The 54,259-nt window shown below is 74.3% G+C and carries 58 protein-coding genes (1 of these 58 cut by a window edge); 16 read left to right on the top strand and 42 right to left on the bottom strand.

Annotation, left to right across the window (positions count from 1 at the left end; translation table 11 throughout):
- On the top strand, nucleotides 1-1,096 hold the 3' portion of the coding sequence (locus ACFWH7_RS07985; protein WP_378215970.1) for a GTP-binding protein. It extends 104 nt beyond the left edge of the window; the window shows 1,096 of its 1,200 coding nt (coding positions 105-1,200); the start codon falls outside the window, past its left edge; it ends in the stop codon at nucleotides 1,094-1,096.
- 31 nt (nucleotides 1,097-1,127) lie between these two features.
- Here the strand turns inward: ACFWH7_RS07985 and ACFWH7_RS07980 are convergent, their stop codons facing one another.
- The 3 genes from ACFWH7_RS07980 to ACFWH7_RS07970 all read right to left on the bottom strand — a co-directional run bounded on the left by ACFWH7_RS07980 (nucleotide 1,128) and on the right by ACFWH7_RS07970 (nucleotide 2,539).
- A complete protein-coding gene (locus ACFWH7_RS07980; protein ID WP_378215969.1) occupies nucleotides 1,128-1,394 on the bottom strand; it encodes a hypothetical protein in 267 nt (88 codons plus the stop codon).
- A gap of 100 nt (nucleotides 1,395-1,494) precedes the next feature.
- Nucleotides 1,495-1,887, bottom strand: a complete 393-nt coding sequence (locus tag ACFWH7_RS07975) for a hypothetical protein (RefSeq protein ID WP_378215968.1) — start codon at nucleotides 1,885-1,887, stop codon at nucleotides 1,495-1,497.
- A 58-nt stretch (nucleotides 1,888-1,945) separates the two neighbouring features.
- Nucleotides 1,946-2,539 (bottom strand): TetR/AcrR family transcriptional regulator, encoded by a 594-nt coding sequence (locus tag ACFWH7_RS07970; RefSeq protein WP_378215966.1) that lies wholly within the window; start codon nucleotides 2,537-2,539, stop codon nucleotides 1,946-1,948.
- Between the two features lie 80 nt (nucleotides 2,540-2,619).
- On the opposite strand from ACFWH7_RS07970, the gene ACFWH7_RS07965 reads away from it, so the two are divergent.
- The gene (locus ACFWH7_RS07965) at nucleotides 2,620-3,060 is read left to right on the top strand and encodes an anthrone oxygenase family protein (protein ID WP_378215965.1); all 441 of its coding nucleotides are present in this window, start codon (nucleotides 2,620-2,622) and stop codon (nucleotides 3,058-3,060) included.
- 322 nt (nucleotides 3,061-3,382) lie between these two features.
- On the opposite strand, the gene ACFWH7_RS07960 is transcribed toward ACFWH7_RS07965, so the two are convergent.
- From ACFWH7_RS07960 to ACFWH7_RS07910, 11 genes are all read right to left on the bottom strand, one after another.
- A complete protein-coding gene (locus ACFWH7_RS07960) occupies nucleotides 3,383-4,171 on the bottom strand; it encodes a peptidase M56 family protein (RefSeq protein ID WP_378215964.1) in 789 nt (262 codons plus the stop codon).
- Nucleotides 4,168-4,809: an RNA polymerase sigma factor gene (locus ACFWH7_RS07955; RefSeq protein ID WP_378215962.1), complete on the bottom strand. Its 642-nt coding sequence runs from the start codon at nucleotides 4,807-4,809 to the stop codon at nucleotides 4,168-4,170. Before ACFWH7_RS07955 ends, ACFWH7_RS07960 begins: the two co-directional genes overlap by 4 nt.
- Before the next feature lie 55 nt (nucleotides 4,810-4,864).
- Nucleotides 4,865-5,479 (bottom strand): DUF1775 domain-containing protein, encoded by a 615-nt coding sequence (locus ACFWH7_RS07950; protein ID WP_378215960.1) that lies wholly within the window; start codon nucleotides 5,477-5,479, stop codon nucleotides 4,865-4,867.
- Nucleotides 5,476-7,203 (bottom strand): copper resistance CopC/CopD family protein, encoded by a 1,728-nt coding sequence (locus tag ACFWH7_RS07945; protein ID WP_378215959.1) that lies wholly within the window; start codon nucleotides 7,201-7,203, stop codon nucleotides 5,476-5,478. The genes ACFWH7_RS07950 and ACFWH7_RS07945 overlap by 4 nt, the downstream gene beginning before the upstream one ends.
- 3 nt (nucleotides 7,204-7,206) lie before the next feature.
- Nucleotides 7,207-7,938 (bottom strand): YcnI family copper-binding membrane protein, encoded by a 732-nt coding sequence (locus ACFWH7_RS07940; RefSeq protein WP_378215958.1) that lies wholly within the window; start codon nucleotides 7,936-7,938, stop codon nucleotides 7,207-7,209.
- A gap of 169 nt (nucleotides 7,939-8,107) precedes the next feature.
- Entirely contained in the window at nucleotides 8,108-8,644 is a 537-nt protein-coding gene (locus ACFWH7_RS07935) for a hypothetical protein (RefSeq protein ID WP_378215956.1), read from the bottom strand.
- Between the two features lie 88 nt (nucleotides 8,645-8,732).
- Nucleotides 8,733-9,437: a copper resistance CopC family protein gene (locus tag ACFWH7_RS07930; RefSeq protein WP_378215954.1), complete on the bottom strand. Its 705-nt coding sequence runs from the start codon at nucleotides 9,435-9,437 to the stop codon at nucleotides 8,733-8,735.
- 89 nt (nucleotides 9,438-9,526) lie between these two features.
- Complete coding sequence (locus ACFWH7_RS07925; RefSeq protein WP_378215953.1) at nucleotides 9,527-10,222, bottom strand: hypothetical protein; 696 nt, start codon at nucleotides 10,220-10,222, stop codon at nucleotides 9,527-9,529.
- A gap of 10 nt (nucleotides 10,223-10,232) precedes the next feature.
- Nucleotides 10,233-10,928 carry a Pr6Pr family membrane protein gene (locus tag ACFWH7_RS07920; protein ID WP_378215952.1) on the bottom strand — a complete coding sequence of 232 codons (696 nt, stop codon included), beginning with the start codon at nucleotides 10,926-10,928 and terminating at the stop codon, nucleotides 10,233-10,235.
- Between the two features lie 41 nt (nucleotides 10,929-10,969).
- Nucleotides 10,970-11,572, bottom strand: coding sequence for a hypothetical protein (locus ACFWH7_RS07915; protein ID WP_378215950.1), 603 nt, complete (start codon nucleotides 11,570-11,572; stop codon nucleotides 10,970-10,972).
- Nucleotides 11,573-11,711: 139 nt separating this feature from the next.
- Nucleotides 11,712-11,915 (bottom strand): cold-shock protein, encoded by a 204-nt coding sequence (locus tag ACFWH7_RS07910; protein ID WP_087472681.1) that lies wholly within the window; start codon nucleotides 11,913-11,915, stop codon nucleotides 11,712-11,714.
- 558 nt (nucleotides 11,916-12,473) lie between these two features.
- Here ACFWH7_RS07910 and ACFWH7_RS07905 point away from each other — a divergent pair.
- Nucleotides 12,474-13,760: an amidohydrolase gene (locus ACFWH7_RS07905; protein ID WP_378215948.1), complete on the top strand. Its 1,287-nt coding sequence runs from the start codon at nucleotides 12,474-12,476 to the stop codon at nucleotides 13,758-13,760.
- 57 nt (nucleotides 13,761-13,817) lie between these two features.
- Nucleotides 13,818-14,237, top strand: coding sequence for a hypothetical protein (locus tag ACFWH7_RS07900; RefSeq protein WP_378215946.1), 420 nt, complete (start codon nucleotides 13,818-13,820; stop codon nucleotides 14,235-14,237).
- 3 nt (nucleotides 14,238-14,240) lie between these two features.
- Here ACFWH7_RS07900 and ACFWH7_RS07895 read toward each other — a convergent pair whose 3' ends face one another.
- Nucleotides 14,241-14,621, bottom strand: a complete 381-nt coding sequence (locus ACFWH7_RS07895) for a TraR/DksA family transcriptional regulator (protein ID WP_378215945.1) — start codon at nucleotides 14,619-14,621, stop codon at nucleotides 14,241-14,243.
- Nucleotides 14,622-14,809: 188 nt separating this feature from the next.
- Between ACFWH7_RS07895 and ACFWH7_RS07890 the strand changes: the two genes are divergently transcribed.
- The 3 genes from ACFWH7_RS07890 (at nucleotide 14,810) to ACFWH7_RS07880 (ending at nucleotide 16,957) form a co-directional block, all read left to right on the top strand.
- Entirely contained in the window at nucleotides 14,810-15,739 is a 930-nt protein-coding gene (locus ACFWH7_RS07890) for a quinone oxidoreductase family protein (protein ID WP_378215943.1), read from the top strand.
- Between the two features lie 225 nt (nucleotides 15,740-15,964).
- Nucleotides 15,965-16,336 carry a hypothetical protein gene (locus tag ACFWH7_RS07885; RefSeq protein WP_378215941.1) on the top strand — a complete coding sequence of 124 codons (372 nt, stop codon included), beginning with the start codon at nucleotides 15,965-15,967 and terminating at the stop codon, nucleotides 16,334-16,336.
- Between the two features lie 138 nt (nucleotides 16,337-16,474).
- Entirely contained in the window at nucleotides 16,475-16,957 is a 483-nt protein-coding gene (locus ACFWH7_RS07880) for an SRPBCC family protein (protein ID WP_378215939.1), read from the top strand.
- Nucleotides 16,958-16,994: 37 nt separating this feature from the next.
- On the opposite strand, the gene ACFWH7_RS07875 is transcribed toward ACFWH7_RS07880, so the two are convergent.
- From ACFWH7_RS07875 to ACFWH7_RS07865, 3 genes are all read right to left on the bottom strand, one after another.
- Nucleotides 16,995-17,591 (bottom strand): VanZ family protein, encoded by a 597-nt coding sequence (locus ACFWH7_RS07875; protein WP_378215938.1) that lies wholly within the window; start codon nucleotides 17,589-17,591, stop codon nucleotides 16,995-16,997.
- Nucleotides 17,592-17,654: 63 nt separating this feature from the next.
- Complete coding sequence (locus ACFWH7_RS07870) at nucleotides 17,655-18,527, bottom strand: RNA polymerase sigma-70 factor (protein ID WP_378215936.1); 873 nt, start codon at nucleotides 18,525-18,527, stop codon at nucleotides 17,655-17,657.
- Nucleotides 18,524-19,123 carry a carboxymuconolactone decarboxylase family protein gene (locus tag ACFWH7_RS07865; protein WP_378215935.1) on the bottom strand — a complete coding sequence of 200 codons (600 nt, stop codon included), beginning with the start codon at nucleotides 19,121-19,123 and terminating at the stop codon, nucleotides 18,524-18,526. The genes ACFWH7_RS07870 and ACFWH7_RS07865 overlap by 4 nt, the downstream gene beginning before the upstream one ends.
- 204 nt (nucleotides 19,124-19,327) lie before the next feature.
- On the opposite strand from ACFWH7_RS07865, the gene ACFWH7_RS07860 reads away from it, so the two are divergent.
- From ACFWH7_RS07860 to ACFWH7_RS07850, 3 genes are all read left to right on the top strand, one after another.
- Complete coding sequence (locus ACFWH7_RS07860; protein WP_378215933.1) at nucleotides 19,328-20,665, top strand: sensor histidine kinase; 1,338 nt, start codon at nucleotides 19,328-19,330, stop codon at nucleotides 20,663-20,665.
- Nucleotides 20,662-21,327, top strand: coding sequence for a response regulator (locus tag ACFWH7_RS07855; protein ID WP_277512672.1), 666 nt, complete (start codon nucleotides 20,662-20,664; stop codon nucleotides 21,325-21,327). The genes ACFWH7_RS07860 and ACFWH7_RS07855 overlap by 4 nt, the downstream gene beginning before the upstream one ends.
- Before the next feature lie 133 nt (nucleotides 21,328-21,460).
- A complete protein-coding gene (locus tag ACFWH7_RS07850) occupies nucleotides 21,461-21,775 on the top strand; it encodes an SHOCT domain-containing protein (protein WP_378215932.1) in 315 nt (104 codons plus the stop codon).
- Between the two features lie 83 nt (nucleotides 21,776-21,858).
- Here the strand turns inward: ACFWH7_RS07850 and ACFWH7_RS07845 are convergent, their stop codons facing one another.
- From ACFWH7_RS07845 to ACFWH7_RS07760, 18 genes are all read right to left on the bottom strand, one after another.
- Nucleotides 21,859-23,199 (bottom strand): dicarboxylate/amino acid:cation symporter, encoded by a 1,341-nt coding sequence (locus tag ACFWH7_RS07845; protein ID WP_378215983.1) that lies wholly within the window; start codon nucleotides 23,197-23,199, stop codon nucleotides 21,859-21,861.
- 400 nt (nucleotides 23,200-23,599) lie between these two features.
- Nucleotides 23,600-23,671 carry a putative leader peptide gene (locus tag ACFWH7_RS07840; RefSeq protein ID WP_369799778.1) on the bottom strand — a complete coding sequence of 24 codons (72 nt, stop codon included), beginning with the start codon at nucleotides 23,669-23,671 and terminating at the stop codon, nucleotides 23,600-23,602.
- Between the two features lie 144 nt (nucleotides 23,672-23,815).
- Entirely contained in the window at nucleotides 23,816-25,807 is a 1,992-nt protein-coding gene (locus ACFWH7_RS07835; RefSeq protein ID WP_378215931.1) for a penicillin-binding transpeptidase domain-containing protein, read from the bottom strand.
- Between the two features lie 143 nt (nucleotides 25,808-25,950).
- A complete protein-coding gene (locus ACFWH7_RS07830; protein ID WP_378215929.1) occupies nucleotides 25,951-26,625 on the bottom strand; it encodes a hypothetical protein in 675 nt (224 codons plus the stop codon).
- Nucleotides 26,622-28,121 (bottom strand): WXG100 family type VII secretion target, encoded by a 1,500-nt coding sequence (locus ACFWH7_RS07825; RefSeq protein WP_378215928.1) that lies wholly within the window; start codon nucleotides 28,119-28,121, stop codon nucleotides 26,622-26,624. The genes ACFWH7_RS07830 and ACFWH7_RS07825 overlap by 4 nt, the downstream gene beginning before the upstream one ends.
- A gap of 187 nt (nucleotides 28,122-28,308) precedes the next feature.
- On the bottom strand, nucleotides 28,309-28,599 hold the full coding sequence (locus ACFWH7_RS07820; protein WP_378215927.1) for a DUF1905 domain-containing protein: 291 nt from the start codon (nucleotides 28,597-28,599) through the stop codon (nucleotides 28,309-28,311).
- 97 nt (nucleotides 28,600-28,696) lie between these two features.
- Nucleotides 28,697-29,902, bottom strand: coding sequence for a MalY/PatB family protein (locus tag ACFWH7_RS07815; RefSeq protein WP_378215925.1), 1,206 nt, complete (start codon nucleotides 29,900-29,902; stop codon nucleotides 28,697-28,699).
- A 95-nt stretch (nucleotides 29,903-29,997) separates the two neighbouring features.
- The gene (locus ACFWH7_RS07810) at nucleotides 29,998-30,831 is read right to left on the bottom strand and encodes a hypothetical protein (protein WP_378215924.1); all 834 of its coding nucleotides are present in this window, start codon (nucleotides 30,829-30,831) and stop codon (nucleotides 29,998-30,000) included.
- Nucleotides 30,828-32,636: a bifunctional lysylphosphatidylglycerol flippase/synthetase MprF gene (locus tag ACFWH7_RS07805; RefSeq protein ID WP_378215922.1), complete on the bottom strand. Its 1,809-nt coding sequence runs from the start codon at nucleotides 32,634-32,636 to the stop codon at nucleotides 30,828-30,830. The genes ACFWH7_RS07810 and ACFWH7_RS07805 overlap by 4 nt, the downstream gene beginning before the upstream one ends.
- Before the next feature lie 113 nt (nucleotides 32,637-32,749).
- A complete protein-coding gene (locus ACFWH7_RS07800) occupies nucleotides 32,750-33,385 on the bottom strand; it encodes a DedA family protein (RefSeq protein WP_378215981.1) in 636 nt (211 codons plus the stop codon).
- Nucleotides 33,386-33,593: 208 nt separating this feature from the next.
- The gene (locus ACFWH7_RS07795; protein WP_378215921.1) at nucleotides 33,594-34,721 is read right to left on the bottom strand and encodes a DeoR/GlpR family DNA-binding transcription regulator; all 1,128 of its coding nucleotides are present in this window, start codon (nucleotides 34,719-34,721) and stop codon (nucleotides 33,594-33,596) included.
- Nucleotides 34,722-34,846: 125 nt separating this feature from the next.
- The gene (locus ACFWH7_RS07790; RefSeq protein WP_378215919.1) at nucleotides 34,847-37,750 is read right to left on the bottom strand and encodes a hypothetical protein; all 2,904 of its coding nucleotides are present in this window, start codon (nucleotides 37,748-37,750) and stop codon (nucleotides 34,847-34,849) included.
- A gap of 101 nt (nucleotides 37,751-37,851) precedes the next feature.
- Nucleotides 37,852-39,192, bottom strand: a complete 1,341-nt coding sequence (locus ACFWH7_RS07785; RefSeq protein WP_378215918.1) for an ABC transporter substrate-binding protein — start codon at nucleotides 39,190-39,192, stop codon at nucleotides 37,852-37,854.
- Nucleotides 39,193-39,286: 94 nt separating this feature from the next.
- Nucleotides 39,287-40,240: a carbohydrate ABC transporter permease gene (locus tag ACFWH7_RS07780; protein ID WP_378215917.1), complete on the bottom strand. Its 954-nt coding sequence runs from the start codon at nucleotides 40,238-40,240 to the stop codon at nucleotides 39,287-39,289.
- A 7-nt stretch (nucleotides 40,241-40,247) separates the two neighbouring features.
- Nucleotides 40,248-41,180, bottom strand: a complete 933-nt coding sequence (locus tag ACFWH7_RS07775) for a carbohydrate ABC transporter permease (RefSeq protein WP_378215916.1) — start codon at nucleotides 41,178-41,180, stop codon at nucleotides 40,248-40,250.
- Nucleotides 41,177-43,363: an alpha-galactosidase gene (locus ACFWH7_RS07770; RefSeq protein ID WP_378215915.1), complete on the bottom strand. Its 2,187-nt coding sequence runs from the start codon at nucleotides 43,361-43,363 to the stop codon at nucleotides 41,177-41,179. Before ACFWH7_RS07770 ends, ACFWH7_RS07775 begins: the two co-directional genes overlap by 4 nt.
- Nucleotides 43,364-43,541: 178 nt before the next feature.
- Entirely contained in the window at nucleotides 43,542-44,519 is a 978-nt protein-coding gene (locus ACFWH7_RS07765; RefSeq protein ID WP_378215980.1) for a LacI family DNA-binding transcriptional regulator, read from the bottom strand.
- A gap of 109 nt (nucleotides 44,520-44,628) precedes the next feature.
- Complete coding sequence (locus ACFWH7_RS07760; protein ID WP_378215913.1) at nucleotides 44,629-45,798, bottom strand: serine hydrolase domain-containing protein; 1,170 nt, start codon at nucleotides 45,796-45,798, stop codon at nucleotides 44,629-44,631.
- 98 nt (nucleotides 45,799-45,896) lie between these two features.
- On the opposite strand from ACFWH7_RS07760, the gene ACFWH7_RS07755 reads away from it, so the two are divergent.
- Nucleotides 45,897-46,913, top strand: a complete 1,017-nt coding sequence (locus tag ACFWH7_RS07755) for an LLM class flavin-dependent oxidoreductase (protein WP_378215911.1) — start codon at nucleotides 45,897-45,899, stop codon at nucleotides 46,911-46,913.
- Between the two features lie 51 nt (nucleotides 46,914-46,964).
- On the opposite strand, the gene ACFWH7_RS07750 is transcribed toward ACFWH7_RS07755, so the two are convergent.
- The 5 genes from ACFWH7_RS07750 to ACFWH7_RS07730 form a co-directional block, all read right to left on the bottom strand.
- Complete coding sequence (locus tag ACFWH7_RS07750) at nucleotides 46,965-47,951, bottom strand: hypothetical protein (RefSeq protein ID WP_378215910.1); 987 nt, start codon at nucleotides 47,949-47,951, stop codon at nucleotides 46,965-46,967.
- Between the two features lie 25 nt (nucleotides 47,952-47,976).
- On the bottom strand, nucleotides 47,977-49,584 hold the full coding sequence (locus ACFWH7_RS07745; RefSeq protein ID WP_378215908.1) for a polyamine aminopropyltransferase: 1,608 nt from the start codon (nucleotides 49,582-49,584) through the stop codon (nucleotides 47,977-47,979).
- Nucleotides 49,585-49,586: 2 nt separating this feature from the next.
- The gene (locus ACFWH7_RS07740) at nucleotides 49,587-49,820 is read right to left on the bottom strand and encodes a DUF350 domain-containing protein (protein ID WP_047231757.1); all 234 of its coding nucleotides are present in this window, start codon (nucleotides 49,818-49,820) and stop codon (nucleotides 49,587-49,589) included.
- 76 nt (nucleotides 49,821-49,896) lie between these two features.
- Entirely contained in the window at nucleotides 49,897-50,652 is a 756-nt protein-coding gene (locus ACFWH7_RS07735) for a DUF4178 domain-containing protein (protein ID WP_378215906.1), read from the bottom strand.
- Entirely contained in the window at nucleotides 50,649-50,990 is a 342-nt protein-coding gene (locus ACFWH7_RS07730) for an S-adenosylmethionine decarboxylase family protein (RefSeq protein ID WP_378215905.1), read from the bottom strand. The genes ACFWH7_RS07735 and ACFWH7_RS07730 overlap by 4 nt, the downstream gene beginning before the upstream one ends.
- A 231-nt stretch (nucleotides 50,991-51,221) precedes the next feature.
- Here ACFWH7_RS07730 and ACFWH7_RS07725 point away from each other — a divergent pair, with 231 nt between their 5' ends.
- A complete protein-coding gene (locus ACFWH7_RS07725) occupies nucleotides 51,222-51,647 on the top strand; it encodes a VOC family protein (protein ID WP_378215904.1) in 426 nt (141 codons plus the stop codon).
- 24 nt (nucleotides 51,648-51,671) lie between these two features.
- Here the strand turns inward: ACFWH7_RS07725 and ACFWH7_RS07720 are convergent, their stop codons facing one another.
- Nucleotides 51,672-52,511, bottom strand: a complete 840-nt coding sequence (locus ACFWH7_RS07720) for a VOC family protein (protein ID WP_378215902.1) — start codon at nucleotides 52,509-52,511, stop codon at nucleotides 51,672-51,674.
- A 208-nt stretch (nucleotides 52,512-52,719) separates the two neighbouring features.
- Between ACFWH7_RS07720 and ACFWH7_RS07715 the strand changes: the two genes are divergently transcribed.
- The 4 genes from ACFWH7_RS07715 to ACFWH7_RS07700 all read left to right on the top strand — a co-directional run bounded on the left by ACFWH7_RS07715 (nucleotide 52,720) and on the right by ACFWH7_RS07700 (nucleotide 54,143).
- The gene (locus ACFWH7_RS07715) at nucleotides 52,720-53,058 is read left to right on the top strand and encodes an STAS domain-containing protein (protein ID WP_378215901.1); all 339 of its coding nucleotides are present in this window, start codon (nucleotides 52,720-52,722) and stop codon (nucleotides 53,056-53,058) included.
- A gap of 69 nt (nucleotides 53,059-53,127) precedes the next feature.
- Entirely contained in the window at nucleotides 53,128-53,292 is a 165-nt protein-coding gene (locus ACFWH7_RS07710; RefSeq protein ID WP_378215900.1) for a hypothetical protein, read from the top strand.
- A 93-nt stretch (nucleotides 53,293-53,385) separates the two neighbouring features.
- Nucleotides 53,386-53,655: a GlsB/YeaQ/YmgE family stress response membrane protein gene (locus tag ACFWH7_RS07705; protein WP_047231751.1), complete on the top strand. Its 270-nt coding sequence runs from the start codon at nucleotides 53,386-53,388 to the stop codon at nucleotides 53,653-53,655.
- 26 nt (nucleotides 53,656-53,681) lie between these two features.
- A complete protein-coding gene (locus ACFWH7_RS07700) occupies nucleotides 53,682-54,143 on the top strand; it encodes an ATP-binding protein (protein WP_378215898.1) in 462 nt (153 codons plus the stop codon).
- The last annotated feature ends 116 nt before the right edge of the window (nucleotides 54,144-54,259 follow it).

Below are 54,259 nucleotides of genomic sequence, written 5' to 3'. Positions count from 1 at the left end.
GTTCGGGCTCGTCGTCGGGGCGCCGCGCGTCGTCGCCCTCCGGCACGACATCCGGGCGGCCGAGGGCGCACTGCGCCGCGTCGTCGTCGACGCCACCGGCGTCGTCGAGGACGAGGTCGTGCCGCTCGAGCACGCGTGCCTCTCCTGCGCTGTCCGGGAGGACGCCGTCCCCACGCTGCGCCGGCTCGCCGAAGACGGCCGGTGGGACCACGTAGTGCTCGCGCTGCCCGTCGCCGCCGAGTCGCTGCCCGTCGTCCGGGCCCTCGCCGCGCAGGCCACGCCCGGCAACGAGCTCGAGGGCCTGCGCCTCGCGACCGTGCTCGCCGTCGCGGACGTCGACACGCTCGAGCACGACCTGCTCGACGACGATCTCGTCGCCGAGCGCGGCGTCGGGCTGACGGAGGACGACCAGCGGGCCGTCGGCGAGGTGCTCGCCGCCCAGCTCGAGCACGCCGACCTCGTCGTGACCATCGGGGACCTCACTGCCGGGGCGACCGGCTCCGGCCTCGTCGACCGACTCCGCGGCGTCGGGACCCGGCGCGTCGACGGGCTCCATGCGCTCGCGGCCGACGACCTCGCCCGGCACACCCACGACCCCGCCGCCGGCGAGCGGCGCGCCCACCCGCTCGGCGTACGGGGCCCGCTGCCCCGGCACGAGAAGCCGGCCGCCGACCGCAGCTGGACCGTCGAGCTGTGGTCCGTGCGGCCCTTCGACCCCGAGCGCCTGCTGCGCCGTATCGAGGACCTCGGCACCGGCCGGGTCCGGTCGCGCGGGGTGTTCCACGTCGCCAACCGCCCCGACTCGCTGTGCGCGTGGGACGGCGCGGGCGGTCAGCTCTGCATCGGCACGCTCGGCACGTGGGACGACGCGACGACCGCCGAGGGTCGGCCCGTCGAGCCGCACACGCGGGTCGTCATCGTCGGGGCCACGCCCGAGGGCGAGGGTGCCGACGGCGACGACGAGCGCGGCCGCCTCCTCGACGCGTTCCGCGACGTGCTCGCGACGCCGGACGAGCTCGCCGACGGCGGCCTGCGCTGGCTCGGCCGCACCGACGTGCTCGCCCCCTGGCTCGGCGCGCGGAGCGACGCCGTGTGATCCGCCGAGCGCCCGCGAGACGGCCGCCGGGTCAGGTCGTGGCGAGCAGGACCACGAAGAGCACGAGCGCGCCACCGACGGTGGCGACGAGCCACGCCCGCGTGCGACGGGGGCAGGCTATCCCGAGCCCGAGGAGCAGCGGCGCCACGACGAGGCCGACCGCGAGGGCATACGCCTGCGGCGCCCCGTCGCACGGGCCGCCCCACGCGTCCACGCACGCGTCGCTGCGGGAGTCGAGGCCGAAGACCAGCGCGAAGAAGGCCGGTGCGGCGACGAGGAGGAGCCCGAGAAAGGCCACGAGCGCCCCCGCGGCTGCCCGATCGTGCCGCCTCCGCATCTCGGACGTCGTGAGCACCGCGCGGGTCCGAGGTCCCCTCTCCTGCACTCGCGCCGCCTCCCTAGCGTGCGAGGCTGACCGCGGTGCCGACGAGGGCCGCCCACGTGGCGAGGCCCAGGCAGGCGGAGATCACACCCGTTCGCCGCGGCCTGCTCGTCCCGACGATGTAGACGGCGAGGACCGCGGGAACGAAGAGCCCCACGACGCCCCCCGCGATCTGGAGGAGGCCCTTGCCCGGCTGGGGGCACTCGACGAGCACGATCATCCCGCACGACGTGGGGTCGAAGGAGTCCATCCCGGCGACGACCATGAACAGCGCGAAGAAGCCGAACACGAGGTAAAGCACGCCCGCGACCGACAGCGCGAGGAGCACGCGCCACGTCTCGGTCCCTTGTGCCGCGGACCGACGGTCGTCGCCGCGCTCGACCGGCGTCCGGTCCGTCGCGCTCTCCACGTCGTGAGTCTCGCAGACGGCCGCCCGGTCAGGGCACGCTCGGCGAACAGCTGAGGCGTCACCCGACGACGCGGCGGACCAGCTCGTCGACGCGACGCCCGTAGTTCTCAGCGGAGAACCTGCCCGCGCGTTGCAGCGTCGCGACCCCGTGCATCGCGCCCCAGACGACCTCGGCGGCCGTCCCCACGTCCGACGGCGGCCGGTCGAGCGCGAGGAGCGCGTCGGCGATGGCGTCGAAACCCTCGCGCATCGCGCGCGGCGTCTCGTCCGAGGCGAACGCGGCCCCGATCGGCAGGTGGAACATCGCCTCGTACGTCGCCGGGTGGCGCGCGGCGAAGTCGAGGTACGCCACGACCAGCGCGCGGACCCGGTCCTCACCGCTCGCACCCTCGCCGGGCTGCGGACGGGCCGCGGTGAGCGCTGCCGCGAGCTCTTCGAAGCCGAGCAGCGCCACGGCCGTGACGATCTGCGACCTGCCCTCCGGGAAGTGCCCGTAGAGGACGGGCTGACTGTACCCGATCGCGTCCGCGAGTCGGCGCGTGGTGACGGCCTCCCACCCCTGCTCCTCGGCGAGCACCCGCGCCGCCGCGACGATCTGCGCCTCCCGCTCCTCGAGGAGCCGTGCCTTGCGCGCTGCTGCCGGTGTGCTCACAGGCCCAAGTCTAGCGTCGCTAGATTGTCTGTGCTAGTTTTCCTAGCGTTGCTAGATTCCCTGGATCGAAGGAGCCGGACATGCAGTGGTTGCCGATCGTCGCCGTGGTCGTCCTGGGCGTGATGGTGGGGGTCGAGGTGTCGGTCGCGTTCGTCGTGAACCCGATCGTCGACCGGCTGCCGGGGAACGCCGGCCTGCTCGCCCGGGCCGACGGCGGGCGGATGCTCGGGCGGGCGATGCCGTTCTGGTACTTCGGGTCGCTCGCGCTCACCGCAGCGACGGCCCTCGTGCTGCCCGCCGGCGCGTGGGCGGCCTGGACCGCGGCCGCCCTCCTGGCGCTGAGCGTGGTCCTGTCGGTCGCCGTGCTCGTGCCCATCAACAACCGCGGCAAGACGTGGACCCCCGAGACCGCGCCCGCCGACTGGCGCGAGCAGGCCCACCGCTGGGACCGGTACCACCTCGTCCGCATCGCCCTGCTCGTCGCGGCGTTCGCCCTGCTGGCCGTCGCAGTCGCCGCCTGACCTCGCGACCGACCGGGCCCCGCCCCGGAGAACGGCACGGGGCACGGTACGGAGCCAGACGCAGAGGAACCGGTGGCGATCCGCCGCGAGAGCTCCCCCCAGCGAAGCTCTCGTCGCGGACCGCCACCGGTCCAGGTGTCGCCACGTGACCCGTCGCGGCGACGTCCCCCACCAGTGCAAGAGGCTGGGGTCTCATGTTCGGGACGTGCACGAACAGTGATCTGGATCACAGTACGTCGGTCTTCGCCACGACGCCCGCCGACCAGGTCCGGCGTCGTCCCACCGTGGTTCGGCGACGACCATCGCGCTCCCGAGGCCAACCTCATCCGCCGACGACGAACTCACCGATCACCGTCTCCCCGTCGGACTCGTACACCGGGACGCTGACGGTCTTGCCCTCGCGCGCCTTCTGCCAGGCCGCGGCCTCCTCGGGGCTCGCGGGCGAGCCGCCCTGCGCCTCCTCGAGCTCCCACGCGTACGCATAGCCGACCCGCCCGTTCGTCGCGTAGACCGAGACGAGGTCGGGCCAGCCCGTGTCGTTCGCGACCCCGAACGTGTCGCCGTTCGCGTTCGTCGCCCAGGCGGTGACCGTCTCGTCGACGTAGGTGGCGACGAGATGCCAGCGCGCACCCGGCTCGGCCTCGACGCGCACCGACTCGTCGCCCGGCACCGCGACGACGCTCCAGCCCATGCCGACAGGCTCCCCCGCAGCGAGCCGGCGCGCCTGATCCCGCCCGTCCTCGGCCGAGCACGTCATGTTCGCACCGTCGTCGAGCACGAACCGCCCCGCGTCGAGGCACACGAGCGACAGCTCGACGTGCGTCGCGCCGTCCGGCCTGGGCCCGAGCTCGACGGTCGCGGTGCCCGCGCGCGTGACCTCGACCGGCTCCGCCAGACGTGTCACGACCGTGCCGCCGGGCTCGACGAGCGCCGTCACGGCGTACGCCGTCCCGCCGGCGACCGCGAGCGCACCGAACGCCCCGGCGCCCGCCCACCACCGGCGTCGTGCCGGGCGGCGGAGAGCCGCCACCGACGCCTGGTCCACGAGCGCGTCACGCAGCCCCCCGGCGAACACGGGATCGAGGTCCGGCATGCGGTTCTCGCTGGTCATGAGCGCCCTCCTTCGACGAACGCACCGTTCGGACGCAACCTCGCCCGCCCTGGTTCCGCCGCACCGACCGCGGCGCGGAGCCGGACGCGCGCCCGGTGCAGCCGGGACTTGGCCGCCGACGGCGTCAGGCCCAGCAGCTCGGCGGCGTCGGAGAGCGACCAGCCCTCCAGCGCGACGAGGGTGAGGAGCCGCAGGTCGGCCGCCGGCAGCGCGCGCAGCGCCGCGCCGAGCACCGGGTCGACGACCTCGGCCGGGTCGTCCACGAACGCGGACTCCTCGGCGGCGGGCACGTCGCCGGCCCGGGGCAGGGCGTCGAGCAGCCGGCGGTGGCGTCGGGTCCCCCGGCGTACGTTCCGCGCGACGTTCGACGCCGTGACGAGGAGCCACGGCAAGGGCGAGCCGTCGACGAGCCGCACCGACGCGCGGCGGCGCCACAGCTCGAGGAACGCCGCCGCCAGCACGTCCTCCGCCTGGGGCCGGTCGACGACGAGCCGGTACGCGTGCCGGAACACGCGGTCGCGGTGCCGGTCGAAGAGCACGCCGAACGCCGCGCCGTCACCGCCGAGTGCGGCGGCCCACAGCGCGGCGTCGGTCTCTCCGTCACCGTGCTCGTCGGCAGGGCCCGGGTCGCGGTCCATGCCCCGTAGTGTCCAGGAGGGCCCGGACGGTTTCACCCGACGACGACGTCCGTCCTCACGTCGCCCGGACTCGCCGCCGGGAAGCCCGCCCGCCCGCGACTCCGACCACCACGGCGCCGACCACGACGGCCGCGACGAGGGGCGCCGTCGGCGTCGGCGACGCTCCCGCCGCGACGGGCGCGGAGGCGAGCGACGCCGCCGTCGCGACGAACGTCGGCGCGGGGCGTGCGCCGGACGGGTCGGTGTCCGTCCACGCGTACGACGCCCCCGACGGGCACTCCTGCACCGCCGGGAAGACGAACGCCTGCCCCACGTCGCCCGTGACGCGGACGTCGAGCGTGAAGGCCGCGCGCTCGCCGTCGGGCACGGGCTCGCCGGACCACGCCACCGCGTCGTCGGTCACGTCGGAGGTCCACCCGTCGGGCTGGCCCGCCGCGAGCGCCTCGACCCCCTCGGGGAGGGTGACGCGCAGCGCGTCGGTGGGCTCGCCGTCGCACCCGTGGTCGAACGTGAAGGTGAGCGTCGACGTGCCGTCTCCGTGGGGTTCCACGGTCTCGATGAGCACGTGCGCGGCCGCCGGTCCGGCCGCCAGCACCGCCAGGGCAGCGGTGGTGACCGCGACGGCGACGAGGCGGGGCGCGCGCCGGGCGGCCCGGTGCTGACGGGTCATGAGGACACCTCCACGGGGATCTCGACGATCGGGTTCTCGTACTTGGACGTCCGGACGCTCACGTGGAGGGTCCAGTCGCCGGCCATCGGCAGGTCGAGCGTCGCCTCGTACGCGCCCGTCCCGGTCTGCGTGAGGGGCCGGGTGAAGGGCCCGAGCGCGGGGTCGGCGAGCGTCGTGGACAGCTCGGGCACGGCGACGGGCTCCACGGGCTGCCCGTCGGCGTCGAGCAGCTCGATCTCGAGCGCGTTGACCCCGACCCGTCCGGGGGTGACCCGGGCGTGCAGGGTGCCGTCACCGAGCTCCTCGACCACCTCGATCGCTGGTGCCGTGGATTCCTCGGCAGCCGGGTCCGCCGCCACGACCGGGCTGCGCGAGACGAGCACGCCCGTCACGGCGAGCACGAGCACGAGCAGCGCCGCCTCCGCCGCGACCGTCCGGCCGAGCCGACGGCGCGCGGTCGCCTCGGTCGTCCCGCCCCCCGGGCCGGCGCCTCGCCCGCGGGGACCGCCGTCGGCCACGACCGCCGGGACGAGCCGGTAGCGGTTCCAGGCCGCGACGCCGACGAGGCACAGCGCGACGCCGACCTTGACGAGCAGGGTCTGGCCGTAGGTCGTCGACACGAGCGCGTCGAGCGTCCCGAGGATGCGCCACCCCAGGACGGTCCCGGTGACGGCGAGCGCGAGGACGACCCACGCGCCGAGCGCCGAGAACCGCGCGACGGTGACCGCCGCCCGCCGCGCGTCGACGCGCGCGGAGGGCGCGAGCACGAGCGCGAGCCCGACGACGCCGCCGAGCCACACCGCCCCGGCCACGACGTGGAGCGCGTCCGCCGTGACGACGAGCCACGGCGGGCCGAACGTGCGCGTGTGCCCCACGAGCACGAGCGAGCCCAGCGCCAGGGCCGCCGCGCCGAGCACGACGCCGGCGGGCCACGCCGCCCGGGTCTCGCGCGCCGCGCGCGGCGCGAGCAGGGTCGCGGCGAGGAGCCCGGCGAGGCCGAGCGCCCCGGCGAGCGTGGAGTCGGTCGCGAGGCCCGCCGCCCAGGTCGCCGGGTCGAGGAGGGACCCCAGCCCGCCGCCGGCCTGCCAGGCCGGGGTGAGCGGGACCCCGAGCACGATCCCTGCCGCCGCGGCGACGAGCGCCCCGCGGCGCACGCGCTGCAGGCGGCGCCGCAGGACCGGCGCGGCCCCGGGCGAGACGTGCAGCACGAGGAGCTCGAACCCGACGAGGCCCGCGACGAGGAACGTCCCCGCGTAGACCGCGGCCTGGTCGAGCGCGCGCACGGCGACGAGCGCCGCCGTCGGCTCGGCCACCCGGGCCTCGACCGCGGTCGCGCTCGGCGCGCCCACCGAGAACGTGAACGCGCCCGCCACGGGGTGGGTGTCGAGGGACACGACGCGCCAGCTCACGACGTACGTGCCGTCGTCGAGCGTCGCGGCCGGGGTGACGACGAGCGCGTCGTCGACCGCGGCGACGTCCACGTCGACGGGCGAGCCGTCGGCGGCGAGTACCGTCGTCCCGCCGGCCACGACCTGGACGGGCTCGTTGAAGGTGATGGTCAGCGCGTCGGGCGGCGCGTCGAGGACGGTGCCGTCCCGGGGGTCCGTGCCCACGAGGACGGCGTGGGCCGCGGCCGGGCCGCTCGCGAGGATCGCGAGCAGGACCGCGGCCGCGGCACCGACGACGACGGCCACCACCCGGCGCAGCACCGAGGGGCGGCCCACCGGTCAGGCCCTCGGACGCGAGCGAACGAACCCGAGCGCCCCGAGCACGAGGCCCGCCGCCGCGAGGACGAGCGCCGTCCACGTGAGCGCGGCGGGCGCGCCGTCGGAACCGTCCGCGGACGCCGCACCGTCGGCTGCCGAGCCGTCCGACCCCGCGGCGTCGTCCGCGACGGTCTCGGCCGGGGCGTCGTGCCCGTCGCCCTCGGCGGCCGTCAGCTCGAACAGCGGCGCGGGCAGCTCGAGGTCGTGCCCGTCCTCGCCGTCGGCCGGGACCTGCACCCAGGCGCTCTCGCCCTCGGCGCACTCCTGGACGGTCGGGAAGACGAGCGTCTCCCCCGCCGCGTCGGGGAGCTTGAGCGAGAGCACGAGGGCGTCGCGGTAGCCGTCGGGCAGCGGGGTCTTCGCGGTGTACACGACCTCGGCGACACGCTCGGTGTACTGGCCGCCGTGCCCGTCGTCGACCGGCTCGTCGAGGGCGGCCATGACCTTCTCGACGTCCCAGCCGGGGTTGACGGTGGGCGTCACGGTGACGACCTGCTCGGGGACCTGGATGGAGACCTTCGTGGTGGGCGAGTCGCCGCAGCCGTGCGGGACGCCGAACGTGAGGAGCGCGTACGCACCCGCGTCGGTCGTGTCCGGCGTGACGGTGACGTGGGCGGACGCGGCGCCCGCGCCGACGACGACGATCCCGGTGGTCAGTGCGGCGGCGCCGAGGGCGCGCAGGGTCTTTCGCATGGTGGTGCCTTTCGGGGAGACGAGGACGAGGGGCTCCGGCGCGTCGGCACGCACGACGGCACGCCCCGGGACGACCGGACTCGGCCGGCCGGGCGAGGTGGTGCACTGGTCGCGCGGGCGCGCGGGAGCGGGACGCCGCGGAGGTGTCCGGTGAGGCGTCCGGGAGGGGTCAGGCGACGGCGGGCGGACCGCGCCCCGGCGCGGCACCGCGCACGAGCAGGTCACGGACCGTCGGCAGCGCGCCGACGGCGGGAGGCGCCGCGAGGACGACGACGGCGCGCGGGCGGCCGGGGACCCGGCGCCCGGCGAGCCACGTCCACAGGCGCCACAGGACGGCGTCGCCGTACCGCAGGACGAGCGCGACGGCGAGCGTCGCGACGGCGTGCGCGCCGAGCATCGTCAGGGGGGACGCGGCGTGGGCGTGCGCGGACACGTCGGCCGGGGACAGCGCGGCGCAGCGGTCGAAGACGACGTGCAGCACGAGCTGGCCCGCGCCGAGCAGCCCGAGCAGCCGCGGCAGGCCGACCTGGCGCCGGGTGAGGGGTCGCACGGCGACGGCGGTGAGGACGGCGAGGACGCCCAGCGGCACGGCCCCGGGGTCGGTGCCACCGGCGAGCGCGTGGGCGACGACGGACAGCCCGAGGACCGCGGCGGCGAGCAGCAGCACCCGCACGCCGCGGAGCACCCCTGCTCCGGGCGACGTCACGGACGCAACCTAGCGGCAGGAGGGGTGCGCGCGGCAGGGGCGGCCGCCGTCCTCCCCGGACCGGGGAGGACGGCGTGCACGGGCACGGTCAGTCCTCGGGGTCGTGCGGGGCGTCGTCGTCCGTGCCCGCGCCGCGGCGACGCACGACGAGCACGACGACGACCGCGGCGGAGACCACGAGCGCGCCGAGGCCCACGAGGACGGGCACGACGGACGACCCGCCGTCCCCGTCCGTGGCCGCGTCCGTCGCCTGGGTCGCCGCGGACTCCGGCGACGCCTCCTCCGCCGCGTCGGTCGTGGCGTCCTCGGTCGCGGTCTCCTCCGGCGCCGCCTCCTCCGTCGTGGGCTCCTCGGACACCGGCGCCTCCGGCTGGGCCGCGACGGTGAACGCGAACGTGCCCTCGATGGGGTGGCCGTCGGACGAGACGACGCGCCACGAGACCGTGTACGTGTCGCCGCCGAGCGCGACGGCGGGGTCGAGCGCGAGCGTCGCGGTGCTGCCCTCGATCGTCGGCGCGCCCTGCGTCACGACCGTCCCGGCGGAGTCCGAGACCACGACCTGCGGCTCGACCGGGAGCGGCTCGGTGTTGAAGGTCAGCGTGATCGCCGTCGGGGGCGTCGCGAGCTGTGCGCCGTCGGCCGGGTCCGAGCTGAGCATGCGGTCGTGCGCGGACGCCGGGGCGGCGGTCAGTGTCGTGACGGCGGCAGTGAGGCCCAGGGTCAGCACGGCGGCGGCGAGGAGGGCGAGGAGGGCGGGCAGGGCCGACACGTGTCGGCGCAGGGAGAGGGTCATGAGGGTTCTTCCGTCCGAGGCGCGGCGGTCGCCGCACGGTGGTGCCCCGTGGCCCGGTCGTCACCGGGTCGGCCTCGTCGGGGGCCGCGTCAGGACGCGGCGAGGGGGCGCAGCAGTGCTCCCGACGGGCCGGCCGCCGTCGGTGGTCCACGCGTCGGCGCACGGCGCGCACGCCACAGGGACGCGACGCGCACCGTGCGGGCCTGGGGCGTACGCGGGCGAGCGGCGGGCGGGACGGGGACGAGCGCCGGGAGGCCGGCGCGCGGCGTCACCCACGCGAGGAACCGCTCGAGCGCACGCTCGCCGCGCGCGAGGACGAGCGCCAGCACGACGGTAGCCACCGCGTGCGCGACGACCATCCACAGGCCCGCGGTGCCCGACGTCGCGAGGTGCTCCGGGTGCACGAGGCTCGCCCCGCCGTCGGCAGGGACCGGCGCGCCGACGGGCGCCGCGCAGACGACGTCACCCACTGCGGCGACGTGCCCGCCGTGACCGGACGCGACCCCGACCGGGACGCACGACCCGACGGGCGCGAGCACGACGAGCGCCTGGTGCAGCGCGACCTGGGCGCCGCCGAGGAGCACGACGAGGCGGGTGGGCGTGAACCGCAGCCGCGCGGCCGCCGTCGTGCCGGCGAGCGTGAACGCGGCGAGCGCCGCGAGGACCAGGGGGTCCGGGAGGGCACCCCCGGCGACGCGGTGCGCGAGCGCCGTCAGCGCGAGCACGAGGGTCGCCACGAGCGCGGCGCGGGCGACGCGCAGCGGACCGACGACCGGGGAGGGCACGACGGCCACCCTAGCGCGACGCGGACGCGTCGTCCGGGCTGCCCGCCGCCCCTGCTGCCTCCGGCGCCTCGGAGGCCGGTGAGCGGTCCGCGTACCGGCCGATCGCGGGGCCCGTCGGCAGGAGCCGGTCGATCCCGACGATGAGCAGCCCGAGCACGAGGAATCCCGCGCCGTAGAGCACGACGTTGACGAGCAGGCCGGTCCACCCCAGCGCGTCGAGGTCGACGAACCCGTACGGGTACTCGCTGCCCGGGCTCACGAACCCGCGGATCGTCGTGAACGCGAAGTACGCGAGCGGGTACAGGAGCCAGCGCGCGGCGTCGAGGCCACGCAGACGCCGGTGGGCGTCGAGCAGGAGGAAGTCGACGAAGACCGCGAGCGGCAGCAGCTCGTGCTCGATCTGACCGTCGGTCAGTCCGAGGAACACGGCGGGGGCGTCGGGGTCCTCGGGCGCGAGCACGAGGTTGGCGACGAGCCCGGTGATCGCGGCGAAGAGCGTCACACCACCCTTGAGCCAGCCTGGGGGCTGCTGTCGCCGCAGGAGCGACGCGACGCCCGCCCACGCGAACACGACGGCGATGAGGAAGCCCGTCTGGTTCGTGAAGTAGATCAGCCCCTCGATGTCGCCGTCGCGCCAGATGGCGCGCGTCCCGACGAGGGCGAGGACGACGAGGAACAGCCGGAACAGTCCGACGACGACGTGCATGCGAGCTCCTTCGCGCGCGGTGCGGTGGTGCGCTCAGGAGCCTAGTGGTCCGAGCGTCGCAGCGTGCGCCGCCGCCGCGCCACGACCGCCCACACGACCAGGCTCCACAGCCCCGCCCACGCGAGGCCGACGAGCGCGGTCCGCAGGCTGCGCGCGGCGTCCTCCGCGCCGTCGGCCACGACACGGTCGAGGTCGGAGCGCGCCATGACGGTCCCCGGTGCGTCGGCGTCCTGGACGGCGGCGAAGACGCCGGCGTACGGGCTGCCCGACGGCGCCGGCAGGTGGACCGGGGGGTCGACGGCCGCGGGGTCGACGCCCTGCGCGCTCGTGGCGCCGGCCGTCCCGCGCAGCTCGACGGGGTCCGCCAGCCCGGGGACACGCGCCGTCACGGTGCCGACCTGGACGCCGTCGGAACCGGCCTTGCCCTCCACGACGAGGACGGCGTCCGTCGCCTCGACGGCGACACCGTCCCGGTCCAGCTCGAGCGCGAGGGAGACGTCGTGGGTCGTCGTGACCCACTTCCACCCCCCGACGACGGCGAGCGCGGCCCCCATCGCGATGACCGCGACCAGGAGCATGCCCGTGAGCTCGCGTCCCAGCCCGCGCGTCGCGCGTCGGGTCGCGGTCGTGGCTCTGCTGGTCATCGTCGCCCCCTCTCCGAGGAGCACCACTGTAGGGCCGCCCGGTGAGCGTCCTCCCCGGGTACGCCGAAGGGCCGTGCGGTCGCACGGCCCTTCGGGACGTCGTCACCCCCCCGGCGCTGACGCCGGGCGGGTGAGGAGGTCAGAGCGCCTGGATGTTCGTCGCCTGCGGGCCCTTGGGGCCCTGGGTGACGTCGAACGAGACGCTCTGGTTCTCCTCGAGCGAGCGGTAGCCGCTCGAGTTGATCTCGCTGTAGTGGGCGAACACGTCGGCGGTGCCGTCGGAGGGGGCGATGAAGCCGAACCCCTTCTCCGCGTTGAACCACTTCACGGTGCCTGTAGCCATGATGACTTCCTTCGTTGGTGCGACCGGCCCACGAGCGCGGGTCCGGTTGTCGCGCCCCGCGGGGCGCCGACGGTCGTGGAGGCGGGTCCCGCGAGGGCCCGCCGGGCGTTCACGCCGGGCGACGAGGTGCCGCTTCGCGTGGTGCAGGTCGACGACGACGCCCACCGGCCGCGTGAAGCGGTCGTGGACGTGGAAGCCGTCGGGGAGTCGGGTGACCAGGCCGGCGTACTCGCCGTCCGCCGTGGCGACCCACAGGTCGTCGTCGGCGCGGCGCAGCACGAGGTCTGGTCCGGTCGTGCCCGCGACCGACGATGCGGTCTCAGGGCGGTCAGAAAGGGAAGAAAGGATGTTCTCTGCTCTCGCTCCGCGCTCGGTGGGCGGAGATCTCGACGGCAGCGTCTGCTGCCTGACGCGCACGGTCTTGCTTCGATGCCGAGGACCGAAGAGCGTCGCGGTCCGTTCGACCGGCGACATGAGCGCGACCTCCAGGGTACACGAGTGCCTCGTCGACACCCGGACGAGGACCGCGCGTGCTTGCCCGGGGCGATGATGGGGACCATGACGACCTCATCCACCCCTGCCCACAGCTCCTCCCGCCCCGTCCCGCGCACCGCGCACCGCAGCGTCGCCGTCGTGAACGGCTACGTCGTGCCCGTCGCCTCGGAGCCGATCGAGAACGGGACCGTCCTGATCGAGGACGGGATCATCACCGCGGTCGGGGCGGACGTCGTCGTGCCCGACGGCGTCCCGACCCTCGACGCGCAGGGCCGCTGGGTGCTGCCCGGCTTCGTCGAGGCGCACGCCCACATGGGCGTCATGGAGGAGGCCGAGGGCTGGGCCGGCAACGACACCAACGAGATGACCGACCCGAACGGTGCGGCCCTGCGCGCGATCGACGCGATCAACGTCGAGGACGAGGGCTTCCGCGACGCGCTCGTGGGCGGCGTGACGAGCGCCGTCGTGAAGCCGGGCTCGGGCAACCCCATCGGCGGACAGACCGTCGCGATCAAGACGTGGGGCGGCCGCACGGTCGACGAGCAGGTGATCCGCGAGGCGGTCTCGGTGAAGTCGGCGCTCGGCGAGAACCCCAAGCGCGTGTACGGAGACCAGAAGAAGACGCCGTCCACCCGCCTCGGCGTCGCGAAGGTCATCCGTGCGGCGTTCGTCGACGCGCAGAACTACGCGGCGAAGCGCGACGCGGCCGAGGCGAAGGGCGAGCCGTTCGACCGCGACCTCGCCAAGGAGACCCTGGCGCGCGTCCTCGCGGGCGAGCTCTACTGGGACCAGCACACGCACCGCGCCGACGACATCGCGACGGCGCTGCGCCTCGCGGACGAGTTCGGCTACAAGCTCGTCGTCAACCACGGGACCGACGGCGCCGCCGTCGCGGACGTGCTCGCGGAGCGCGACGTGCCGGTGATCTTCGGCCCGCTGTTCACCTCGCGCTCCAAGATCGAGCTGCGCAACCGCGACATCGCGAACCTGGGAGCGCTGGCGCGCGCCGGCGTGCGCGTGGCGATCACGACCGACCACCCCGTCGTGCCGATCAACTTCCTCGTGCACCAGGCGTCGCTCGCGGTGAAGGAGGGCCTCGACCGCGAGACCGCCCTGCGCGCGCTCACCGTCAACCCGGCGGCGTTCCTCGGCCTCGACGACCGGGTCGGCGCGCTCGCCCCGGGCCTCGACGGCGACGTCGTCGTGTGGTCGGGCGACCCGCTGGACGTGACGTCGCGCGCCGAGCACGTGCTGGTCACGGGCGCCGAGGTCTACACGTGGGACGCTGACGCGAACGACGGCCGCGGCGCGGGTCGCGTCGTCGAGCGCGGCGAGCGCTTCCGCGCCTGACCTGCTCGGCGCGGGCTTCCCGTGGCGCGACCGGGCACGACGGCGGACCATCGAGACATGCGCACCCTCGACCCCTCGCGTCCGTGCCGCGCCAACGGGCTGCTCGTCGGCCTCGTCGCCGTCGGCGGTGTCCTCGCGGCGTGCTCGGGGCCCGGACCCGGGGAGAAGGACGTCACCTACGACTCTCTGGACGCGCTCCACGAGTCCGCGACGACCGCGGGCCTCACGTGCCTGTCGTTCGTCCCCGAGGACACCGGGACCCCCGACGCCGAGATGGGGGCGTGCGACGACACGACCCTGCTGGCCGTGTTCGCCGACGACGTGGACGAGGCCGAGTACTTCGCGCTCCTGCCCGAGACGCCCGCCGCGGAGGGCGAGGCCGCGCTCGTCGGGCCGAACTGGGTGATCGTCGGTGACACCGGCGACCTGCTCGAGACCCAGGCGGGGATCGGCGGGGACTTCGCGTCCGACCGCTGAGCGTCAGCGAGCCACCGCCGCGCACGCGACGCACGTCCGCGCCGTCGGTCGCGCCTCCAGGCGACCGTCCGCGATCGGCTGCCCGCAGGCTTCGCAGACGCCGTAGGTGCCCGCGTCGAGGCGCGCGAGCGCGGCGTCGACCTCCTCCACGCGCGCCGCGGCGTCGCGGGCGAGCGCGTCCACCTGGGCCCGCTCGAACGCGATGGTGGCGCCGTCGGGGTCGTGCTCGTCGTCCGCGTTCGAGTCGCGCGACGCCTCGACGATGCCCGCGACCTCGGCGCGCAGCGCGCCCAGCCGCGCGACGGCGTCCGCGCGCACGACGAGCAGGCGCTCGCGCGCGGCGTCGTCAGGGCGGGGTGCTCGGCCGGTGCCTGGTGTCGTCATCTCGCTCCCTCAACGTCGCGGAGGGGGTGAAACCGTCCCGGACGGGGAGTCCTCACCGTGCTGGGCGCATGACAGCGGCGGTCGACGGATGGAAGAGTGGAACTGCCCGGCTCCCCCCGGGACCGCCGCGCGGCCTCGCCCCCGCGTCGTGCGACCGACGTCCGACGGCGAGACCACAGGGGGTCTGCATGAGCACCGTCGTCGTCTTCGAGGCCTTCGGCGGGCCGGAGACGCTGCGGGTCGACGACGAGCAGGTCGGCGAGCCCGGGCCCGGCCAGGTGCGCGTCGCGAACCGGGTCGTCGGCGTCAACCCCGCGGACCTCAAGCGGCTCGCCGGGGCGTTCGGGGGCAGAGTGCCCGGCGTGCTGGGGTTCGAGGCGGCCGGCGTGGTCGACGCCGTGGGGCCCGACGTCCCCGACCTCGCCCCGGGCGACGAGGTCGTCTGGCACGGGACGCGCGCCCAGCGCGAGCTCTCGCTCGTCCGTGCCGACCACGTGCGGCGCAAGCCCGCGTCCGTGCCCTTCGAGCAGGCGGCCGTCCTGCCCGTCGCCGCGGCGACCGCGTTCTCCGCCCTGGTCCAGGCCGACGTCGGCGAGGGCGACGTGGTCCTCGTGCACGGCGCGAGCGGCGGCGTCGGGTCGGCGGCGGTGCAGATCGCGACCGCGCTCGGGGCACGCGTCGTCGGGACGGCGTCGCCCGCGAACCACGACTACCTGCGCGGGCTGGGCGCGACGCCGGTCGCGTACGGGTCCGGGCTCGTCGACGCCGTGCGCGCGCTGCCGGACGGCCTGGACGAGGTGAGCGTCGTCCTGGACCTCGTCGGCTCCGCGGACACGGTCGCCGCGACCGTCGCCCTGCTGGGCGAGGACCTGGCGCCCGCCACCCCGGACGACCCGCCGAGCGCGGTGACGATCGTCGGGTCCGACGCGTCCCGCGCCGCGGGCGTCGTCGACAAGGTCGACGCGAAGGGTGCCCTCGACGAGGTGCTCGCGCTCGCGGAGGACGGACGGCTCCGGGCCGAGGTCGCGGCCCGGTTCCCCCTGGCGGAGGCGGCGGAGGCCCTGCGGCTCGTCGCCGACGGGCACGTCCGGGGCAAGGTCGTCCTCGACGTCCCCTGACCGGGACCTCCGTCCCGGAAGGTTGTGACGCTGGGCACAAGGTTGCCCCGGGAACCGCGGGATTCCGCCGTTCCTGAGGGTGCCGCCCGCGAATCTTCTTGCGCCCCGCGTGCACGAGAGTGTGAAATCGTTAGCATGCGTAAGTTTCTTGCCGCTACCGCGGCGCTTTCCTGTGCCCTCCTGCTGGCGTCCTGCGCCTCGCCGACCGACCCGGCGAGCGACGACGTGGCAACCCCCGAGACCACGACCACGACCGAGGCGGCGCCCGAGGTGACGCCCGCCGTCGTCGCCGTGACGACCACCTGCGGCATGTTCTACGGCGGTGAGTTCTCCGCCGAGCGCCTCGTCACCGAGACGACGCCGCTGCTCGAGACGCCTGAGGACGAGGCCGCCGCCGCCGCGATCTTCACCACGCGCGAGCGCCTCGCCGCGGTCCAGAACTTCGCGGACCCCGAGCTGCAGGAGAACCTCAACGAGATCAAGGCCCCGTTCGAGGCCGCCGTGCAGGGCGAGACGATCGACACGTCGGAGCAGCAGGAGGCCCTCGACGCGTTCCGCGCGCAGTGCACCGAGGCCGGGTACGCCTTCGCGTCCTGACCTTCCCGCGCCGCGGTCCGGGCGGCCCGTCCCTCACCGAGGGGCGGGCCGTTCGCGCGTCCGGTCCCGCGACCCGTGACGGATGACTCGACCTCCCGGCGTGGAGCGGGGTCGCGGCGACCGTGGGAGCATCCGACCATGCCCGTGGTCGAGTCCTCGCTCGTGGTCCCCGTCGACCCCGCGACGGCGTTCGCCGTCTCGCAGACGACCGGCACGGTCCGCCTGCGCTGGGACCCGTTCATCCGGCGGCAGCACTTCCTCGACGGCGCCACCGCGCCCGCGAAGGGCGTACGCACCTTCACCCGGCACCGCAGCGGGCTGTCCATGGTGAGCGAGTACGTCTCCTACAACCCGCCGACGAACGTCGGGATGCGCATGGTCCGCGGGTCCTGGTTCTTCGAGAACCTCGCGGGCGGGTGGCGGTTCGCCCCCGACCCGTCCGGCGGCACGCGCGCGACGTGGCGCTACTCCTTCCGGTGCCGCCCCCGTTGGCTCGCCCCGCTCGCGGAGCGCGTCGGCTCGTGGGTGCTCGGGCGCGACGTCGACCACCGGATCGCAGGCTTCGCGCGCGGCTGCGCCGACCCCGTCGTGCTCGCGGCGGTGCGTGGAACGGCCACCTGAGCGTGTCGGTCGGCCGAGGGTGACGTCCCGCGCGGTGCTACAGCCGGAACCGGACGCCCGTCACCTGCAGCCAGGTGAAGAACGCCGCGGCCAGGAGGACCAGCACCACCACGAGGGCGACGAGAAGCCCACGCCGGGCGCGGTCCCCGAGCAGGCGAAGACCGAGCCACGCGATGCCCGCGCCGACGAGGCCGCCAGCAGCGTTGGTGAGGACGTCGGTGACGTCGCTGGTCCCGATGCCGACGACGTACTGGACGACCTCGAAGACCAGCGACACCCCGACGACGAGGAGGAGCATCCTGGCGAAGGATCGCTGTCGGGCAGCCAGGTAGGCGAGCATGCCCAGCGGGACGAACGCGAGGACGTTGACGGCGAGCTCGCTCCGGCCCAGCCCGCCTGCGCCGGTGCCGCCGAACGGCACCAGGTTGACCGACCGGCGGCCGACGAGGTCGCCGAAGTCGCCGGTGTGGAGCTTGAGCAGCACGACCCACACGAGCACCAGCACGTAGACCCCCAGGACGACACGCTCGACCGTCCTGCTCGTGCGGGCCGGGGCGTGCCTGGAGTCGTCGGCCGCACGGCCCCCCGTCTCCTCGACGAGCCCGGGGTCGACGGGCGGGTGGTGCGCTGCCATGTCACGCAGGCTACCGGCGTCCGGAGCACGAGCGGCAGGCCGAGCACCGCTCGCTCCGGCCGGCTAGCGAGAGAGCGCCGCCTCGGCGTCGACGCGCTCCAGCTTGCTCGGGTTGGCGACCGCGAACAGGTGCGTGATGCGCCCGTCCACCACGGTGACGGCGACCGCCGTCGCGAGCTCGCCGTCCAGCGCGATGCGCAGTCCCGGCGCGCCGTTGATCCACACCGGTGTCGCGGTGATCTCGCCGCGCGTCGTGCGCAGTCCACCGACGAGGTACGCGGCGACGCGCTCGGCGCCCACGATCGGCCTGCGCGCCGCCCGGGCGAGGCCGCCGCCGTCGGCCACCGCGACGACGTCGGGCGCGAGGACGTCGAGGAGACCCTGGAGGTCGCCTGTGAGGACCGACGTGAGGAAGCGCTCGACGACCCGCTCCTGCTCCGTCCGGTCCACCTGGACGCGCGGGCGACGCGCGGCGACGTGACCGCGTGCCCGGTGGGCGACCTGCCGCACGGCGGCCGGCGACTTGCCGACCGCCTCGGCGATCTCGTCGAACGGCACGTCGAACACCTCGCGCAGCACGAACACCGCGCGCTCCGTGGGGCCGAGCGTCTCGAGCACCGTGAGCATCGCCATGGAGACGCTCTCCGCCAGCTCGACGTCCTCGGCGACGTCGGGGCTCGTGAGGAGCGGCTCGGGCAGCCACTCGCCCACGTAGTCCTCCCGGCGCCGCGCCAGGGTCCGCAGCCGGTTGAGCGACTGCCGCGTGACGATCCGCACGAGGTAGGCGCGCGCGTCGCGCACCTGCGCGTGGTCGACCTCCGCCCACCGCAGCCACGTCTCCTGGACGACGTCCTCCGCGTCGGCGGCCGAGCCGAGGAGCTCGTACGCGACGGTGAAGAGCAGGCTGCGGTGGCGGACGAAGGGGTCGTCGCTCATGCGTCCGACCCTACGGCCGGAGCCGCCGCGACGGACCGTGGCGCGATCGGCGGCAGCCCGCACGACGCCGCGAACTCCTCGGACCGGATGCCGAGCGCGACGTTGGACCGGGCCGTGGCGTTCATCAGCCCGACGCGCGCCGCGAGCTCGACGAGCCCCGCCGGGCCGAGGTCGTCCAGCAACGCGGCGGACAGCTCGTCCGTCACCGCGGGCGGGGTCTGGCTCATCCCCTCCGCGTACTCCATGACCCGCCGCTCGACGGGGGTGAACAGCGCCGACTCGCGCCAGCGCGGCACCTCGCGGGCCTTCACCTCGTCCAGGCCCTCGTTGCGCGACCGGAAGTAGTGCAGGTCGAGGCAGAACTCGCAGCCGACCGTCGCGGCCGACGCCATCTGCGCGAACGTCGCCAGGTTCGGGTCCAGCCGGTCCCACTTCTCGGACTTCCGCCCCACGCCCATGAGGTCCTTGAAGACCGCGGGGTGGTGCCACAGCACGCCGATCGACTCCGGCACCTCGCCGAACATCGAGCGGGTCGCGCGCTTGACCAGGGAGCCGTAGAGCCCGGTGACCTCGGTGGGCGGCACTCGTGTCGTCATGTCTCCTCCTGCGTGTCTCGTGTCGTGCCCGTGCGGTGCTGACGGGGGTGTCGGGCATGAGACACCGGCGGGGCCTCGCGTGTGACACCCGGGCGGGCCGGGCCGCTCGGGGGCGTGGGCCGCCCCCGCACGGCACCCCGGGACGACGACGCCCGGCACCCCGGTCGGACGCGGCCCGGCCGGGTGCGGCGTAGCGTGCGACGCATGGGCCCGCTCGACCGTCGCCGCCCCCGGGCGTTCCTCGCCGTGGTGCTCGCGGTGGTCTCGGTGCTCGGGTCGGTGGGCGCGACGCACGGTCAGCCGGGCGCCCGTCCGCTCGACCTCGTCGGCGTCGCCCTGCTCCTCGTCTCCCCGCTCGTCCTCGTGCTCCTCGTGCCCCGCCCGGTCGTCGCCGTGGCGGTGTCCGTCGCGACGGCCGCGACCTTCCTCGTCGCCGGGTACGCGTGGGGCCCCGTGCTCGCCGGACCCGTCGGCGTGCTCGTGGGGGTCCTCCTCAGCGGGTCTGCGGAGCGCGGGCGTCGCGTGGCGTGGGGCGGGGCCGTGCTGCTCGCGGGGGCCGTCGTCGCGGCCGCGGCGCTGCGTCCCGACGCCCCGCCGCCGGCGACGCTCCTCGGCGGGGCGGCGTGGACCGTCGTCGTGCTGCTCGTCGCGGGCGGGATCCGCGACCGGTCCGCGCGCATCGCCGCCGCGCGCGAGGCCGAGCAGGTCGCGCGTGCCGAGCGTGAACGCACGGCCGTCGCGGACGAGCGGCTGCGCATCGCGCGCGAGGTCCACGACGTCCTCGCGCACTCGCTCTCCGCGATCACCGTGCAGGCGGGCGTCGGCCTTCACCTCCTCGACCGCGACCCGGACCAGGCCCGCAGCGCCCTGTCCGCGATCCGCGCGACGAGCACCGAGGCGCTCGACGAGGTCCGGGCTGTGCTCGGCGTCGTGCGTGGGGAGTCGCGCACGGGCGGCCGGACGGGCGACGACGGCGCTCCGCTCGCCCCGACATGGGATCTCGCCGCGCTCCCCCGGCTCGTGCGGCAGGCGGAGGGAGGCGGGCTCGCGGTCGCGCTCGCCGTGGACCCGGCCACAGCCGGACTGCCCGACCGGCTCGCCGGGGTCGTCTACCGCGTGGTGCAGGAGGCCCTGACGAACGTGCGGCGGCACGCGCACGGCGCGACGCACGTCGACGTCCGCGTCGTCGTCGACGCCGGCAGCGGGTCCGCGGCCGACCTGGACGACGCCGGTGCGGACGGGGACCGCGCCGCGCGCCGCGTGACGGTGACGGTCACCGACGACGGCACGGGCGCGGTGTCGGAGCCCGATCCCGGCTACGGACTGCGCGGGATGCGCGAGCGCGTCGAGAGCGTCCACGGGTCGCTCGTGGCGGGACCGGTGCCCGGTCCGGCCCCGGGCGCGGGAGCGGGAGCGGGCTCCGGCACCGCTGGACGCGGCTTCCGCGTGCGGGCAGTCTTTCCCTGGCCGGGCACCACGCCTCGGCCGAGCACCACCGGGCGGTCCGAGGAGGAATCGCTGCAGCGCGAGGAGGCACCATGATCGACGTCGTGCTGGCCGACGACCAGGCGCTCGTGCGCGGGGGCTTCCGTGCGCTCATCGACTCCGAGGACGACATGCGCGTCGTCGCCGAGGCCGCGACCGGGGACGACGCCGTCCGCCTCGCGCTGGAGCACCTGCCCGACGTCGTGCTCATGGACATCCGGATGCCCGGCCTCGACGGGCTCGAGGCGACCCGGCGGATCGTCGCCGACCGCGCGGCGTCCCACGTGCACGTCGTGGTCGTCACGACGTTCGAGCTCGACGAGTACGTGACCGACGCGATCCGGGGCGGCGCGAGCGGCTTCCTCGTCAAGGACACCGAGCCCGTCGACCTCGTCCGTGCCGTGCGCGTCGCGGCGCGCGGCGACGCGCTGCTCTCCCCCACGGTGACCCGGCGCCTCCTGTCCCGGGTCGCCGACGCGACGCGCGCCGTCGGGCCGGTGCGCGGCGTCGAGGAGCTCACGCCGCGCGAGCGCGAGGTGCTCGTCGAGGTCGCGGGCGGGCTGTCGAACGAGGAGATCGCGGGCACGCTCTACCTGTCGGAGTCGACCGTGAAGACGCACGTGTCGCGTGTCATGGCCAAGGTGGGCGCCCGCGACCGCGCACAGCTCGTCGTCGCGGCCTACGAGTCCGGGCTCGTGCGCGCGGGCTGGGCGGGCTGACCGGCACCACGGGACGAGCGAGGACGGCACGCCGGGGTGACGACGCGAGGTCGGCCACGGGGAAGCCTGGACATGCGGCCGGGAAGCGGCCGCCCCCGCCGACCGGCGGGGCGCACCGACACCGGAGGTCGTCATGCTCACCGCACTCACCGGGGCCGCGAGCGCCCTCCCCACGGACGCCGTCGCGTCGTGGGGCCACGCGGGCTGGGGGCCCGGGCCGTGGTGGTTCGTCTTCCCCCTGCTGTGGTTCCTGCTGTTCGCGTCCGTGATCTTCCTGATCGCCCGGCGGGCCCGACGCGGCTGGGGCCCGGGAGGACCCGGCGCGTGGCGCACCGCCGGCCCGGACCCGGTCGCGATCCTCGGCGAGCGGTACGCGCGCGGCGAGATCGACGAGCAGGAGTACCGCTCCCGCCTCACGGTCCTGCGCGAGGGTCGCCCCCAGCCCTGACGCCGAGAACGACATGGGTGCCGTTATCCCGTGGATAACGGCACCCATGTCGTGTTCGACAGCGCGTGAGCGCGTGCTCGGCGTCAGGCGGAGGCGCCCACCGGCTCCTTGGTGCCCGACGGCGCGGTCTCCGCGGTCTCGGACGTCCCCGTGGTCGCCTCGGACTGCGCGTCGTCGTCCTCGTCCACGAAGAGGTCCTCGGCCGTGGCGGCCTCGTACTGCTCGAGGTCGAGGATGCCCTCGCGCTTGGCGACGATCGTCGGCACGAGCGCCTGGCCCGCGACGTTCACCGCGGTGCGGCCCATGTCGAGGATCGGGTCGATCGCGAGCAGCAGGCCGACGCCCGCGAGGGGCAGGCCCACGGTCGAGAGCGTGAGGGTCAGCATGACGATCGCGCCGGTGAGGCCGGCGGTCGCGGCAGAGCCGACGACGGACACGAACGCGATGAGCAGGTAGTCGGTGATCGACAGGTCGATGCCGAAGATCTGCGCGACGAAGATCGCCGAGATGGCCGGGTAGATCGAGGCGCAACCGTCCATCTTGGTGGTCGCGGCCAGCGGCACGGCGAACGACGCGTACTCGCTCGGCACGCCGAGGTTGCGCTCGGTGACGCGCTGGGTCACGGGCAGCGTGCCGATCGAGGAGCGCGAGACGAACGCGAGCTGGATCGCGGGCCAGGCGCCCTTGAAGTAGCTCGAGATCTTCAGGCCGTTGGTGCGCAGCAGGATCGGGTAGACCACGAACAGCACGACCGCGAGGCCGACGTAGATCGCGACGGCGAACCACGCGAGCGACGCGAGGGACGTCCAGCCGTACGCCGCGATGGCGTAGCCGATGAGGCCGGCGGTGCCGATCGGCGCGAGGCGGATGATCCACCACAGCACCTTCTGCACGATCGCGAGCGCGGAACGGTTGAAGGCGAGGAACGGGTCCGCCTTCTTGCCCGACTTGAGCGCCGCGATGCCGATGACCAGCGCGACGACGAGGATCTGCAGCACGTTGAAGTTCACCGAGGTGCTGGCGGTCGCGCCGGCGTCGGTCACCTCGACCTGCGTGCTCGCGCCGAGGCCCAGGACGTTGCCCGGGATGAGGCCGTTGAGGAAGTCGAGCCACGTGCCGGTGCGGCCGGGCTCGGACGCGGCGTCGAGCGAGACCGACGCGCGGTTCCCGGGCTGGAACAGGAGGCCCAGGCCGATGCCGACGGCCACGGAGATCGCGGCCGTGATGGCGAACCACAGGAGCGTCTGGCCGGCGAGGCGCGCGGCGTTGGTGACGGTGCGCAGGTTCGCGATCGACGCGACGATCGCGGTGAAGATCAGCGGCGGCACGACCGCCTTGAGCAGCGTGACGAACGACGAGCCGATCGTGTCGAGGGTCGTGGTGAGGCCGTTGGGGACCTCGCCCGCGGCGTCCTGCGGGCCCATCGCGAGGGCGACGGCACCGAGGCCGACGCCGACCGCGAGGCCGAGCAGGATCTGGACGCTGAACGAGGGGAACCGGCGCTTCTTCTTCGCGGGCGCCGAGGCCGGGGCCTGGCTCGCCTGCTGCGGGTCGGCCTTCGAGACGGCCGACGAGGGGGTCGAGGACACAGGGGACCTTTCGGGGTGACGCGGGCGCACGAGCGCCCGCTCTCGGGAGAGGGGCTCGGGACGTCGTCGCGGGGCCGCCGGCAGCAGCGCGGCCCGGAGCAGGGCGTCAGGGCACGGAAGAGTCCTGCGTCCTGACGGCAGGGGCGCGCGGCGCGCACGTCAGCGGCTCAGGTCGCGAGGCGACCCAGGATCCTGACGGGTGTGCGAGGCGGGAAGGCGTCAGCGGCGACGGGGGTCAGCGACACAGCGCGCTGGCGACTCGACGAAGGTCGACGTCGCGGCGCTGGGTGAGCTGCCAGGCAGGCACGCTGACGAACACGAAGGTTCTCCCGGAACGGTGGGTTCTCGCTGACGAGGCGGGCAGATCGACGCCCGCGGCAACCGATCATACCCGTTCGTGGACAACCACCCCGCGCCCGGTCCTATTCCGGGCGTCGGAGGAGAACGACGATCAGCCGTTCGGCGCGTCGAGGAACGCGTGCATCAGCGGACCCGCGGTGACGGCGCCGCCGTCGCCCGTCTCGACGAACACCGCCACCGCGAGGTCGCCCTGGGTCGCGATCATCCAGGCGTGGGACTGGCTGCCGTCGCCGTACTGGGCAGTGCCCGTCTTGGCTCCGGGCTCGCCCGGCAGGTCCTGGAGGATCGACGCCGAGCCCTCGGTGACGACGGCGCGCATGAGACCGCGCAGCGTCGTCGCCTCCTCCTCGGTGAGGGTCCCCGCGGGCTCCTCGTCGGCGACGGTCTGCACGTCCGGGTGGACCAGGACCGGCGACACCGTGTGCCCGGCGGCGACGCTCGCCGCGACCGTCGCCATCGCGAGCGGCGAGGCCTGGACCTTGCCCTGCCCGATCATCGAGGCGGCGTGCTCGGTGCCCTGCGAATCGGTGGGGACGTCGCCGAAGAACGCGGGCGCGCCCAGCTCGGACTCGACGCCCAGCCCGAGCGACGCCGCGGCGTCGTGCAGCGCCTGCTGCGTCACCGTGTCCCGCTGCCCGATCATCGCGGTGTTGCACGAGTTCGCGAACGCGGTGCGCAGCGGGACGTCGCCGAGCGCGCCCGTCGGGTAGCCCGGGACGTTCTGGAACTCGCGGCCGTCCACGGAGATCGTGGGCGGGCACGCGACGGTCGTGTCGGGCGTGAGCCCCGCGCGGAGCATCGCGAGCGTCGTCGCGACCTTGAACGTCGAGCCCGGCGCGTACTGGCCGGTCGTCGCGGTCGAGAGCCCTTCGCCCGCCGTCGAGCTCGCCGCGGCCAGCACCGCGCCCGTCGAGGGCTGGATCGCGACGATCGCGCTCGGGCCCTGCCCCGCGAGCACCGCCTCGGCGGCGACCTGCATGTCCGGCCGCAGCGTCGTGCTCAGCGGCGTGCCGTCCACGGGGTCGACCGCGAAGACCTCCGTCGTCTCGTCCTCCGCGTCGCCCTCGCCCGGCACGATCTCGATCGACAGGCCCGGGACGCCCCGGAGCTGCTCGTCGTACTGGCGCTGAAGGCCCGAGAGCCCGACCTGGTCGCCCGCGGCGATGGCCCCCTCGGACTCCTCGACGATCTCCGCCGTCGCGTCCCCCACGCGCCCGAGGATGGGGCGCGCGAACTCGCGCGTCGGCGCGAGCGGCAGCTCGTCGTCCAGCACGCGGACGCCGTCGACGCCGCGCGCCGCGTCGACGTCCACCCCCGCCGTGTCCTCGGTACGGACCGTGATCGCCTCGACGAACGCCTTCTCCCCCGCCCCGGCGACGCGCTGCGCGTACTCCTCGGGGTCGAGCCCGACGACCGCGGCGAGCTCGCGTGCGGCGCGGTCCCACGCGCCCGAGGCGACGAGCGTCTTGTCGACGCCGATGCGATAGACCGGCCGGTCCTGGACGATCGGGACGTCGTCGGCACCGAGGATGCCCGCGCGCACGGCGGGCACCCGGTTCACCGCGATCCGGTCGCCCTGGCCGAGCTCGGGGACGAGCACGTCCGGCTCCCACACGACGTCCCACGCCCCGGGCCCGTCCTCGCCGTCGGCAGGCTCCACGAACGACAGCTCCGCCGTCGTCGTGTACTCCCAGGCCTGCTCGCCCGCGACCTCCCAGCTGTAGGCGAGCGTCGCCGTCGCACGGTCGCCCGCGTCGTCACCCTCCTCGTCGACGTCCACCGCCGAGACCTCGACCGTGCGCTCGTACGGCGCGAGCGGCTCGAGCACCGCCTCGAGGTGGCCCTGGACGTCCGCGGCCGCGCCGTTGCGGAACTCCAGGTCGCTCACGTCGCCCGCCTGGATCGCCTGCGCGAGCGCGTCTGCCGCGTCCTGCGCCTCCGGCCGGTCGGGCGTGCACGCCGCGAGCGGCAGGGCCAGCACGGGTGCGAGCGCCGCGGCGCTCGCCCAGCGCACGGCCCGGTGCCGGACGCGCGGCCGGTCCTGCGTGGTCGTCCGGCCGTGGTCGTGCGCGACGCTGCTCACTCGTTGCTCCCCTGCTCCGTGCCGTCGGGACGGGAGGGACGCTACCTCACGCCCCGGACGTCCCGGACGCTCGGGACGAACCGGCTCGGTTCGTCCCCGGCTTCTTCACGTCCTGCCCGGCGCCCGCGACTTCGGAGGGAGCGTCAGTCCGGGGTGACCGGGCTGATCGCGTACCAGAGCCGGATGCTCTCGTCGCCGCCCGGCCCGGGCTCGTGGCTGATCTGCACCGACGTCACGACGTCGCCGTTGGAGCCGTTGATGCCGGTGCGCTCGCGGGTCCCGCCCGCGCGCGACGCGTCGAGCGCGGCGGGCAGCTCGTCGAGCCAGCGGTCCACCTGGGAGCGGGGGAAGCCGAGGGCGTCCGCGTCGGCGACGAGCTGGTCGTGGACCGCCTGCCCGCCGGACAGGGTGCGGAACACGTTGATCGTGCTCACGTAGCCCCGGCGCGGCTGGATCGTCAGCTCCTCGGCCGTGGTCGACCACGTGCCGTCGGGGAGGGTCAGCTCCACCTGCGCCGCGCCGTCGGGCACCTGCACGACGGCCTGCGACTCGCCCAGCCCCACGGACTCCGCGGTGATCGGCCTGCTCACGTCCCAGCGCATGGGCTCGCCCCTCTCGATGTCCTCGATCGTCGTCCCCGTCTCGCCGCCCGACGACGTCCCGCCGGGCGCCGTACCCATCCCGGCCGGGCTCGTGGTCGCGTCGTCCGGGTCGCCGAACGTCACCGTGCACCCCGTCAGGGCGAGGGACCCGGCGAGCAGGACGACCGCGGACCGCGCAGCCGCCCGTCGCCGCCCGCCCGCGCCGAGCCGGCTCACTGGTCCACGTCCACGTCCCACTCGGTCAGTCTGTCAAGGATGCGACCGATGCGTGCGGGGTTCGTGAGCCGGTAGTCGTCGATCCGGTCGGACACGTCGGTGCCGATGATCTGCGCGGCCTGGTCCGGGTGCTGGGTGACGAGCTGCTGGTACGCGGGCAGCGTGTCGTTCGAGATGTACTCCCAGCGGGTCGCCTGGTCGGCGATGTTGCCGCCCGGGAGCGGTGTCTCGACCGTCACCGTGCCCTGCACGGGGTTGTCGAACGAGATGCCCGTGAACGGGATGCCGAGGTTCTCCGGGCCGGGCGTCTCGACGCTCACCGTGAAGGGGTCGTACTGCGCGTACGTACCCGCGCCCGGGATGGACGGCTCCCCGACGAGCGTCATGAGGTAGGTGAACGCCTCGCCCGTGACGGGGTGGCCGCGCATTGTCTGCCAGTCGTCGGCGATGATCTGGTTCTGCTCGCGCCACAGCAGCGCGGTGTTGCCGTCCGCGAGCGCCTGCGCGTCGCCGGCTCGACCGGCCTCGATGTCCGACCATGCCTGGTACGCGGCGTCGTCGATGACGCCGGCCTCGAGCAGCCGCTCCATCTCCTCCATGCCGCCGTTCAGGTACGCCTCGTGCATGACGGCCTGGTCGACGAAGATCTCGCGCTGCATGGACAGGAACTGGTTCTCGTAGAACGCGAGCTCGGCGTCGGACATGTTCGCGATCGTCTCGAGGGCCGCACGGTCGACGCCGGGCGGGAGCGCCTGGGCCCCCGTCGCGACGCCCTGCGCGAGCTGCCGCATCATGTCGAGGTCGAAGAACCCGGCGGCGAACGACGGCCCGATCATCGCAGCCATGCCGGCCCACTGCATCCACGGCTGGTCGAGGTAGAGCTCGCCGTAGTACGTGTAGACGCCCTCGATGATCTCGCGGTTGGCCGACGCCCCGGCGGACGGGTCCCAGTCGGCGAAGTCGAAGCCCGCCTCCCCGGCCGCGACGCGCGTCCAGTGCGCGACGGCAAGGTCGGAGAAGCCGGGGGAGTCGGGGTCGACGCCGAGCCGCACGAGCTGCGCGTAGAGCGCGGCGACCTGGGCGTCCGTCGCGTTCTCGAGCCAGTCCGCGCGCTCGCTCGCGTCCATCGCGGCGTACTCGGCGGGGGTCGGGGTGGGGACGGTCGGCTGCTGGCTGCCCGGCCCCGGTGTCGGGCCGCCGCCTGGGCCGCCCAGGGCGCCGCCGCCGTCGCTGCTCGCGGACTCCTGCTGGTCGGCGTCGGCGGCGAGCTGGTCGGCCGCGGCGTCGAGGAGGGTCGCGGTCGTCACCAGCGATGGACCGAGGGTGGACGACCAGTCGCTGCGGAACTCCGCGGCGTCGGGCCCCTCCCACCGGGTCGCGGCGTCGACGACCGACGTGACCTGCGCACGGTGTGCCCGCAGGGCGTCCGCGCCGCCGCGCAGGGTCGACGCGAGCGCACGCAGCGCCCGGACGTCGGCGCCCCACATGCCGCTCATGCCGTCTCCTCCCAGCACCTGCGCGCGTCCTCTCGCGCGCACGTGTGTCGACAGCCTCGTCTCGACGGTCGCACGCCGACGCTACGCGGCGCGGACCTCCGCCGCGATGGGGAGCGCTGCCCATCCCGCGCGACACGCGCGCCGGTGGGGCGTGCGTCGCGCGGGACGGGTGCCGGGCGGTCCGGCCTCAGCTCAGGCGGCGCTCGAGGCGGACGGTGACCGTATCGCCGACATCCTTGCCGAGGCGCTTGCGCACGGCCGCGTTGAGCGACAGCATCAGGCCGCCGGACCCGGTCGGCATGAGCCCGACGTTCCGCAGCGGCACGTCGTCGACGGTCGCGTCGACCCGCACCGACCGCAGGGATCCGAAGAGCTCGCGCGCCTCCGGCACCTCGACGCACGGCCAGGTGTCGCCCTTGACGTCGACGCCGACGGGCGCGGTGAACGTACGGTCCAGGGCGACGGGTTCGAACGGCATGCGGTCCTCCGGAGGGGGTGGGGGCGTCGGTCGGTGTGATGACCGGCCGGGGCGGGCGGAGTCATCGGCGGCGACCACCCGGACCGGCGCGCGGCACTCAGGCCGCCGCGCGCACCGACTCCCCCATGCGCGCGACCGCCTCGGTGAGCACGTCGACGCCGGTCGCGAGGTTGAGCCGCACGTGACCGTCGCCGCCGGGGCCGAACCGACGGCCGTCCTCGAGCGCGACGCGCGCCCGGTCGAGGAACCAGCCGCGCGGGTCCGCCCCCGCACCGTCGGGGAGACCGCGCCCGTCGAGCCAGGCGAGGTAGGTCGCCTCGCCCGGGCGGTACCGCACCCCGGGCAGGTGCTCCGCGAGGAGGTCGGTGAGGAGCCACGCGTTGCGCTCGACGCCCGCGAGGACCGCGTCGAGCCACGCCTCGCCGTGGTCGAGCGCGGCGACGTGCGCGAGCACCGACACGTGCTGCACGCCGTGACCAGCCTCCTCGGGGATGCGCCGCAGGTCGTCCGCGGCGCCCGGGCCGGCGACCGCCGCGGCGGCCTTGAGGCCCGGGAGGTTCCAGGCCTTGGACGCCGAGACGATCGCGACGGCGGTGTCCGATCCGGGGACGGCGAGGAGCGGCGTGTGGGTCGTCGCGGGGTGCCCGTCGAGCCCGGGGCGGGTGAGCGGGGCGTGGATCTCGTCCGCGACGACGCGCACCCCGTACCGAGCGGCGAGCGCGAGCCCCGCCTCGAGCTCGGCGGGCGTGTGCGTCGTGCCGGTGGGGTTCTGCGGGTTGCACACGAGCCAGACGGCGCGGCGCCCGCTCCCGGGGCCGCGCCCGTTCGCGGCGACGCCCGTCGCGTCCGCGAACGCGCGCTCGAGCGCGTCGAGGTCGAGCCGCCCGTCGGTGCCCAGCGGCGCGTCGACGACGCGCCGCCCCTCGTTCGCGGTGAAGCCGTAGAACGGCGGGTAGACCGGCGGGTTCACGACGACCGCGTCGCCCGGGGCCGTGAGCACGCGCAGCACCTCGACGATCGCGAGCATGACGTCGGGCAGCGCGCGCGACGTCGAGGCATCGAACGACCAGCCCCACCGGCGCGCGGCGAACCGTGCGTACGCCTCACCGTAGGTGGTGCCGACGTCGTAGCCCGTGTCCCCCGCGCGCAGGGCGGCGGTCACCGCGTCGACGACGGCCTCGCACGGTGCGACGTCCATCTCCGCGACGAACAGCGGCAGCACGTCGGGGTCGAACGCGCGCCACTTCACCGACGTCCGGCGGCGCAGGGCGTCGAGCGTGAGGACGTCCAGCGGTGTGCGCATCGTGCTCCTCCCTCGGTGCCGAACCCGGGACGGCTCCTCAGGAAGTCGTCCGTGCGGGGAGCGACCCCGGGTTCGGCGGGTCGACCCGGCCCACCCTAGGTCGTCCCCGGGGCCGCGGCAGCGGGGGCCGACTCCTCCGCGGCAGCGTTCGCCGGGCTCGTCGCGAGGACGACGCAGCCGCCCACCGCGGCGAGCGTCGCCACCACCGCGGGAACGGCCCAGCCCGACCGCACGACGTCGCCGAGCACCGCGAGCCCCACGATCCCCGGGACGAGCACCTCGAGGACGGACACGGTCGCGGCGACCGTGCCCACGGCGCCGCGCTCGAGCGCGCGCAGGTACGCGAGCGCGCCCGCGACGCCGCCGAGGACGATCGCGATCGCCAGCGGCTGGAACACGGTGTCGAGCAGGTCGCCGGACGCGTGGGCGCCGCGCGCGGCGACGGCGGCGACGGAGTAGCCGAGCCCCCCGAGCACGGCGAGGAGCACCGGGTGCCCGCGCCGGTACGCGGCAACCGTGCCCACCGCGACGGCGGCCCCGGCGACGTTGACCCACGTCACGAACCCCGCGGGCGGGTGCGTCGCGGGCTGCTCCCCCGCGGCGAGCGCGAGCACGACGAGCCCGGCCACCACGACGCCCATCGCCACGAGGTCCGTGCGGCGCAGCGTCGCGCCGAGCACGAGCCGCGCGAGCAGCACGACGACGACCAGCGACGCCGCGACGACGGCCTGCACGACGAACAGCGGCAGGTGGTCGAGGGCGAGGAGCGAGAGCAGCCACGCGACGCCGTCGACCACGAGCCCGCCGATGACGAGCGGCTGCGCGACGGCCGCGAGGCCGTGCGCGCGTCGCGTCGCGACCGCCTGCATGATCGTGCTCACCGCGTACAGGACGCTCGCGGCCACGGCGGCGAGCAGGGACAGGATCACGAGGCCTCGTCCCCGGATGCCGCGGGTCCGGCCGTCGTCTCGGCGGCCTCTGCCGGCGCGGCGCCCACCCCGCGCAGGAACCGGCCGATCACGGGGATCTCCGTGACCCCCTCCGCGCCGGCCATGACGAGCGCCTGCGCGGCCATCTGCTCCGCCGAGTCGAGGACGACGTAGCGGCGGGTCCAGCCCGGGTCGAACTTGTCGTTGAACGTCGCGAGCGTCTCCACCTGCGTGCCCTCGGAGAACCTCTTGACGACGGGACGCACGAGCTGGTCGAGCCGCGAGTCGCGCTCGCCCTCCATGAGCTCGCGCAGGACGGCGAAGTTGAGGCCCAGCCCGCGCTGGCCCCGCGCGACGAGCTCCGCGATCGTCGCGACGATCGTCGCGTCCACGAGGCCGTTCGGCAGGTCCGGGACGTCGAGGCGGCGGCGCATGACGTCGAGCGACCAGCCGTCGATGTCGCTCGCGGGCACCCACTGGCAGAACGCGTCCACGCGGCCCTCGGCAGAGCGCGTGACGGAGAGCATGAGCCCGGTGTCGTGCGGGTCGAACAGGCGCGAGAGCGTCATGGAGAACCCGCGCTCGTCCTCGCCGCGCCGGGACTCGTCGCTCATCGCGACGATCTCGTCGCGGAGCGCCGGGTCGAGGGTCGTCGGGTCGTGGAACGTCGTCGTGTACCCGGCGCGTGCGACGCGGTTGACCGCCTGGCGCAGCGACTTGTGGGCCTTGCCCTCGAGGGTGAACGACGGGCAGTCGACGGTCGCCTCGTCGCCGAGGTAGGCCGGGAGCAGACCCGATGCCTCGTACACGGGCAGCCACGGCTCCCCCGCCGCCACGACCGCGACCTTCCAGCCGTTGCGTGCGACGTGGTCGAGGAACTCCGCCCAGACGAGCTCGCGCTCGGCCGGCGGGCAGACCGGGTCAGGAGAGACGAGGCAGACGCCGTTGCGGACCGAGTGCGCGACGACACCGTGGCCCACGAAGAACCAGTCCTTGTCGTCACGCAGGGCGAAGTAGTCGAGCGTGCCGCCCCCGTGCGCGGTCACGACGGCGCGCGCCTTCTCCCGCTCGGCGAGGTGCTCCGCCGTCGTCGCGGGCCTGGGCGAGCGGGGGGAGAGCAGCCACCAGAGCACGAGCACCACGAGCACGAGGTTGAGCACCGTCGCGACGACGGCGAGCACGCGGGCCGCGCTCTCGAGCTCGGCGTCGCCCGCGTCGCGCGCCGCGAGCACCACCGCGACCGCGACCACGACGAGGACGAGCGCGACCCCGATCGCGACGAGGAGCAGCACCGCCCGGCGCACCGCGCGCCGCGTGGGCAGCACGGGGAACGCGCGCCACTGCGTGAGGAGCCACCCGACGGCGAGCAGGACGACGACGGCCGGCAGCGCGTGCCGGTGGTGCACCAGGTGCGCGACGGCCGTCAGCCCCAGCACCGCGCACGTGACGACCCACGACAGCCGGTGGCCGTTGCGCAGCCCGCGCGCCGTGAGGAGCAGGACGACGGCCGCGAGCAGGATGCTCGACGCCCGGCTGCTCGCCTCGACGCCCGGGAGGAAGTCCTGGAAGACCGTCAGGTGGACCCAGAGCCGGCGCGCCACGAGGCCCACGAGCGAGAGGACCGCGAGGACCACGACGACGGTCGCGGCCACCCGGCGGACGCGGACGCGGTGCCGCTGGGCAGCGAGCGGGGAGTGCCGCCCCGTCGCGACGAGCGCAGCGTCGGGCGCGGCCCGGGACGCGTCGGACGACGCGCTCGAGGACTGGCTCGGCGGCGCGCTCGCGCGGGGGGTCTCGTCGGGCACGCTCCGATCATCCGTCAGGCCCGGCCCGACCGCGCGGGCGGCAGACCTCGGGACACGGCGGCGGCGTGCGCCCCGAGGGGCCGGGTGTCGAGCCCGTCAGGCGGCGGAGAAGATCAGGTGTCGTCGCGTGCGGGCGACGACGCCTGTCCGCCGCGTGCGTGGGCGGGCCGCTCGTCGTCGTGCACCCAGCGCCAGACGCGCGTCACGACGAACCACACGACCGCGGCCGCGACGACCGCGATGACGACCTTCTGGAGCACGCCGGCGTACTCCTCCACGACGTGCCACTGCTCGCCGAGCGCGTACCCGGCGTAGACGAAGATCGTGTTCCACACCGCGCTGCCCGCGGCGGTGAGCGCGACGAACTTCCACAGCGGCATGCGCTCGACCCCGGCCGGGATCGAGATGAGGCTGCGGAAGATCGGGATGAAGCGGCCGAAGAAGACGGTCGCGCCGCCGTGCTTGAGGAAGAACTGCTCGGTGCGGTCGACGTCCGCGACCTTGACGAGCGGCAGCCGCTCCGCGATCCAGCGCGTGCGCTCGCGCCCGACGAGCGCCCCGACCAGGTACAGCGCCAGTGCCCCGACGATCGACCCGGCCGTCGTCCACAGGATCGCCTCGACGAGGCCGAAGCTGCCCTGGCTCGCGGTGAAGCCCGCGAGCGGCAGGATGATCTCGCTCGGCAGGGGCGGGAACAGGTTCTCGAGCGCGATCGCGATGGCGGCGCCCACCGGGCCGAGCGTCTCCATGAGGTTCACGGCCCACCCGGCGACGCCGTCGAGCGCAGGCTCCGCCGTCGACGCGGCGGGCAGGGCTGCCGAGAGGGCGGCGGAGAGTCCGGAGGGCACGGTTCACGAGCCTAGGCGAGCGTCGGGACCCCGCTGGGCCGATGCGGGCGAGACCGTGTGGAGGTCTCGTGCGGAGGCTCGGGCCGTCTCGTCGGGTGCGCGGCCCGTCTCAGCCGCGCACGAGAGGACGACGCGCAGGCGGGGGTTGCCCGGCAGGTGCGACCAGCAGGTGCCCGGCGGCGGACCCGGCCCGTTCGCGCTCGCGCGCAGGCGCCGCGTCGTCCGTGACGAGGACGTCGACCTCGTCCAGCGCGGCGAACGGGTGTCCCCCTCCAGGCCGCCAGGCGGACCGGCTCGCGAGGACCACGACCCGGTCGGTGCTCTGCACCATGGCCCGGCTGACGTCCGCCTCGTCGCGGCCCTGGTCGGCCACCCCGGTGTCGGACGAGATCCGGTAGGCGTCGACGAACACGAGCGTGCTGGGGAGCTCGCCGAACGCACGCCGTGCCAGGGGGCCGACGAGGGCGTCCGACGCGGTGCGCGTGCCGCCGGAGAGGATCGCCGTCAGCAGGCCGTCCCCTGCGGAGTCCACCACCCGCGCGACGGCCGTCGAGCTCGTCAGGACCGTGAGGGGCCGTAGTCGTGGGTCAGCCACGATCCGTTCCGCGAGGAGCCGGGTGGTGGTCCCCGGCCCCAGGGCGACGACGCCCCCGGGCTCGATCAGCCGCACGGCTACCTCCGCCCGTGCGTCGTCGCCTGCGCGAGGGACTCCCGGCCGCGGGACGTGCACCGATCCCCGCCGTCCGGCCGACGTCGCGCCGCCGTGCACGCGGTGCAGCAGGCCGCGGTCCGCGAGGGCGGCGAGATCACGGCGGACGGTCATGTCGGACACACCGAGGTCGCGCACCAGGTCGGCGACCGTGACGACGCCACGGGCGCGCACGGCGGCGACGATGCGCTCCCTGCGGACCGCACCGAGCAGCCGCTCGCCCCTCGGCTCCCCCTGCACGGAGGCGGCTCGCGGGTCGGTCGTCATGGCGGCCTCCTCGAAGGTGCCGTCGTGCCTGGTGTCGGGGTGCTGGACGCGCAGCCGGGCCGGTCCAGGGGCAGGGAGCGCGATCCGGTGCGCGCCTCCGGGTCCGGACCGGACGTCGACGAACCCGGGATGGATCCATGCATGGATGGTCCCGGCGCGCGCCAGCGCGACGTACCCGCGGGACCAGGGGATCCAGATGTCGTCGAACGCGACGTCGGCGACGACGTCGCGAACCGCCGCGACGGACAGGGCGTCGCTCACGCCGAGCTCCCGCAGCGCGCGCACGAGGTCCGTGTGGTGCGTGCGACCCGGAACCCGCCGCTCGGGCCTCGCCTCGTTCATGTGCGAGGCCCGAGCGACGTGGCTGACGACGGGGAACCAGCCGGTCAGTCGCAGTCGAGGGCGTCGTACGAGACGTCGTACCGACCGTCGCGCCCGTCCGTCGCACCCGCCACCGTGACGGTGCCCGCCTCGAGCCGGGCCGCGCGCGTGGCGAACGACTGGTAGCCGGAACGCTCGGGAGCGACAGCGGCGAACTCGCGCGTGCCGTAGGCCGTGACGACGCTGAGGTCGACCGCAGACGGCTCCTGGTTCGTCGCGCGCACCGCGAGGAAGGCCTTGCCAGCCAGGCAGCGCGGCTGGACCTGGACGTCCAGGGCGACGCCCGCGGAGGAACCGGAGTTGGTCACGTCCAGCACCAGCGGCGCCAGGGCGAGGGTGTCCAGGTTCGGGGCCCAGCCCGTGGCGTTGCCCAACGTCAGGGCCCCGTCGTCCGTGGTCAGGTCGAGGGCGACCGTGTGGGTCCAGAAGCCCTTCCACGAGTAGTTGTGCCGGAAGGCGCCACGTGTGGTGCCGCCGCCGGCCTCGCTCACGTCGAGGAAGCGCGTGATGACGTCGGTGTTGTACGCGTGCCCGGTGTTCTTCTCCGCGTTCGCGTACCGCACCACCAGGTCGTACTGGCCGGCGCCCACGCCCTCCGCGCGCGGCCACACCGCGACGCTCTGCGCGCTGCCGCCCAGCCAGGAGACCTGCTGTCCCGACACGTCAGTGGGCTGCGCCACCGACTCGAGGCGCGCGCCACCCGAGAGCTGGAGCACGTCCTCGGCCTCGACCGTCTCGGCCGCAGCGTCGGACCCGGCGGCCCGCGTGGTCGTCAGGGACCGGAGCGCGATGCCCTCGGGCGAGGTGACCGTGAGCTGCGTGATGCCCTTCGCGAGGTGCACCCGCGCCGTCGAGGTGCGGGTGCCCGCGGCGTCCGCCGCGAGACCGGCCACCTCACGACCGTTGAGCCGCAGGCCCACCGCGGTCGCCGCGTCCGTGGAGTAGTCGAGCGACACGTCGTAGTACCCCGTCTCGCGTGCGGCCACGTAGAACGTCGCCGTGCCCTGGCCGCCTACGTGCACCTGCCCGGCCTCGCCCGCGTCGTAGGAGACGGACGCACCCTCGAGGCGGGCGAGGTGGGCCGGGTAGGTCGCCGTGTCCGGACCGTCCACCCGCTCCAGGTCGAACCGGTCGAGCGTGACGTTCGCGCCGGGCAGCACCGTGGACCCGTCGGCGCTCGCTCGCACCGACAGCTCACGCGCACCCGCCTCGAGCTCGACCAGGACCTCCGCCTTGCCGCGGTAGGAGTCCGAGAAGCCGGCCTCGTAGCGGACCGTCCCCGCCGGGGCACCGTCGACGAACAGCGCGTGCGACCCCGGTCCCACGTTCGGCCCGTTCACGCCCGCGATGACGCCCAGGCGGTAGGTGCCCGTCGTCGGGACGTCGACCGTCCACGACGCCGACGCCCCCGCCGACGTGAACCCGCGCACGTCCTTGGCCCCCGAGGCCGCGAACGTCCACGCGTCACCGGCCGGTCGGTCCACCACGGTCAGGCCGGACAGCCGGGTCGACTCCGCCTCGACACGCTGCTTCCACGTCGTGTCGACGACCGGTGCCTTGTCGAGGACCGGCGTCACCACGACCTGGTACGCCGAGTGACGGTCGCGGTTCGGGACCACGACCTGCACCGCGCCGTCGACCACTGTCGCGCGCTCGGCCACCACGACCGGCGGCGCCAGCGCCTCGCCCTCCTGCCCGGTGAACTCCGCACGCCGTACCTGGACGTCGACCTCGTCGCCGAACACCTCGGCGTCGATACCCGACACGTCGAGGCGGACGTCCTTCGAGCCGCCGCCGAACAGGACCGTCGCCTGGCGCTTCTCCGCGTCCAGGGCCGCGAGCCCCTGCAGCGTGTCGACCGTGTTCAGCGCCGGCGGCGTGAGCTCCACGGTCTCCCCCGTGAGGTCGCCGTACCACTTGAGCAGCCACCACGCGCCGTTCGCGGCGTTGTTCTTGGCCATGTTGTCGTTGAGGTTGCCCGCGAACGTCCAGTACGCCGTCTGCGCGTCGACCTTCTCGTCCTCGAACATCGAGATCCACTGGACCAGCTGACCCGGGACGCCCATGTCGCGGCGCATCGCGTACTCGGTGATGTTCACCGGGAGCGGGCCGACCCCGACCTCCCGCTCGATCTGTCGGAACTCCGCGAGGTGCGAACGGAACGTGGCGAGGTTCTCGACGCCGAGCTCATGCCAGGTCCACCGGTCCGGCAGGACGTCGTTCGCCTTCGCGTAGGTGAGGATCTGGCGCGTGCTGGTCCCGTGCCACCAGGCGTCACCGGGTCCGGCGATCTTCGCCTCCGGGTAGATCTCCTTGATGGTCTCGTACGCCGCCTTCCAGTCGGCGAGGAACGTGTCCCGCATGACGTTCCAGTCGCCGTACCAGTTGATGCCGTCGGGCTCGTTGAACGGCGTGAAGACGTAACGCTCGGGGTAGTCGGACTCCTCGACGATGCTCGTCACGACGGTGCGGACGATGTCGAGGTAGGTGTCGAAGTCCTCGGGGCGCTTGCCGCCGTTGTAGGCCCAGTCGGGGTAGTAGTCCTGGATGTTCACCATCAGGTACTCGCCCCCGTTCTCGAACAGCGAGCGCTCGACGTCGAGGGGGTCACCGTTGGGGTGCTGGGCTCCGTGGGGCGCCTTCTGGGTGACGTTCGTCGGGCGCGCCCCCGCGATGATCGGGTCGGTGGGCACGCCGTCGTCGCCCAGGCCGTAGAGCATGCCCGACGCTCCGCCCTGCACCGCGCCCGTCGACGCCGACAGGTCGACCGCGAGGACCTCGACGTCCTCGGCGGCCGCCGCACCGGGCAGCAGGGTCACCGCTCCGGTGGCGGCGACCACTGATGCGGTCAGTCCTGCCGTGAGTCGGCGGAGCATCCTGCGCCCGCCGTCCGCTCTCTTGCCGTGCATCTGTCCACACTCCTTCGTGTGTCGGAACGCGGGGCGACCGGGACGACCGCCCCACCGGCGGGGCGCGGCGCCGCCGCCGCACCCCGCCGTCGTGCTGGTGCTCAGTCCGCGAGGACCGCGTTGATCTGCTCGTTGGCCTCCGTCAGCGACGACGCGTCCTTGTTGCCGAGAGCGATGTCCTCGAACGCGACCGACGCGATGGCGTTCACCTCGCCGGCGCGGACCGTGATCGGCGGGAGGAACGTGCGCCCCTCCTCGCGGTAGCTGAAGAACGCCGAGACGTCCCAGCCCTTCGCCTCGAACGCGGCCAGCGCCTTGTCCGCAGACTCAGGGATCGCGGGAAAGACGACGGCGTGCTCGGCGACGATGTCCTGGCACGCGCTGGAACCGAGGAACTGGACCCACTCCCAGGCCGCGTCCTGCTTCTTCGACGACGCGCTGATCGAGTCGGCCACGCCGTTGAAGACCGAGGCACGGTCACCCGTCGGCCCGACGGGTCCGGGCGCGATCCCGACCTCCATGCCCTCGAGCGCCATGAAGGTCCCCGTGGCCCAGGAGCCGTTGGTCCCCATGGCGACCTTGCCGGAACCCACCTGGGTGAGCGTCTCCTCGGAGAACACCCCCGCCGCGGGCGCGTAGCCCTTGTCGGCCAGGCCGTAGAACCAGTCGACCGCCTTCTGGAACTCCGGGTCGTCGAAGTTGTAGCGCGTGCCCCACGGGTTCTCGTCGAGGTAGTCCCAGTCGAGCGACCCCGTGAAGTTGGCCCACTGCATCTGGCCCGTCTCCTCGAAGTTCGGGTTGATGCCCAGGCCGTAGACCGCGACGTTCGACTTGTCGAACCCGGCCTCGTCACCGCGTACCCCGTTGGCGTCCACCGTCAGGTGCGCGACGATCTGCTCGAACGTGCCACCGTCCTCGGGGTTCCAGTCCGCCGCCCAGAGGTCGTCCGCCGTGTAGCCGGCGTCGGCGACCAGCGCCTCGTTGTAGAAGAAGGCGGTCGTGTCCCAGTCCTTCGGGAGGCCGTACAGCGAGCCGTCGGCGTACCGCCACGGGTCGATGAGGCCCTCGGCGTAGACCGTGGTGTCCACCGAGTCCTTCTCCACCAGCTCGTCGAGGGCGACGATCTGGCCCTGCGCGGCGAACTCGCCGTACTTCGACAGGTGGTCGACGAAGACGTCGGGACCCGAGCCGCCGACGAACGAGGCCGTGAGCTTCGTCCAGTAGTCGTCCCACGCGAACTGCTCGATCTTGATCGTGGTGTCAGGGTTCTGCTCCGTGAACGCGGCCGCGCACTCCTGGTAGGCGGGCACCTGGTTCGAGTCCCAGAGCCAGTACGAGATCTCTTCACCGGAGCCGCCCGAGCCCGAGCCGCCTCCCGAGGAGCACGCGCCGAGGGCCAGGACCAGGGATCCTGCCACCGCGACGTGGACAGACTTGCGCATCGTTGTTCCCTTTCGCAGACATCCGCGTCGATGGTGCGGAATGGTTGTCGGGTCCGACGGCCGCCGTACCCGTGAGCCCCCTGGTGCCGAGCGGCTACTTGATTCCCGTGAAGCCGATCGAGTTGACGATCCTCTTCGCGAAGGCGAGGAAGAGCAGGAGCATCGGCAGCGCTGCGAGCAGCGTCGCCGCCATCAGGCCGGCCCAGTCCGGAGACGCCTGGGGGGACTGGGCCCGGAAGATCCCGAGCGCGAGGGTCAGCACTCGTGAGTCGTCGGACTGGCTCACGAGCAAGGGCCACAGGTAGTCGTTCCACGCCGTGATGTACGTGAGGACCGCGAGAGTGACCACGGCGGGCGAGGCCATCGGCAGGACGATGGTGAAGAACGTCCTGAACCGGCCCGCACCGTCGAGCTTCGCCGCCTCCTCGATCTCGAAGCTGATCCCGGCGAAGAACTGCCGGAGGAAGAACACCGCGAACGGGGTCATGAGCATCGTCGGGAGCGCGATGCCGGGCAGCGTGTCGAGCAGGCCGAGGTCGCGCACGAGCAGGAAGTTCGGCAGCAGCGTGAAGATGGTCGGGACCATCAGGCCGGCGAGGAAGACCGCGTAGACGACGTCGCGCCCGGGCCAGCGCAGCCGCGCGAACGCGTACGCCGCCATCGCCGAGAAGAAGACCTGGCACACCGTGACGAGCGTCGCGACGACGACGGAGTTCAGGAGGTACCGCGGGAAGTCCATCGAGGCGCCGGACCCGCCGTCGGCGAGCGACTCCTGCGCCGTGGCGAGCCCGAGCGCACGGCGGAAGCCTTCCCCGCTGAACCCCACGGGGAGCGGGTCCGCCGCGCCACCGGGCAGCGCGGCGTTGGTGGACAGCGCGGTCCGCAGCATCCAGTAGAACGGGAAGAGCGTCACGATCATGAGGAGGACGAGCACGACCCAGCCGAGCACCCGGCCCGGGGTGGTGCGGCGTCGGCGTCGGCGGGGTGCCGGCTCGGTGCGGACGCGTCCGGTCGGCGTCGCGACGGGAGCGGGAGCTGTGGTGGTCATCGGTACCTCACGCCATGTCGTTCTGGTTCGCCCGGGTGAGCCGGAACTGGACGATCGCGATCACGGCGAGCACGACGAGCAGCGCGACCGACATGGCCGACGCGTACCCGAAGTCGTACCCGCGGCTGAAGGCGACCTGGTAGATGTAGTACTGGATGACGTTCGAGGCGTTGGCCGGCCCGCCCTGGGTGGCGACCGAGACGGTGTCGAACACCTGGAACGAGCCGATCATCGTCACGATGAGCACGAGGCCGAGGTGCGGGCGCAGGAGCGGCAGCGTGATCGACCGGAACATGCGCAGCTCGGACGCGCCGTCGACGCGGCCCGCCTCGTAGAGGTTCTCCGGGATCGTCTGCAGCCCCGCGAAGATGAGCAGCGCCGTGTACCCCAGGTGCCTCCACACGTTCACCAGAGCGATCGTCGGGATCACGAGGGACTGGTCGCCGAAGAACATGATGCGGTCGCCGCCGAGGGTCTCGACCAGCTCGTTCACGAACCCGAGCTGGTAGTCGAGCAGCATCAGGAAGAGCATCGCCGCGACGACGTTGGACACGAGGTACGGGGTGAGGATGATGCCGCGGACCACCATGGACTGCGTGAGGCGGTGCATGAGCACCGCCACCACCACGGCGAGCACGGTCTGGAGCCCGATGTTGAGCAGCACGTACCAGATGGTCACCTTGAAGGCGTTCCAGAAGACCGGGTCCGCGGCCATCCGCTGGTAGTTCTCCAGCCCGACGAAGCCACCCGTGGCGAACGCGGTCGAGTCGGTGAAGCTCAGCCAGATCCCCCGGAGCGTCGGCCAGAGGAAGAACACGACGAACCCGATGCCGGCAGGCAGGACGAACAGCAGGGCCGCCGGGAGGTTCCGCACGTCCTGCGACAGCCGTCGGCCCGCCCGCGGCGGTGCGGGCGATCTCGTGCTCGTCTGGGCGCTCATCGCTCCACCTCCACGTGGATCAGCACCGCCTGGTCCGGATGGAGCGCCGGGACGCTCAGGCCGACGGAGCCGAGCGCGGCTCCGCTGAGCCGGAGACCGTCCTCCCACCACGCGGGGGCGGAGCGGGGGTCGTCCCCCCGGACCACGGCCGGGCCGGACGGGCGGACGCGGTAGGTCGCGTCGGGGTCCAGCCCGGGCAGCCGGACCCGGCCCGCGGGCCACGTGACGTGGCGCTCGCGGAGCGTGAGCCCGTACAGGGCCTCGGTGCGGTCCGGGCTCACCGCGCCGTGCAACCACAGGTCGCCGCCCTCGAGGGAACGACGCACCACGCGACCCGTGTGCACGAGCTGGCGCACCTGCTTGTAGTGGTCGACCCAGCCGGCGAGCTCCTTGCGTTCCGCCTCGGTCGCCTCGGAGAGGTCCCACTCGATGCCGAAGTGACCGAAGATCGCCGTCGCGGCCCGGAACGACAGGTCGAGTCGGCGGCCCGTCGTGTGCGCCCGGTCCGCCCCCACGTGGCTGCCGACCAGCTCGGGCGGCAGGAGCTGCGCCGTCCAGCGCTGGATCTGCTGCCGCTCGTGGGCGTCGATGCAGTCCGACGCCCAGACCCGGTCGGTCCTCTCGAGGATCTCGAGGTCGACGCGCGCGCCGCCGGACGAGCACGACTCGATCTCCAGACCCGGGCACCGCTCGCGGATCTCGTCGATGAGGCGGTAGGCCGCGAGCGTCTGCTCGTGGACCCCGGCGCGACCGGTCCGCGTCGACCCTGCGTCGACGAGGTCGCGGTTGTGGTCCCACTTGACGAAGTCGACCCCGTGCTCGCGGACGACGCCGACGACGCTGGACAGCACGTGCTCGTACGCCCCCGGGTGCGACAGGTCGAGCACCTGCTGGTGACGCGCCTCGACGGGGAGCCGGTCCTCGACCTGGAGGATCCACTCCGGATGCTGCCGGGCGAGGTCGGAGTCGAGGTTCACCATCTCGGGCTCGAACCAGAGCCCGAACTCCATCCCGAGTTCCTTGACGTGCCGGACGAGCTCGGCGAAGCGTCCGTCGCCCCAGACCTCCTCGGAGACGGCCCAGTCGCCGAGGCCCGTGGTGTCGTCGCGACGCCCCCCGAACCACCCGTCGTCGAGCACGAACCGCTCCACCCCGACCTCCGCGGCAAGGTCGGCGAGCTCCTTGAGACGGTCGAGGTCGTGGTGGAAGTAGACGGCCTCCCACACGTTCATGACCACGGGGCGCGGCGAGCGCGGGTGCCGAGGGCGCGAGCGCAGGTGGTCGTGGAACCGGGCGGCGAGCGCATCCAGCCCGTCCGCATAGCTCGCATAGATCCACGGGCCGGTGTACGACTCCTCCGGGGCGAGCTCGACCTCGCCGGGCAGCAGCAGCTCGCCGCCGAGCAGGAGGCGGCGTCCGTCGAAGGTCCGCTCGGCGGACGTGACGTGGTTGCCGCTGAAGGCCACGTGGACCCCCCACGTCTCCCCCGACTCGAAGCCGAACCCGGGTTCGCCGGCGACGAGCACCGTCGCCGCGTCCGCACCGGTCCGACCGTGCCGCCCCTCTCGGACGTGGGATCCGACGACGAACGGGGACCGCTGCGGCACCCGCTCCTTGGCCCAGCGCCCGGCGAGGTCGAGGAGCTCGTCCGCCTTCGTGGGGACCGGCAGGGCGAGGCGCAGGCCGTCGAGGGTGTACGGCCGGCCCGCCACGTTGGTCAGCCGCCCGCGCAGCCGGAGCAGACCCGAGGGGAGCAGCTCGAGCTCCAGCCCGAGGCGGAGCCCGGCCACCGCGTCGTGCGCCTGGACGACGACCGAGCCGCCCTGGGGGAGCTGGTCCACGTCGACCCGCGTCGGGCGGAACCGCGGCGACCAGCCCTCGCCGGCCCTGTGGCCGGACAGCCCGGGCGTCCCCGTCCAGCCCGTCCAGGACTCCGGCAGGAGCGCGACGCGCACCCCGTGGTCGACGCCGTTGGTCGCGAGGACCGGCCGGGTCGCCCTCTCGAGGTCCTCGAGGTCTTCCGGGCTCTCCCCGATGTCCGCCCCCCAGTGGAGCATCTCGGGGAGGCCGTCCTCGGGGAGCAGGAGGACGACGGCCGTGCCGGCCGCCGCCAGACGCACCACTCGAGGCCATGCATGGGTGCCGCCCGCGTCTCGGACGTCCTCGGCCACCGTTGTGCTCACCACGTACGCGCACTCCCTCGTCGCCCCGCATCGGTGCGGGTCCTGCAAACGTTGGTCAGAAGTTAGCGCACACATCCGTGGCTCTGCAAACGTTGGTCAGAATGTGTCCGTCGGCGCGCGGACCCGGACGGCGCGCCGACGAGCCGCGCCGGAGGCGGGATGGGGGACGGCGAGAGGGTCAGGCGCGGGGAGGCGCAGCGCTCTCGCGAACGACCAGCTCAGGCTTGGCAGCGCTGTCCTCCGGGCGCTCGCCCGTCTCCACCCAGCGCGCCAGCATCCCGAACGTCCTGCGCCCGAGATCGACGAAGTCCTGGGCGACCGTCGTGAGGGGCGGGCTCCACATGCGCGCGAACGGCTGGTCGTCGAAGCCGACCACGCTGACGTCCTCGGGCACCCTCCGGCCCTGCTCCGCGAGTGCGCGCATGACGCCGATGGCGAGCTCGTCGTTGCCGCACAGCACGGCGGTGACGGCCGGGTCCGCCGCGAGGACCAGCCCCGCCTCGTACCCGGAGTCCGGGTCGTAGCTCGCCTGGATCACGTCAGGCCGGTCGACGCCCGCGCTCTCGAGCGCGCGGCGCCAGCCCCAGGTACGACCGCTGCGCGGCCGTGTCGACGGGATCGCCACGTGGTGCACGGTGCGGTGTCCCAGCCCCAGGAGGTAGCGCGTCGCCTCCTCACCGCCCGCCTGGTCGTCGAGGAACGCGTGCGGGCGCGGGCCCGGCCGGCGTCTGGCGCCGGCCGCCGCGACGACGGGCAGCGCGTCCGGCAACGACTCGAGCGTACGCACGCCGAGCGAGTCGAACTCCACGACGATCGCTCCTGCCAGCGACTGCGACAGGACGAGGTCGACCGCGCGATCGAGGTCGCGCGGCGCCTCCGACTCCACGACCGCGATCGACACCACGTACCCCGCCGCCCGTGCGGCCTCCTCGATGCCCTGCAGCGTGGCGGCATAGCCGTACCGCACCGTGTTCCTCGCGAGGACCGCCACCGTGGAACGCCGTCCGCTGACGAGCGTCTGGGCCGCGGCGTTGGGCCGGTAGCCGAGCTCCGAGACCGCCGCCTGCACCTTGTCCCTGAGCCGAGAGCTCACCGGGGTGCGCCCGGTGAGCACCCTCGACACCGTCGAGATGCTCACGCCGGCAAGCTCTGCCACGTCCGACAGCACCGGCGGCTGGTGTCCTCGACTCGTCACCCCGGAAGGTTACGCCGAATGGCGACCTACGTTTGCACATGGCACGCGGCGCACGAGGGCAGCTCTTCGCTCACCCCAGGACGAGCGCGTCGATCCGTCGCACGGGGTCCCAGGCGCCCGCCTCGCCGTTGGACACGACGACGGCCGTCACGCCCGGCGCCCCGGCGGGCGGGAGCGCGTCGGGGCCGTCGGAGGGGGCCACCGGGGCGGGGTAGTGGCGCAGCATCGCGCTCGACCCCGTGTTGATCCCCTCCTTGTACGCGGAGCGCACGGACCCGTCGGCGAGCAGCTCGAACTCGAGCCCGAACCCGTAGCGCACGCTCGCGGCCCGCTCCGCGCCCGGCGCGTCCTTCTCGTCCGTCTCGTCCGTGTCGCCGTCGTCGTGCTTGACCTGCGGCGTGAGGAACGCGCGCGTGAGGTCGAGAGGCAGGAGCTCGCCCCCGCGGACCGCAGCCCAGAACCGGGCGAGGTCGCGCGCGGTGACGTGCGCCCCGCCGTCGGGCGAGCCGACGGGCGGGTAGGAGTAGATGTTCTGCCGCCAGCCGGTGACGGGCCCCTCGTCCTCCGGGCCCTCGCGGACGGGCTCCCAGCCCTCGGCGACGTCGGGCTCGGCCTCGTCCATGCGGAAGAACCCGGAGCGGTCCATGCCGGCGCGGGCGAACACGTGCTCGCGCACGTACTCACGGTAGGTCGTCCCGATGACCGACTCCAGCGCGAGGCCCGCGAGGACGAAGCCGACGTTGCAGTACCGGCACCCCTCGCCGGGCGGGAAGTTCGGCTCCTTGTGGACGAAGCCGGGAAGGAAGTCGGCGGTGCGCGTCACGGAGTAGCTCGGCCGGTCGACCCACAGCGCCTCGTACGACTCGCCCGCCTCCTCGTCGGCGTCGTCGGCGATTCCCGACGTGTGTGTCAGCAGGTGCCGGATCGTCACCTCGCGCGGGATGGTCGTGCCCGCGAGGTCGACGTGATCGTGGACGCGGTCGTCGAGCCCGAGCCGCCCCTCCCCGACCTGCTGGAGCACCGCGACGGCGGTGAACAGCTTGGTCACCGACGCGACGTCGAACCGCGTGCTCGTGCGGACCGGGACGCCCCAGCGGCGCGACGCGACGCCGTACGCGCGCTCGAACAGCGGGTCGCCGTCGCGCTCGATCCGCACGACGCCGGAGAACGCGTCGGCGTCGGCCGCCGCCCGCAGATGGGTGTCGAGGGTGGCGAGGGCGGCGTCGTCGAGCGCGGTCATGCCCCGACGGTAGGCGCCGAGCTCCGGCCGCGGCCAGGGCTTTGCGGTCGTCGGCGGTGACGTCGCAGGTGGGAGCGCTGTCACGGTACGGTCGCGGCATGGCGACCTCGACCCCCACGCTCGGCGTGATCCTGCCGCGCGAGCTGCCCGCCGACCAGATCGTGCCGTTCGCGCGCCGCGCCGAGGAGGTAGGGCTCGACGAGGTGTGGGTCGTCGAGGACCTCACGTTCCACGGCGGGATCGCGCAGGCCGCGACCGTCCTCGCCGCGACGCAGCGCCTCACCGTCGGCATCGGGATCCTCCCCGCGGCGACGCGCGCGCCGTCGACCGCCGCGATGGAGGCCGCGACGCTCGCCGCCCTGCACCCCGGCCGCCTGCACCTGGGGCTCGGGCACGGCATGCCCGCGTGGATGCGGCAGATCGGCGTCTGGCCCGCGAGCCCGCTCGCGATGCTCGAGGAGACGACGTCGGCCGTGCGGGCGCTGCTGCACGGCGAGCGCGTCACCGCCTCGGGCCGGTACGTCACCGTCGACGACGTCGCGCTGCACGCCCCGCCCGCCTCGCCGCCGCCGGTGCTCGCGGGGGTGCGCGGCCCGCGGTCCCTCGAGGTCTCGGGCCGCGTCGCCGACGGGACGATCCTCGACATGCCCGTGACCCCGGAGTACCTGGCCGTCGCGCGCGCCGCGATCGACGCCGGGCGCGCGAGCGCGGGCGACGCCGCCCCGCCCGAGCACCGCGTCGTCGCCTTCGCGATCGGCGCCGTGCACGACGACGTCGCGACCGCCCGCGCGATCGTGCGGCCGAACCTCGCGGTCCTGGGCGAGGCGGACTGGTCGGCGCAGATCGACCCGCTCCCGTTCGCCGAGGACTTCCGCGCCCTGCGCGACGCCAGCGACTCCCCCGAGGCCTTCGCCGCCGCGATGCCGGACGCGTGGGTGGACCAGCTCGCCGTCGTCGGGCCGCCCGACGCCTTCCGCGCCCGGCTCGCCGAGCTCGGCGCGGGCGGGGTGTCGAGCGTCGTGCTCGTCGCGACGAGCCCCGACCCCGCCCGCCCGGACGACCCGTTCGCGGCGCTCGACGCGCTGGTACCCGCGACGACGGCCGCCCGAGGCTAGGGACGGCACCGCGGCGCGAGGCGCGGACACTTCTCGGGTCGGGTCACGAGGTCACCAGGTCCACACCCAGACCACCAGCAGGGTCACCACGGCCATCAGTGCTCCGAAGGCGAGGAGGGTGATCGTCCTGACGCGGGTCTCGTCGAAGCCGGTCTGCAGCCGTGGCAGCGACTGCAGGGCGCGCCGGGGCTGGTGGCGCAGCACCGACCAGATCGGCGACGCGTCGAGCAGGGCACAGACCTCGGCGACGTCGGCGAGGACGCTGGCCCAACGCCGTCCCGAGCCTGTCGCCAGGGGCGACCGTGCGTGCAGGAACATCGAGCCGTCCACGATCTCGATGCAGTACCGGCGACTCAGCCGCGCGAAGACCTGGAGGGCGTCCGGCGTGAGCATCGACCGCACGACGTGCGCGGTCTCCTCCCGCGCGTACACCCGCAACGCACCGTCGGTGCTCAGCGCGACGCGGTCCTCGGCGCGCGGGTGGAACGCGACCCGCACACGCAGGGCGCGCTGTGAGGTCATGACGACGTGCGGGAGCCGGGCAGGCAGCGGGACGGCCACGTAGCCGGCCGGGATGAAGGGCGCGCGCCGCGAGCCGATCCTGTATCGCAGGTTGCCGATCTCGACCGCGTGGCCGTGGAGCTCTCCCCGAACCACCAGGAGCCGCTGCTGCCGGGTGCCCACCCTGAAGCTGCTCCCGGTGTGGCCCGGCGAGTCCACGAGCGCGGCGAAGCGCCACCCGTTGTCGTCGGCGAACCGGCTGATCCGTGAGGCCGCCGCCGGGCTGACCTGCAGGAGAGACAAGACGCTCGTCGGCGCAGCCACGACGCCCGCGAGCACCAGAAAGTCGGTCAGTCTGTTCGAGTCCTGCAGACCGAGGCCCAGCAGCGCCGCACCGACCAGCCCTGCGAGCACGCTGACGACCGTGGCGACGAGCAGGGTGCGGCGCTCCCCGCGCAGCGGATCGGGCAGGGTGACCCGGGGGACGGCACGGGCTGGGGCATCGAACGCGCCGAGATCGGGCTGCACGGCGCTCACCACGCCGTTCCCACGAGACGGTGCGTCAGTAACGCCATGCGCGCATGTCCTCCTGGTAGGTGCGCTGCACGGTCGGGGAGAGCAGGGTCGACGGCGGCAGGTCGCGCGGCGGGTTGTCGGCGGGCAGGTGCGTGGTCGCGGCGAGCGACGCGGCGTCGAGGAACCGCAGCCCCTCCGGGAGGGGCGTGCGCGCGAAGAGGCCGGGGGGGACGACGTCGGGCACCGAGAGCGCGAAGCCCCACTCGCCGAACGACGGCACGTTGACGGTGAGCGGCACGACCGCGCGGTCGGGCGCCGCGGCGCGGACGGTCGACACGACCTGCCAGAACGCGTCCGGCGTGAAGTAGGTGGACGTCGCCTGGGTCGCGAACGCGCCGCCCGGCCGCAGGTGCGCGGCGACCATGCCGTAGAACTCCTGCGAGTACAGCTTGGCGACGCGCTCGGTCGAGGGGTCGACGAGGTCGACCAGCACGACGTCGAACGTCTGCGGGGTGTCCTCGACCCACCGGAAGGCGTCGGCGTTGACGACGCTCACGCGCGGGTCGTCGAGCGCGTGCTCGTTGAGGCCCGTGAGGAGCCGGTTCTCGCGCGCGAGGTCGGTGACCGCCGGGTCGAGGTCGACGAGCGTGACCTCCTGCACCGAGTCGTACCGGAGCACCTCGCGCGCGAGGAGCCCGTCGCCCCCGCCGAGGATCGCGACGGACGCGGGCGCGGCGACGGACGTCATCGCCGCGTGCGCGAGCGTCTCGTGGTACCGGGCCTCGTCGACGGACGAGAACTGGAGCTGGTTGTCCAGGTACAGGCGGGTGTCGCCGCGGTACTCGGTGACGACGACCTGCTGGTAGGCGCTGCGCTCCTGCGCCACGACCGGGTCCTGGTACATCCCCGCGCTGATGCGCGTCTCGAGCCACGTGGACGCGGCGAACCCCGCGAGGAGCACCAGGAGCGTGACGGCGGCGAGGGCGGTCCACCGCGGCGGGTGGCCCATGCGCGCGAGCATGAACGCCGCGACGGCGACGTTGAGCACCGCGACCGCGAACGCGGTGCGGACGAGCCCGAGGTACGGGAGCAGGAGGAACGGGAACAGGAGCGACGCCGCGAGCGCCCCGAAGTAGTCGAGCGCGAGCACCTTCGACAGCAGCGAGACGGAACCCTCGCTCCCCCGTTCCTTGAGGACCGCGACGAGCAGCGGGATCTCGACGCCGATCGCCGTGCCGATCGCGAGCGACAGGACGACGAACACGACCCACGCGAGCTCGGTCGACGCGTACGCCCAGAACAGCGCGAGCACCGACGTCCCGCCGAGGAGCGAGAGCACGAGCTCGTTGCGGACGAAGCTCAGCCCCGCGGTGCGCTGGAGCCGGGGCGCGAGGAGCGAGCCGAGGCCCATGCCGAACAGCGTGAGCCCCGTCGCGACGGAGAACGCGACGACGGAGTCGCCGAACAGGTAGGACGCCGCCGTCCCGAGGATGAGCTCGTAGACGAGTCCTCCGACGGCGACGAGCAGGGCCGCGGCGAAGACCGTCGGCCGGTCCATGGTGCGCGCGCGGCCGGACCGCCCGGCCGGGGGTGCGACGTCGTCCGCGTCGGCCTCTGGCGGACGCCCGGGCGGGAGCTCCTGCTGGTCGAGCACGGTCAGGAGCTGATCGTCCCCGCGATGATGAGGCCGATCGCGACGGCGAGGCCCGCGATCATCACGCCGAACGCGACGTTGTGCTCGTCGACGAGCTCGCGGTGCAGGTTGAGCCGGAACACCTTGTTCGCGACCACGAGCGTGACGAGCAGCAGGACGATGCCGAGCGCCGAGTAGAGGATCGTCGAGAAGAAGGACCAGAGGAACGCCAGCGGGGCGGCGGCGGTTGCGATCACGGTGTCTCCCGGGGTCAGGTCGTGGGACGGGCGGTCGGGCGTGCGGGTTCGACGAGGGGTCCGACGGTCGGGCGGGTCACTTGCCGAGCCCGCCGCCACCGCCGCCGTACACGGAGCGGCGCACGCACGTGCCGCTCTGCTCGGTGGTGGTCACCTGGCCGGACGGGGCGACGGTCTCGACCGTGCGGGGCGTGCACGACCCGTCGTCGGAGGCGGCCCGCGCGGTGCAGGACGCGAAGAGCCCGACGAGCACGACGGCCGCGACCGCGAAGGCCACGAACCGGCCGCCGGGAAGCGTGCGCGGCGCGACACGGCGCCCGAACAGGCGGCGCTGCTCCGCGACGTCGAGGCGCCGGCCGCGGTAGACGGCGGTCACGGGACCGAGCGGGCCGGTCGTGCGCTCGATCGAGACGACCGTGCCGTGGGCCGAGAGGTCGACGTACTCGACCTGCTGCCCGACGACGAACGGCTCGGCGAACTGCCCCTCGACGTGCTCGACCCGGCCGGTGCCGCGCTCGCGCACGACGAGCGAGTACTGCCGCCCGTCGAGGCGCAGGCCGAGCGTGCGCCCGGTGTGCAGCCCCGCGAGGTCGACGACCGGCGGCCACGCCTCGGTCGGGTGCAGCAGCGTGACGTCGCGCGTGTCGTGGTCGTACTCGACCCAGACGTCCGAGCCGTCGTGGCCGAGGAGCTGCCACTCCTCCCACGTGAACGTGGTACCGCCGTGCACGGTCGACAGGACGGCGACGGCGCGCGGCGTCGCCCGCTGGGGCGGCGTGCCGACGAGATCCTCGCCGACCCGCATCGCGAGCCGCGGGCGGGTCCGGCTCACACGAGGCTCCGCACGGCGACCTCGGCCGCGCCCAGGGCGTGCGCGAGCAGGGCGCTCACGTCGTCGGTGAAGGTGGCGGACGCCGGGGCCCGGCAGGTCGTCAGGGTCACGTAGGCGGTGCCGTGCTCGGGCCACGTGTGCACGGCGAGGTGTGATTCCGCGAGGAGGAGCACGACGCTCGTGCCCTGGGGCTCGAACCGGTGGGACGCCTCGCCGAGCGGCGTCATCCCCGCGTGCCGCACGATCGCGTCGAGGCAGCCGCGGACGGTCGCGTCGTCGTCGAGCAGCAGGGGGTCCGCGCCCGTCACGTCGAAGACGTGGACGAGGTTGCGCTGCACGTCCTGGGCCCCCTGTCGCGCTCCTCGGTCCGTGGGCCGCACGCGGGTGAGCGGCCCGCGGTCCGGTGGCCGCGCCGTCGGGCCGCGCACACCTTAGCCGACCGGCGCCGCATGCCGGTCCGGTGCTCCGCGGGCGAGACCGGCCCGTCGCCGCGGCGGAGGACCGCTCAGTCCGGACGTGCCGGACCGTCCACACAGAGTCAGGCCCGCACCCACGACGAGGAGGCCATCATGGCCGTTCGGCTCAGCCCCTACCTGAACTTCGACGGCGACGCGCGTGACGCGATGGAGTTCTACGGCACCGTGTTCGGCGTCACGCCGGACATCAGCACCTACGAGTCGATCGGCCCGGTGGACGACCCGGCGGAGGCGAAGAAGGTCATGCACTCGCAGCTCGAGCTCCCGATCGAGGGCGCCGGGACGCTCATGGCCTCCGACGTCCCGCCGGGGACGACGCTCACGGACCACGCGTCGGTCGCGCTGTTCGGCGGCCCCGACGACCGCGAGCGCCTCCGTGCCTGGTTCGCCGCGCTGTCCGAGGACGCGCACGAGGTCATGGCGATGGAGACCGCGCCGTGGGGCGACGAGTTCGGCATGGTCACCGACCGGTTCGGCGTCGGGTGGATGGTGAACGTCGCCGGCGCCACGACGCCCTGACGGGGGCGCAGGTCGCGGTCGTCCTCAGGCCTGCGGCGCGAACTCGGAGAGGGTGAGGACGGCGCCCTGCGGGTCTCGCACGGTCGCGTGCCGCGCCCACGGGTCCTCCGTCGTCCCGAGCACGGTCGCGCCCGCGTCCCGCGCGGCGTCGGCCGCGTCGTCGCGGTCCGCGACGGCGAACGCGACGGACCAGCGTGCCGGGCCGTCGTCGGGCACGATCCCGGCGACGGCGTCCGTGAAGCCGGGCGGGGCGAAGCCCTCCTGGCGCTCGTGGATGCCCGGGTCGGACGTGCGTGCGAGGTGGTCGCCGTACCCCGGCACGCGGGCCATGCCCGCCGCGAGGTCCGGGTCGACCGCCCAGCCCAGGAGAGCGCCGTAGAACGCGAGCGCCGCCGCGGGGTCGGGCGTGAGGACGTTGCTGAAGTTCCACGTGCCGGGCTCGTTGACGCGCTGCGCGCCGGGCCGGGCGCCCGCGTGCCACAGCCGGCTCTCGACCCCCTGCGGGTCGCGCACCCTCGCGGCGCGACCGGCGGGCAGGTCGGCCGGCCCCACGTCGGCGGGAGGCTCGAGGACCGTGCCGCCGAGGTCGACGACGCGGCCAGCCGCGGCGTCGACGTCGTCGACCGCGACGGAGGTGACCCAGCGGGCGGTGTCGAGGCCGGTCACGCCCGCGACCGCGGCGACCGCCGTCCCGTCGGTGCCGTCCAGGGACGCGACGACGTACCTCGCGCCTCCGCGCGCGGGCTGCTCGACGAACCGCCACCCGAAGAGCTCCCCGTAGAACGCGGCCGTCGCGTCGACGTCGCGCGTCTCGACCTCGACCCAGCACGGGACGCCGTGCGGGTACGTGCGCTGCGTGACCATCGTGGCTCCATCGGCTCGACGTCGGGGGTGAGCAGGCGACCGACCCAGCCTGGCACCGGGGGCGCCGGCTCGCACCCGTGGCTCGTCCGCGAGCGCCTCTCGGGGGGCATCGCGCGAACCACAGGGCGCCCCGGAGGGCGAACGACACGAGTGGCACGTATCGTCGTCCCGCTCACGAGAAGGGAGACCTTCCACGATGGAGGACGGAGTGACCGGAGGCGTCCAGATCGAGGACGACGCGCGGCACTGGGTGATGTGGGGAGAGATCGACTTCTCCGTCGCCCACGCGGTCAAGGAGCGCCTCGCCGCGACGATCGGCCACCGGCCGTGGACCATCGACCTCTCGCGGGTCACGTTCATGGACTCCGGCGGCCTCCACCTCGTCCTCATGGGGACGAGGACGGGGTACCGCCCCCGGCTCCTGCGCACGCCCGGGCACGTGCTCCAGCTGCTCGAGTTCAGCGGGGCGCTCGAGCTCGTCGAGCTCGTCGAGACCGCTGCGGACGCCCCGGACCCCGACCCTCCGCACGAGCGCTCGGCCGGCTGAGCCGCGCGTTCCCCCTCCCGCCGCCCCTGGACAGGACACCCGATGAGAGCGTGGACACCCACGACCGAGATGGTTCGACAGCTGTACGTCGCCGGACGCGAGGCTCGCAGCCCCGCCGAGACGCTGCGCATGCACCCGGACGAGATCGCGGCGGAGTTCGACCGCTGGTTCGACTCCTTCCGCACGACAGCCGACCAGCCCCCCGTGGCGACGGGCCTCCCCGACGCGTCGTAGGGCGCGAGCCGTCGGCGTGCGAGTCCCGACGGTCCCTGCCATGCTGACGGATCTGGGGGCAAAACTCGCACAGCAGACAAAAAGGAGAAATCCATGGGTTGGCTCGCGTACATCGTCCTCGGTCTCGTCGCCGGTCTCATCGCGCGTGCGGTGCTGCCGGGAAAGCAGACGGGCTCGCTGATCATCACGATCCTGCTGGGCATCCTCGGGGCGCTGCTCGGTGGGTGGCTCGGCTCGGTCTTCTTCGGCACGCCGCTGGGTGACCTCGGCGACTTCCGGACCTGGCTCCTCGCGATCCTCGGCTCGCTGATCACGCTCGGGATCTACGGCGCGGTCACCAAGGGGAACCGACGCAACGCCTGACGGGCACCGACAGACCGGGGGGCTCCATGGACGACCTGCCGACCATCGCGGTCCCGACCGACGACGACGATCTCGCCACCTCCCACCCTCCCGAGGGCTACCGCCCCGTCAGGGAGTGGGTGCTGAGCACGACCGAGGGGCTCTCGGCACTCCGTTCCGGAGTGGTCCAGGCCCTGGAGGCGGAGGGCGTGGTCACGACCGGGCGGCTGTCCGCCACCCCCGACACGCTCGTCCTCATCGCGTCGGAGCTCGCGACCAACGCACTGCGTCACGGGCTGCCGCCGACGATCGTGCGACTCGCTCGCACCGACGACCGGTTCCTCCTCGAGGTCGCCGACCACGACGTCTCGCACGAGCCGGTCTACGCCGGGCGCCGCATCCCGGGCGCCGGTGGCGTCGGTCTCCACATGGCCCGCCAGCTCTCGCTGGACGTCGGGTGGTACCGCACCGAGACGGTCAAGACCGTGTGGGCGACGTTCGCCGCCTGACCGACGACTCCCCGCACGACACGACGCCAGGCCCGCCCCGTGCCGGGAAACCGACAAGGGGGGGCGGGGGGGAGCAGTGATCGCCTGCCCGGCACCGGCCGGGGGTAGCGGGGTTA

Origin of the sequence: Cellulosimicrobium cellulans, from assembly GCF_042723955.1 — a bacterium.
GTDB classification, from domain to species: Bacteria; Actinomycetota; Actinomycetes; order Actinomycetales; family Cellulomonadaceae; genus Cellulosimicrobium; species Cellulosimicrobium cellulans_H.
The sequence above is the reverse complement of the archived record's forward strand: the minus strand, read 5'-3'. Positions and strand labels throughout refer to the sequence as shown.

What these genes read in the sequence shown, in the direction of transcription:
- ACFWH7_RS07965 (WP_378215965.1), top strand. Translation starts at nt 2,620, where the DNA reads ATGCAGTGGTTGCCGATCGTCGCCGTGGTCGTCCTGGGCGTGATGGTG.
- ACFWH7_RS07960 (WP_378215964.1), bottom strand. Translation starts at nt 4,171, where the DNA reads ATGACCAGCGAGAACCGCATGCCGGACCTCGATCCCGTGTTCGCCGGG.
- ACFWH7_RS07955 (WP_378215962.1), bottom strand. Translation starts at nt 4,809, where the DNA reads ATGGACCGCGACCCGGGCCCTGCCGACGAGCACGGTGACGGAGAGACC.
- ACFWH7_RS07950 (WP_378215960.1), bottom strand. Translation starts at nt 5,479, where the DNA reads ATGACCCGTCAGCACCGGGCCGCCCGGCGCGCGCCCCGCCTCGTCGCC.
- ACFWH7_RS07940 (WP_378215958.1), bottom strand. Translation starts at nt 7,938, where the DNA reads ATGCGAAAGACCCTGCGCGCCCTCGGCGCCGCCGCACTGACCACCGGG.
- ACFWH7_RS07930 (WP_378215954.1), bottom strand. Translation starts at nt 9,437, where the DNA reads ATGACCCTCTCCCTGCGCCGACACGTGTCGGCCCTGCCCGCCCTCCTC.
- ACFWH7_RS07920 (WP_378215952.1), bottom strand. Translation starts at nt 10,928, where the DNA reads ATGCACGTCGTCGTCGGACTGTTCCGGCTGTTCCTCGTCGTCCTCGCC.
- ACFWH7_RS07915 (WP_378215950.1), bottom strand. Translation starts at nt 11,572, where the DNA reads ATGACCAGCAGAGCCACGACCGCGACCCGACGCGCGACGCGCGGGCTG.
- ACFWH7_RS07910 (WP_087472681.1), bottom strand. Translation starts at nt 11,915, where the DNA reads ATGGCTACAGGCACCGTGAAGTGGTTCAACGCGGAGAAGGGGTTCGGC.
- ACFWH7_RS07905 (WP_378215948.1), top strand. Translation starts at nt 12,474, where the DNA reads ATGACGACCTCATCCACCCCTGCCCACAGCTCCTCCCGCCCCGTCCCG.
- ACFWH7_RS07900 (WP_378215946.1), top strand. Translation starts at nt 13,818, where the DNA reads ATGCGCACCCTCGACCCCTCGCGTCCGTGCCGCGCCAACGGGCTGCTC.
- ACFWH7_RS07895 (WP_378215945.1), bottom strand. Translation starts at nt 14,621, where the DNA reads ATGACGACACCAGGCACCGGCCGAGCACCCCGCCCTGACGACGCCGCG.
- ACFWH7_RS07890 (WP_378215943.1), top strand. Translation starts at nt 14,810, where the DNA reads ATGAGCACCGTCGTCGTCTTCGAGGCCTTCGGCGGGCCGGAGACGCTG.
- ACFWH7_RS07880 (WP_378215939.1), top strand. Translation starts at nt 16,475, where the DNA reads ATGCCCGTGGTCGAGTCCTCGCTCGTGGTCCCCGTCGACCCCGCGACG.
- ACFWH7_RS07875 (WP_378215938.1), bottom strand. Translation starts at nt 17,591, where the DNA reads ATGGCAGCGCACCACCCGCCCGTCGACCCCGGGCTCGTCGAGGAGACG.
- ACFWH7_RS07870 (WP_378215936.1), bottom strand. Translation starts at nt 18,527, where the DNA reads ATGAGCGACGACCCCTTCGTCCGCCACCGCAGCCTGCTCTTCACCGTC.
- ACFWH7_RS07865 (WP_378215935.1), bottom strand. Translation starts at nt 19,123, where the DNA reads ATGACGACACGAGTGCCGCCCACCGAGGTCACCGGGCTCTACGGCTCC.
- ACFWH7_RS07860 (WP_378215933.1), top strand. Translation starts at nt 19,328, where the DNA reads ATGGGCCCGCTCGACCGTCGCCGCCCCCGGGCGTTCCTCGCCGTGGTG.
- ACFWH7_RS07855 (WP_277512672.1), top strand. Translation starts at nt 20,662, where the DNA reads ATGATCGACGTCGTGCTGGCCGACGACCAGGCGCTCGTGCGCGGGGGC.
- ACFWH7_RS07850 (WP_378215932.1), top strand. Translation starts at nt 21,461, where the DNA reads ATGCTCACCGCACTCACCGGGGCCGCGAGCGCCCTCCCCACGGACGCC.
- ACFWH7_RS07845 (WP_378215983.1), bottom strand. Translation starts at nt 23,199, where the DNA reads ATGGGCCCGCAGGACGCCGCGGGCGAGGTCCCCAACGGCCTCACCACG.
- ACFWH7_RS07825 (WP_378215928.1), bottom strand. Translation starts at nt 28,121, where the DNA reads ATGAGCGGCATGTGGGGCGCCGACGTCCGGGCGCTGCGTGCGCTCGCG.
- ACFWH7_RS07820 (WP_378215927.1), bottom strand. Translation starts at nt 28,599, where the DNA reads ATGCCGTTCGAACCCGTCGCCCTGGACCGTACGTTCACCGCGCCCGTC.
- ACFWH7_RS07815 (WP_378215925.1), bottom strand. Translation starts at nt 29,902, where the DNA reads ATGCGCACACCGCTGGACGTCCTCACGCTCGACGCCCTGCGCCGCCGG.
- ACFWH7_RS07800 (WP_378215981.1), bottom strand. Translation starts at nt 33,385, where the DNA reads ATGGAGACGCTCGGCCCGGTGGGCGCCGCCATCGCGATCGCGCTCGAG.
- ACFWH7_RS07790 (WP_378215919.1), bottom strand. Translation starts at nt 37,750, where the DNA reads ATGCACGGCAAGAGAGCGGACGGCGGGCGCAGGATGCTCCGCCGACTC.
- ACFWH7_RS07785 (WP_378215918.1), bottom strand. Translation starts at nt 39,192, where the DNA reads ATGCGCAAGTCTGTCCACGTCGCGGTGGCAGGATCCCTGGTCCTGGCC.
- ACFWH7_RS07780 (WP_378215917.1), bottom strand. Translation starts at nt 40,240, where the DNA reads ATGACCACCACAGCTCCCGCTCCCGTCGCGACGCCGACCGGACGCGTC.
- ACFWH7_RS07775 (WP_378215916.1), bottom strand. Translation starts at nt 41,180, where the DNA reads ATGAGCGCCCAGACGAGCACGAGATCGCCCGCACCGCCGCGGGCGGGC.
- ACFWH7_RS07760 (WP_378215913.1), bottom strand. Translation starts at nt 45,798, where the DNA reads ATGACCGCGCTCGACGACGCCGCCCTCGCCACCCTCGACACCCATCTG.
- ACFWH7_RS07755 (WP_378215911.1), top strand. Translation starts at nt 45,897, where the DNA reads ATGGCGACCTCGACCCCCACGCTCGGCGTGATCCTGCCGCGCGAGCTG.
- ACFWH7_RS07725 (WP_378215904.1), top strand. Translation starts at nt 51,222, where the DNA reads ATGGCCGTTCGGCTCAGCCCCTACCTGAACTTCGACGGCGACGCGCGT.
- ACFWH7_RS07720 (WP_378215902.1), bottom strand. Translation starts at nt 52,511, where the DNA reads ATGGTCACGCAGCGCACGTACCCGCACGGCGTCCCGTGCTGGGTCGAG.
- ACFWH7_RS07710 (WP_378215900.1), top strand. Translation starts at nt 53,128, where the DNA reads ATGGTTCGACAGCTGTACGTCGCCGGACGCGAGGCTCGCAGCCCCGCC.
- ACFWH7_RS07705 (WP_047231751.1), top strand. Translation starts at nt 53,386, where the DNA reads ATGGGTTGGCTCGCGTACATCGTCCTCGGTCTCGTCGCCGGTCTCATC.
- ACFWH7_RS07700 (WP_378215898.1), top strand. Translation starts at nt 53,682, where the DNA reads ATGGACGACCTGCCGACCATCGCGGTCCCGACCGACGACGACGATCTC.